The following is a 49,263-nucleotide window of genomic DNA, read 5'->3' as shown; positions in this document are numbered from 1 at the left end:
GTACCGCCGCAGGCAGCGGTGTAGTCAAAGCCCAGAACAGCACCGTAGATGTCGGCTTCATAGCCGGCACCGTTGCCGTAGAGGCGCTTGGCTTCATTGGTCGTGCCGAAGACGTCCACCCAGGGGGTGAAGCCTTCCACACGCTGCGCGGAGGTGCGGTGGCTGACGGCAGCAGTGACCTGATCATTGATGTCGAGCGCCGTCGTGAACGCGCCGCCCAAAGCAGCCATGTTCGTGGCAGCGTGTTCAGCGCTCACGAGCTGAGCATCAAAAGCATCCTGAGCGGCATTAATGAAGTCGCTGTAAGCATCCATTTTGCCGTCGGCAATGATGTCCGCCGGATCGGCGTATGCCAACTGAGCAAACTGAGCTTCAGTTGTGTCAGCCTTGATGACGCCGGCAACAAGTGCCTGCTTATAAATGGACTTCAAGTATGACTTTTCAAGATCATCAAGGCCGAAAATCAGCTTATCAGCGATGATGTTTTTGCCAAATTCAACGTTGTACAGAGACGATTCAAATGAACCGAAGCTGTTCAGCCCAAGATCAGCAACCTCTTCGACCTCGGTTTCATCAACCTGCAGATAAACTTTGCCGTTGGACTGCGCGATCGTCCCATCGGTGGTATAGAAGCGCGTGCCGAAGTCAACGCGGCCTTTATTAGCAAGTCCTACGCCGGTATTGACATAGTAAAGGTCGTTCACCTTGTCATAAACGAGTGAGGACTTATTCACCTGCGCGAGGTTGGCGAGGACGAGCTTCTGAGGAGCCGCAGAAGTGACGTTGTTGCCGAAAGTGATGACGGCTGCCGTTTCAGAGGCTTCGTAGCCGGACTGACCCAGCGCGGCGAGGTCGATTGCGACAGTATTTTCGCCTCCAGCCTGATCTCCGTTCCAGGTGCCGATGGCTTGACTGCCAAACGTTACTCCATCTTTGAAGTTAACAGCCTGCGAGACCCACAGCGTGTTATCAAGATGATGCGCGGACTGGTAGGCCTGTGCTGCGGCTTCATTGGCAGAACCGATAACGAGGAGGCCGCCCTTTTCTTCACCGGCAGAGACGTGAACCTTATCGATCACGACGTTGCCGGTCGTAACCTGCTGACCAACTTCCTTCTGCTGAGCATCGGGAGCCGTACCTTCAAGAACGAGGACGCCGCCTTGGATGTGAGCCTTCGCATTTGCATTATTCGCAACGATAATGTTCTTGCCCGACATGCGACCATAAATCGAGAGGTCATCCGTATCCGTTACTGTGCCGGCAAGCGTCAGATCCTCAGCAAATGTGAAGTCGCCGTTGACAGTCACCGCTTTATTGGCCGTAATCTTCCCGTCAACAACACCCGTGTCGTTCATCTCTTCTTCGCCGAACGTAGTGGCGACATTGAGCGTGACAGGCATGACGTCCGTAACGTCTTTGCCGTTGGCATCCTTCGTGGTAACAGCCGGAAGATAGAAGACCTTGCCGTCCGCATCGCCGCGGAGCGTGAGTGTACCCGGCGTGGTACCGTCGGCATCGATCGTTAAGCTAACGAACTTGGTATCAGGATTCGTATTTGTCTTGAGGGCGATTGAACCCGCTGTGAGATCACTGGTGCCAACGGAAGCAGTCGCGGCCGCCGTATCCGTATAGATTGCAACCGCAGACTTGCCGACATAACCAATCCCAACGGCATCAGCGAATTTCGCAACCGTGTCGTTGCCGCTCGAATCTTTAGCACCCACGAGGAGGCCATTGACGAATTCGAAATGGCTTGACGAGTGGCTTGCAGCAAGTTTGTCGTACTGAACCTTCGTGTAGTTGAAGGCGGCGTCATTGAGACGGTACGTCTGGCTCGACTGAGCGGCTGTAGTGAGATTGTCCTTGAGCGCACCGATCGCTTCAATACCGGTCTTATTCTCAACCGCTTTGAAGAGCTGATCAGACGTGGTCACGTAATACCCGTTACCGAGTTCGACCTTGCCGGCATCATTGGCCGTTGAAGCAGTCTTTCCGGCAATTGTCAGGGTTGAAAATTCAACCTCGCCAGCCAGATTGAGCGTACCGTTGTTAGCTACAGCGATCGAGTCGGCACCCAGATAGCTATCAGAAACAGTACCCGTAACTGTCATCGTGCCGGCAACATTAACCGTGCCAACGTCAGAGTCGGAATTGGTTAGCGTCAGCGTACCTTGCTTGCCGACAGTGATGGCATCAGCCGTGATGTTCGTGCTGGTGAAGGTGGCTGCAGCCGGCGTATTGGCCGCGGCAGCACCCGTGACGTCAAGCGTCGTAGCCGCGAACTGAGACTGGTTAACAGTCAACGTACCAAAAGCGCCGACAGCAACTGTTCCAGCCGAGGTCTTCCCGCCAGTAAGTGTTAAAGTGCTGCCCGTATTGGCGGCGTTGCCCTTCACTGTGATGGCATCCGTGACCTTCAGCGTGGCGTCAGAGGCTGTGAACGACGTAGCTGCAGCTGCCACGCCCGTAGCCAGACTGGAATTGTCGATCACGAGATTCGTGAGTGTGGCTTTACCGGTCAGGTCATTAGCGCTCTGAGCCGTAGTTTTGCCGTTTAGGACATTCAGGGTCGTGGCTTCAGTAGTGCCGCCGAGAGCAACGGTGCTGCCGCTCTCGAGATTGATCGTAGTGGCCTTCACCAAACCTGTTCCGCTCGACGTGAGCGATCCGCTACCCTTGACGTCGAGGGTTTCGGCAGAAAGAACGCCCTTATTGTCAACAGTCACAGACCCAATGAACTTCGTGTCCTGCTTATAGTCAGTGTTATCGGCATTAGAGACGAGAACATTCTTGCCGGCGACTTCTGCGTTGCTGATAGTGGTAGCACCTTCGTAGATCGTCGTGCCTTCCTGAGCAGCAATATCGCTGTTGATTTGAATCGTTTGGGCCTTGAATGTCAGCTGACCAGCATTGTTGAGCGCAATGTTGTCAAGCTTAAGGGTGGTGTTCGCCAAATTTGCTGTGCTGTCAAAACCAATTTCAGCTTTGACATCTTTGGCCACATTCAAAGCTACGGCGTGGGCTGGTTCCGTGATGATGTCGCCGGTCTTTTTTTCAACAGCACCAAACGTAAAGGTTGCCTGACGCCCCAGCAGCTGAACAGTCTTCTCAGAATCAGTTTCGGCCTTGAAGTTCACGACGAGATCGCCATCGGCACCCAGCTTGTATTCATCAGTGACCTTGGCGTTGCCGAGTTTCAGGACCCCATCCTTTGTCTTCGTTGCGGCCAGACTGATGGTGCCCGTATCCTTGACATTAACAGCGCCCTCAATCGATTTAGAATGGCCTTCTACAACTAACTCGCCTTGGTTAAGGGTGAGCATGCCCGTCCAACCGAAGATATCGGTGCCGTTCTTCCAAGTCGTGCGATCGGTCGTTCCTTCAGTGACCTTAGGGTCAATGATTGTTTTGGCCTCGTCAGCAACTTTCATGTCGGCAGCATCGCCGCCGGTAATGGTCAGCGTTGTGCCGTTGAGGGTGAGATTCGTGACTGTATTTTCAACAGCCATCGCTGTGCCGGCGACGAGAGACGCTACAGCAGCTACGATAACCGTCTTCACGGCCTTGCCCTGATAGGAGGAGGCCTTTTCGCTTGTGACTACGACGCCGCGTGTGAGCGACTTAGCCACCTTAAATGTACGATTCATTATTTAATTACTCCAAGAGTGTTCTTACATCTCGATTACCCGCCGTTTGCGGGCAGCGAGGCAGTGCAAACAGCACTTAGAGCAGTCTATGAAGCGTCATGAAAACGTATGGGGGGGGGTAACCCTATGTTTTGCAGTCATTTACATGGATAATTTCCGATGTAACTAACGGATAAACATTCGTGGTAGAAACCCTTATTTTCCCCTTTGTTGTAAATTAACGACGCAGATAAACGCCGCCCGAAAACACACCCAAGGCATGCATGTCCGATTCTCGTCAATGCCCCAACGTTTCGAGCAAGACGAAAACACAAGGACGGTTTCGTTCCTCCGTTCCCTATGCGCCGCGCTGATCAGCTTCAGGGTTTACTCGTCGAGTTACTGCGCAGCACAATGTCGCATCACCCGCGGCGCAAAATTGAAATTCTCGGTGAGGTGATGCATGCTGGGGGTCAGTCAGATTAGGCTGTGTATTCGTCAGGATCTGCCTGAGCTGCAGCCGCGGCTTCAGCGACCGGCGAGACGTTGTAGTTCATGCATTTTTGTCGGATCTTTGCCTTCCTGCACGGCGAACCGCCATGTTTTGCGGATACGGTGCAGCTATGCAGCTGCGGTAAAGTCGCTCAGCCAGATACGCACGTCCATCCCGGTGAGTCTGCCAATCTGCACCAGAGAATACACATCCATCATGGCTTCAGCTTCGCCGTCGGCCAATCGGCAAAGTGATGATTCGAACGGCAAATGGAATCGGAGGCTGTTGATGATTCCCAGATTTGTTTAAAGTGCCGGTCCAGTTTCGAATGCGCTTGGGGCTAACCAGAGCCGTTTCGCCGCATGAAGCTGGCAATAACTTCCGCTTTGCTTGATCGGAGGATGGGCCTGCTCGAAGATACGTTCGTAAAACGCGGGAACGCTCAGACCGGAATGGTCCCGCCCGCAGACCTCATAGGCCCAGTTGAACGGGCGTGACAGTGTGTTCGTTTCAGCGACTCCTTGGGCGGTGAGCGTCTCCGCAGTCTCCTTACTGCGGCCGCGTTCGTCCTTGACGCATTGGGACGTTTGCTTCAGAACCACTGCTTACCATCTTTTCAACGCGCCTCTCCTTTAATCCTTCCGTGATTTGTTTTCCTGAAAGGAACCACATCCCTAAAAAAGGAACCCCCGCAGCCTCTTTGAGGAGGTGCGGGGATCGTCATCGGGCGCTCGAAGCCTAAATACGCTTCATAAACGCCTCGATGCTGCAGCTAGAGCGAACTTCGAGAGATCAGAACGTATAGTTGAGACCAACTCTGGCACCTACTGCGGTAGTGCCGTACGATCCGGCACCCGCCTGAATGTCGGCGGAGAGCTGCAGATTATCTCTCACTGCACGCAGGCCAAAGTCGCCCTGAACCGGGTTCGTATCAATCACGTCGGTTTCATGCGAATAAATCGAGATGGATTTGTCGCCGAAGGTTGGTACATAAGCCACTCTGGCGCGGGGCGCAATCGTCCAGCCGCCAATCGTCCCTTCGAATCCCGAGAAGGTGACCGAAAGCGGAATCTGCGTGAAGGTTTGATCTTGGTCGGAGACACGAACTTCACCGATTGACATTGAATCGGTTTCCAGCCGCGAGACACGCACGCCAATGCTCGGAATAACCTCAAGTGCGCCTAAAGCGAAGGTGTGCTGAGCGCGCAGACCGACCGAATAAATCTTCGCATCCACTTTCTGATTCAGTGCAGTCTGCGAAGCCGTGATGTCATTTTCCGAAGCCGTATAAGCCAGTTCACCAACAAGTTTGCAGGCGCCGCCATTAAAGGATTTCGTTCCGTAAAGTGCTACGCCCCAGGTGTCAATCTCATTGTGGATCCCTGCAACCGGACTCCTGAGTGTGCCCGTGCCGTACTGCACAGCAACGCCTGCGCTCCAGGTGTCGGCAACAGCAAAATCAGCACCGAACACAGCATAGCCCATGTCAGCCTTAAATTCGCCGCCGCTCTTTAGATCATCAGACTTGTACTGCTCACCCGAAACATCAACCCAGAGGTTAAGCGGATTCGTCAGCACAGTATCCATTGCAGTATGGTTCGCGACAGCCTCGGCGATCTTAAAGTCTGCACGCCGCGTCATTGCCTGAATACCCAGTGACGAAACCGCCTCGAGGCCGGAAGAAGCATCAAGCGTATTGACGAGCTGTCTGCCGCTCTCATCCACATGAGCGGTGATGAAGGGATTGTCCGTGAGAACTTGACCCTTAAAGTCGACTGTCCCGTTTTCGTTCGTAAGCTGCACGGTCCCTTCGGCAGCATTGGCAACACCGAGGAAGGCTTTTTCAGCAACAACGAGATTGCCCTCGACTACCGAAGAATCGGCAAACTTCTGCTGATCGATAATCAGCATGCCTTGCGCAGCGACTGTCACCTGATTTGCGACCCTGACAGGTGCATCCGCCTTATTGGTAAGGTTGCCGTCGATCAGGATGGAACCGCTGTTGAGCCGGATCGTTTCTGCGGCATAAAGAGCGGCCGTTACGTCGTCCTTCCAAGCAATGTTCTGAGCAACAGCAATTCGGTTGAACGCGGCATCAGCGTCGCCTGCATTCGCGCCAATGACCGTCATCGAATTACGGGCAGAAACCTCGTATCCGGCAAATCCTGCATTAGGGATCGACATGACCACATGAGAAGCTGCGCTCACGGGATTCACGCCATCCTTCCACTCAGGGTCGACAAAAATCATGCCGGTGAAACCTGAAAGATCCTTCAGTACCACCGTCCCGGCGAGTGCGTCAGAGCCTACCGCAATTGTGCCCGCGCCCTGCGCCTTTTCCACGGTAAATACCTTGGAGCCGTGAACGAGAAGCGTACCCGACTCGTTCACATCTACTGTTCCCGAGAGAATACCGCCCTGAGATACTGCACCGCCCAACTCAACCGTCGAATTTGCCTTCACCACGACCTGCAGTGGTTCATCGCCGGAGTGCTTAACTACTGGTGCATCCGCAGAGCTGCCGGTTAGGTTGAGGGTTTTTCCGCCGTCTACAGTCACAGTATTGCCAGTCCCAAGATCGACCGCGGCGACCGAGAGACTTTCTGCGCGATAAGCAACTCCGGTTGGTTCCTCGCCGCCGATCTGCAAATTCTTGTTTTGCGACTGAACAGTAACCGAATTAAGTGTGACGTTCGGGCCGACGTTCGTGAGGTCGTCAAGCGTAACAGTGTCTTTCGACTCTATCCCCTCCTGATCTTTGGCGATCAGCGAGCCAAGCATGACCACATGCCCATTCGTAATGAGCTTCGATGCACTTTCGGCATAGGCAAGGTTGTATAGATCGTCGGTGAGCGCGAGTGCACCGTTCTTTTCGAATGTGACGCCCTGCAGCTTCAGAGTACCCGCATCCGTGGCTGTCGCTTCAGTATCGAGCGCTTTGGTAAATACTTGATCTGTAGAAGTTTCAAGCGTGCCGCCTGCTTTGACAAGAATTGAGCCGCCAATTTTGTTGCCGCTAACGTCCTGATTACCGCTTTTTTCAGCCGAATCGATCGTAAAACTCTTCAGTGCAAGCGTAGCGCCGTTCTCAACATTGACGGCATTTTTCAGTGCCCACGCCGAATTGACGGTCATCTTGCCGTTCTGAACTTCGACCGTACCGTAATATTTATTGAAAGAGCTGTTGACAACCAGTTCGCCTTCGCCCGTCTTCGCAACCTTAGCGTGCTTGCCGCTGTTGGTGCTTGTCTTTGTGTTAGGAATGGATGACGCGATGCTGTCGGTATCGTCTGTCGTTACCTGACTGCCGATCGTGAGGGTTGCGCCGGCATCCACCTTAAATGTAGCTTCGGAACCGCGGTCGAGAAAAAGGAACCCGCCCGCCTGCACAGAAGGCACATGGTAGCCCCATGTATCAATTTGAGTGCCGCTGCTGTCCGAAGATACCGTATTGCCGGAATACGTCATGTCCTTCGTGATGTGAAATTCCACATCGGACGCCTGAGCCACTCCCGTTGCATTGCCGGTCGAATAGTCAACGAGCAAAGCGCCGCCGTACGCTACGCCGCCGGTACTCGTATCTGTCTTGCGCGCAACTGCCGTGTTGTCCTTGAATACGACGTCTTCAAATACCGTACCGGGATTGCCTTTCAGCATGATGGCACCACCGATGGCACCACCTCGAATTGGATCATCCCCTGTTGGCTGATATCCGGTTGATACAGCGGTATTAGAGGAATATTCGCCCCCTACTTGCTTGAAAGGCGTTCCGTAGTTATAAACAGCGCCGCCCGCAACATCGTCTCCTTCGACCTTGTTGCCGCTGAAAGTGCTGTTCACAAACGATAGTTCACCCGTCGCATCGCCCATAATCACTGCACCGCCGATGGTACCGGTTTGATTGCTGATGTTGACGTAGCCTTTAATGACTGTCCCGGAAAGTTTGCCCTTGTTCTTATCCGCATCACTTACATTCTGAACAATAATACGACCGTCAATGACGGCACCTTCTGCAACGTCAATGGTGGTATTAGTAGCCGCCTGCACCAGAATCATGCCCGTGGTCGCTGACTTTTCTCCGAGCAGGATCTGATTTTGATCGGGGGTTTGGGATACAGATCCGTTCACAACGATAGCGGTGCCGCCTTTTGCATTAATCACGCCGTTGTTCTGAACGGTGCCGTTGCTGTAAGGGAGGCCTATGCCGTATCCATTTTCTACGGTAATGGTTCCATTGTTGATAAGCGTATTCCGCCCATCTTGAGGGACAGTTTCGCCTGTCTGCATGCCATAGCTGCTGCTGTCAGTAACAACGATCGATTCCGTGTTGGTCGCTGTTTGGCCGTTGTTCGCTGTCAAACCTTGAGCCGAAGCAGTTCCGGCCACCATACACAAAAGAGCTGATGCAACGGCTGTTGTTATTTTGGATTGAGAATACATGAGAGATACTCCTGTTGTTACTTCATGTTTTCTCAGAGATTACACATACCTTTCTTTGTATACTTATAAATCTGTGCCCCCCCCCCCCCGATCAACCATAAACGCCTCTCGCACAGAGGTATACATATTGGAAGTGGAATCCCTTACTCTATTGCAAAGAAGCAACACATCATTGATGGTCGTATCGCTTCATTAAGCCGCGAACCAGACTGCACAAACAAACATCAGCCAGTCATGCTGCCGAACGCGGACAGCAAGGGGACAGTTATTCAAATGAAAGAAATGGCCCCCGCAATCAGCTTGAGCCGCAATACTTTAGCTTCGCACGGTCTGAGTTTCCGGCACGCCCTTGGCATCCACCTGCGCGGTCATTTGAGTGCGCAGGGAGAGTTTCCACTCTGCAACTTTCCAGCCGTTTTTGCGGGCTGCGGATTCGAGCACTGCGTCCGGATTGACACAAACGGTATAGCCCGCGCGTTCAGCGAGCGGCAGGTCATTTCTGCTGTCGGTAAAGAAAAGTACATCTTCAAAACCGATGCCGGCTTCGGCGAGCCGTTCAGAAAGTCTCTCAACCTTCCCTTCCTGAAAAGTCGGAATGCCGACAATTTCGCCGGTACAGAATCCGTCTTTAAACGCCAGCTCAATCCCCATCGCATCGGTAAGTCCAAAGAGCTTGGCAATCGGCTTCACAATGAAGGCTGCCGAGGCCGAGAGCACACAGGCTGGAATATTGGCCTGCAGTGCGTTCTTCGCCCATTTTTTGCCGTCAGGGAAAATCAGCGGCGCAATTTTCTTTTTGGCAAACTCCTGAGCCAATGCATGGAGTTTTTCCTCCGGAATGCTGCGGAACGCTCCGGCATGTTTTCTGCAGAAATCGCGGATGTCCAGTACGCCTTTGGCGTAGCTTTTCACCATATCGCGGTCGTACTGACGCCAGATGGGATCAGTGACGATCTTTTTTTCATAAAGAAATTCCGTCCATAGGATCGTTGCGTCGCACGCGATCAGCGTGTGGTCGAGATCAAAGACCACGAGCTTCGGGGGCCGGGACGTACCCGGAAGCATCAGCGGAAAAGCGGCCATGGCAGTTAATTCAGTTTAAAAAGACTTCTAAAGCGGACGGATGAGGCATGGATAGTGAGAGTCATTGTGCAGAATTCATGCCCAATCAGCAAAGCTCATTTTGCCAATCGATCCGAGGGAAGTTGATGCAGGTCTATCTGACGGCAGAATTCATCCTTTTGAAACACGCTTCATGGCTCGGGATGGGCAATGAAAACGGGACGCAGCAGCCGGAAAGCTATTGCGTCCCATTTTTTCTGAAGTCGGCTGACGGTTCTAATCATCAAGTCGATTCAATTCAATTGAGCGAAGTGCGGTCAGCCGCAATGCCGGAAATTACTGATCACCCCAGACTTCGTCGGCAATTTCACGCACCAGGCGAACCTTCGCCCACTGCTCATCTTCGGTCATGATATTGCCTTCTTCCGTGGAGGAGAAGCCGCACTGGGGCGAGAGGCAAAGCTGATTGAGCGGCACATATTTCGTCGCTTCTTCAATGCGGGCTTTGACGGCGTCCTTGTCTTCAAGTTCAGGGAACTTGCTGGTGATGAGACCAAGCACGACGGTCTGGTTCTTGATGAAGCGCAGCGGCTCGAACGAACCCGAACGGTCGCTGTCGTACTCAAGGAAGAACCCGTCCACATTGCAGTGCGAGAAGAGAATGTCGGCCACGGGTTCGTAGCCGCCCGACGAGAACCAGGTCGAGCGGAAGTTGCCGCGGCAGATATGCATCGTGACGGTGAGATCTGCGGGCTTATTGGCCAGGATCTTGTTGATCACTTCAACGTAGCGCTTGGCCACCCAATCGACGTCAATCCCGCGTGCGGCGTAGGCTCCGCGCTTTTCGACCGAGCAGAATTCACCCCAGCTCGTGTCGTCAAACTGCAGATAGCGGCAGCCGCGTTCATAAAGCGCGAGCATGGCGTCCGTCCACGTCTGTGCAAGATCGTCAAAAAGCGCATCGGGATGCTCAGCATAAAACGGGATGGGCTTATAGGTCTCACAGCGCACCGCACAGATGAGGTGCAGCATCGAGGGCGACGGGATCGTGTACTTGATGGGTGTGTCGCCGGCAATCGCCTTCAGACGGTCATAGGCTTCCAAGAACGGATGATCCTTGGGGAAACGGATGCGGTCTTCGATCACCACCGTTTCGGCCTTGGGCTGGAAGCCTTCAAAATGCACCGACCAGTGATCGGCCTTCACATGATGCAGACCGGAAAGACCGGCGAGAAAGTCCAGATGCCAGAAGGAGCGGCGGAATTCGCCGTCGGTCACGGCCTTGAGGCCGTTCTTCACTTCCTTTTCAACGAGATCCTTGATGAGACGGTCTTCGAGCGCGGTGAGAGAAGCACGATCGAGCTTCCCGGCCTGAAAAGCGTGACGCGCGTCGAGCAGTTCCTTGGGGCGCAGAAAGCTGCCGACGACATCAGCACGATACGGGGGATTGACTTGGGACATTTTTCTTCTCCGGCATTGGGACGGATCCGCACTCAGCAAAGCACCCTGCTTCGCGGCATGGGGCGGACATCCTGTAGTAATTTGGTGAATGAATTATGACCTGCCTGTATTCGATTTGGTCACCCTAAACGCGTCTCTCGGACGTAATACCGCAAGCTTCGGCGCAATTGCTGCGGCACGAATTCACCGAGGGAGGCGATGCCACCGCGCAGCCATATGCCTCATGGCCAAGCCAAAGAGCACTGGGATCACCCAAAAGCACCACTCGGAAACGACCGTCGGAAGCAGTGCTGCGACAGAGCTCACGATGAAGAGTCCGCCCGGCACAAACCCAAGACCCGCAAAGAGACTCGGCCGCCCGCCCGTCATGCGGTGGTGCGCAATTCTGCGCTCGAGCATGCCGTCGGCAAATAGCGCAATAAGAAAGACCCCCGAAAGGAGGAAGTAGACCGCCATTCTGGCCGTCCGCCGGATGGCGAGCAGCCCCATGAGCCGAAGATTTTCGATATAGGGCGACGCTGCCGCTCTCGATAAGCTCGTCCGAATCGGATCTGCCGCTCGTCTCGAATCGTTGCCTGACCACCCTGGGAGCCGCGTATGAGCTCCCTTGCCGAGCGTCGTCGGAAATAAGCCCTGGGTTCCGGATGCCCATACGGCGCGCAGCGCATCCTCTGTCCATTGAGCCGCGAGAGATGCCCTCCCGTCCAAAACCTGCGCGGCGCCATAAGCATCAGCATAAATCACCCGAATGAGCCGCTCGGGCGAAGTCCCGGCGGCGCCAAACCCGGCGGTGAGGAGCATAGCGGCTGTCCATAATCCTAAAAAGGCTCTCATTTCAGGCTCTCTCCTTTTTCACCATTGAAGTGACGTCCGAGTGCCGCCGACCGCTCTTCAGGCACTTCACGCGAGCCTCAAGGAACGCTCGCAAACGCCCGATGGGCGCAGGGACTTTCGGCACCGGCGCATACAGATGGAGGCCTTCGAGCGCGGGATCGAGAATCGGCATGCGCCCTTTCCAAAGCCGGCCGCCCGAGAGCGACGCAAAAAATTCGAGGTTAGGCAATTGGCCTAGGGCTTCGAGCGGCACGACGGAATCGCGTCGGCCGCTGAGACTCGATGATGCGGCCGCACGGAAAGCGGGGAGCGCACTCGCGCCGGCCGTTGTCGTCACCGAGGCCGCTGTCTCCCAAATCGTCGTCCGGCCGAAAACTTCGGCAATAAACTTTTGCGTCGCTTCATCCTTCGTGCGAAGCGCAATGAGATTATTTAAATTGCCAAGCGCCATGCGTGCCTGCGCCGCAGAACCTAAGCGCGCTTCCAGATCGCTGATGGTCTGCATGGCGCAGACGCACTGAAAGCCCGCCTCCATGCCTTTATTGAGAATTTCAATCAGGGGCGGATTGATGACGTTGGCGGTTTCATCCACAAAAAGACTCGTCCGCACAGCCTCCTGACCGCTTGCTTCCGTGTTGTAGCGCCGCCCGGCTGCACCCGAAAGGTCTGAAAGCAAGAGCGCCCCTAGGGCCGAAGCCGTTTCGGCGTCGGGCAGCGCATCGAGCCCCAGATAGAGGACGCCCTGCATGCTGATCACGTCTTCGAGCGAAACGATGGGCCGCGAATCGTCGGTTTTGCCCGAGAGATCAAATTCCGGCGAGAGACTTTCGCCCAATGCTCCGGCTGTGAGCATGGAAAGTGCCGGGAGAAGCGACGCAGTGATCTTCACATAATGCTCCCTGCTGTGGCGATAAACGGAGAGAAGCCCTTCGACCGCCGCTTCGGGCGTCCCGGGGCAGTATTTCGTTCCTGGGGAACCTGCTGTGCGCTCCCAAAGCAAAGCCATGGCTGCGAGCTCCGTCCCGCCGCCCGCCCCCATCGGCACTCGGATCTCCCGCGACTGCTGCAGGATGAGTGCCTCGAGGCGCTCTTCCCAAAAGGGGACGTGCTTAGCCAAATCCTTGCGGAGCGCCGCCTCGAGGAGCTCCTCAATGCCGCGCTCAAGTGCCGCACGAAAGCGCCGCAAGGTCGGCGGCTGTCCCACAAAGAGCATGCCTTCGGTCATGACAAAGACCGCACGCCAGGCAAATGCGGTAAAAGCACCGTCCCCGCGAGGGAGCACTGCGCAAATGCGGCTCGCGATTTCAGTGCTGCGGGTGTAGCTCCCCAGAGGGTTGAGCCGCACGCCGCGCTTCGGGAATGCCGGACGAAATTCGAGCGGCTCGGGCCGACCGGCGGCACGGCAAGCCCCGATAACGGCGCTTCGGAGGCGTTTGCTCGATTTGGGATCAATGACAATGACCGCGTCGCCGCGCAGAATCGCTTGACTAACGAGGTTCGTGAGCACGACGCCTTTTCCCGTCTGCGTTGTGCCGACGAGAAGCGTTCCGCCTCCTAAGCTCGAGAGCGGCCGAATAATGCCGGGCTCTTCTTCAATTCGTCCGCGCTGCCAGGGCGGACAGACCGGCGACGGCCCGACACCGTGCAAAACGGGAATCCCGGGCGAAGCGTCAGATAGCCCGGGGTGCTGAGCAAACCAATGACGCCAGCGTTCCGGCAGAAGCATGCTTTTCCAGTCAATGCGCGTTAATTCATACAATCGCTGCGCTTCAACCGGTGTCCAGCGAAACCCGAGTCCAAACCAAACCGATTGAACAGGCGCTTCGGCCGGCGCATGAAAGAGCGTTCCCGGGTCTGCTCCTATCAGACGAATCGCTGCTGCCCTCGTCATGCCCGTCTGACGAATGGCCGACCGGGGTTCATCGGGCGAGAGCCTAGGCGTCTCGAAACTTCGCATCACGAGCGCCAGATCGGCAAAGCTCATGAAGGCCGGCGCATGCCCGGAGAGCCGCGAGCGTTCTTGCCAAATACGCTGCGCCTCCGTGATCCGCTTGAGCGCCAGTCCTGCCGGGATGCCGCCCAATACCAGTGCGGGCATGCCGGAAAGCACTCCGCAGCTCCAAAGTCCCAATGCAAAGGCCGAAGCGGTCATGTGCCACAGAACGGGGCCCACTTCCCAAGCGGGCCGCCAGAGCGCCAAACAGTCCGCAGAAGCTTCCGACGCCGGCCTGAAAGACTTGGCGAGCGGCCGTCTTCTTTTCAGTAAATCCATAACATTAGTCATCGCTCACATTCCAATCCATTGCGCCTCAGCGCCCTGCGCCGCAAGGCGCCGGCGTGATTCGCCCTCGATCCGCTGAGTGCCCCCGGCAGGATTGCGGCGAACGAGCGTGAGGGCGGCGGGGTTCAAAAGAAGGCCGGCCTCCACTAAGCCGTTCTTATCCGCGCGGTGCCAAATCCAAGGGGCAAGCCCCGTATTCGCACCGGTGCGGCGCAACAAAAGCGCTGAAGCCGAGAGGAACGCCCGCAGGCGTTCAAAGGAATCTTCAAAAGCGCTTTCCGGGAGAAACACGCCGGGGGGATTGAGCGTCGTGATTTCGGAAGTGAGTGCGCCCGAGTCTTTCAAGTGTTCCAACGCAGCCGAAACTGCATCGCCCGCCAAACCCGCCTCGGCGCCCAGCCCAAAGATCCACTCGCAGTCGTCGAGCTGCGGCATCGGCATCTGAGGCTCTTCCATCACCCGAAGCTTCGGCTGTGAGTGCTCTGAATCGAAGGCATCGTCATCTGCATCCGTTCCGTCGGCCTGCTCGAAGCAAAAGAGCGCGCAGCCTTCTTCGTGCTCGGTGTTTTTGGGTGGTTTAGCTGCCGATACTTCTGGGCGCGGTATGAAACCGGCTGGATTCACCGCCATATGCCGCCCTCGGGCGCCGTCCGGACCCAGTGCCCGGGCAATGGGCTGAGCCGCTTTGGCCAGCCGCATTAAACGAACGTCTAGAGCTGCCCAGAGTTCATTCGCGGTCCGCGCGCTGTCTGCGCCGCTCCCCGAAATCTCGGATTCAGGGGACTCTGAAAGTGCCTTCACCGCTCTCGCCCTATTCTGATGCTGCTCGGGACTTAAGCGAGACTGTGCAGCTGCTGTGAGAAAGGCGGCCTCGAGTTCACGCGAAGACCTTAAAGGAAGAGCCGCCGGTTTGTTCGGGAGCTTAAGTTTCTGCGGCTTTATCGGCAGAGATGCCGAAAGCCCAAGCACCTCTGCAGCCGCAAAGAGCGCTGCCGCCCGCAGAAACTGCTCTTCTCTTTCGTCCTGTTGGTGACCGTTAAGCAGTAAAAACGGTTCGGCAGCGGGATAAATGTCGACCGCGGTCTCCGCCAAGAGCCGTCCGCCCAGAGGCCATTCAAGCCACCAGCCGTCAGCCGCCCACCATAAACGCGGTTTTCGATGCGCTTCGGCTGAAGCGGATTCATCCGGTTTCTCCGCTGAATCGTCTGTCGACTCCTCTGGTGACGCCCGCCTCTGTCGAACGGCAAATCCTTTTGGGCTTCCCTCATCCGCCGCGGCATCGACGGGAAGCACCTCACCTTCGGCGACCCTTTGGGTGAAAGCTTTGGAGAAAAGCGTTCGGCCTTCGACGGACGATGCCATGCGAAAAATCTCGCTCGGGAGCTTCGGCGCACCGCCAACGAGTCTTCGGCGGCGAGCATCAATCAAAATGCGGGCGAGGAGCCGCCCTTCGTCACTGCACGCCGGCAATCCCAACAGTTCTTGGTCGAGCGCCGCTTCCCAGCGCCGGTCAAAATTCGTTTCGGTTACCGCATTCCATAGCGTCTCTGAGGCCCTTGACCTCGAACCCGCTCTCTGGACACGCGCAAGGATGCTCCACAACGCCCGCCTTTTCGTTTCGCTTTTGAGACGTGTGGTGCTGAGGTCAAAGGTCTGCGCAGAGAGCTCTTCGGCGCATCTCCCTCGTACGATTCGGCCGCTCCGCACGCTGCGGAGCACGAATTCAGCCAAAAACTCCGTTTCGGGGGCCCAGCACTCCAACGGTTCCCAGCGGTCTGCTCGTCCTTGGCCGGCTTCCACTGTGATCTCGGTTATCGGTTCCCAGGCAGCAGCCAGCGCGCCCAAAAAGACCGTCCGCCTGCGCGCCTGGCGCAGCACATCGATTTCGACGGGATTGAGTCCGGCCGGCTGCGGCAGAGCAGCTGCGGCAGCTGATGCGTCCCCCATCAATGCCAATCCGCAGGCAAGGAGGCTTTGGCCGAACGCTTCATTTGCCCAAACCGCACAGTCGGCCGCAAAGGCCGTGAGCACCGAAGCGCCCCAGGCATTGAAGTCCGCTCGGCCGAGCGATGCTTCAATGCGGGCCAAGGCTTCTGGATGACGGCGTAAAGCGGTGAGCGGATTGGCCGGACGGCATCGCAGCAGGATTTCGCCGAAAAGTCCGCCTGCACTCCGCCAATCCCTGGCTGACTCATAGGCCGCTGATGACTGCGGCATTAAGCCGGGCTTGAGGCGATTGTTTACCGTGCAGAAATGCGGAATATGAATGGACATCGTGACGGGAGTGATTTGGAGAAAAGAAATGGAGAAAAAGCCCGAAGCTTGGGGCTTACATAAAAAAAGCCCCGCCGAATGCCTCGTCATCGGGTCCAAAGGACCGAAAACGGGAGGCATCCGAACGGGGTGCGATGAAGCTAAATGTCAGAGAGGGTCGCCTGAAAGCGCTGTCAGTCCTCATCAAGGATGGCGGCGCCGCCAGTCGCGAAGCACATCTAAGAGCGCGAGCGGAATTTCCGCGGCGTTTCTCACTACACGTGTTTCCTTTTCGAAGAGCCGGCGGCCGGGTACGGTCTGATGCAGATTTAAGAGCACCGCCGCCGTTTCAATGCCGGCGAGCTTTAAAGCTGCTTCCTCCGCTCGGCAGTCGTCCGCGGCAAAAACCCCATCGGTAAAGAGGATGAGGAGTTTTGTCGGTTCAGGACGGTGCCCGAGCGAAAAGAGCGACCAGAGGAGCGTTTGAGTGATTGGCGTCGGTCCCCTGGAAGGAATCGAAGCGAGCACCCTGCGTGAGCCGCCCGGGGGCGTCTCCCACTCGGAAGCGAGCATCGGGCCTCGGCCGGCGGCGTCCGGAAAGACGGCCGTGCGGCAGTGAATGCCTGGTGTTCGCTTTAAAGCTTCTTCGAGCCGGACTGCCGCCGTCCGCACGATCGCGCCGCCCTCGACCCCCACTGATCCCGAAAGATCGATGAGGATTTGCATAGCGGCGTCGCAGGCAGGCGCCCGGCCTTCCCGCAGGAAGATTCGGTCGTCGCCGCAGACGGCGCGCTCCAAGAGATCATCGTCCGCGTCCCAGCCCGAAGCTGCGCCGCTCATTGGCACCGGCACGCGTCGGCGTAGCGCCTCGGCGTACTGCAATCCAAGATCTGACGTTTTGGGCCAAACATTGGCGAAAGCACGCCGAGCCGTCTCGATTTCTGCGAACAAATACCCTCGAAGGATGTGAGAAGACGAACTGACGCCGTCCATCGAACCGGCATTCGCTAATGAGGCCTGTTCGCAGTCTCGCGCGAAAGCTTCGGCATAGCGCTCCTCAGCCGCCGTCGGATCAAATTCCTCTTCGGACTTTGCCGTGATGGCCGAGAGGAGCTCTTCGAGCCCCGCTTCAGCATCGCAGGACGATGCCCTCGGGTTAAGCGATGCCTCCCCTTCGGGCGAACTGCCCGACGCTGGGACCCACCCCGTCGGATCCAATAAACGCCTGAGGACGGCGTATTCCGCCGCCGGCGCAAGATCCTCTGCCGGTGAATCGAACCCATTGTCCGCCGCCGCACTCGCAGTCTCACTGCCATTGTCAAAGAGTGAAAGCTGAAGCGACGCCGCTCCCATACGGGGAGAGGAGCGCGCTTCATCTTCCGCGCTTAACAAGGCCGACTCGACTTGGGCGGTTTTCTTGGCCATCCGCATGCGGTCGCTGAGGAGCTCCACCAGGTCCCGCGCCAAACTGAGGCTTTCGGCCGTATTGGCGAGCGGGAGTCTTCCCATCACGAAACGAAGCGCCTCATCGAGGAGACCCCCGCCGAGTTTTTCTCGGGCCAATTGATCGGCTCGGACGAGTATGCCCTCAGGGAGCTTGAGGTTCAAAACCTTAGCCTCGAGGACGCCCAGCATCCAGCCGAAAAAGAGCTCCGGAAGCTTGGTGGTTCCGTTGACGGCAAATGCCGCCTTCCCTGTCGTGCAGAGCACAGCAAAGAGTGCTTCACGCCAAAAGCGGTAGCCGCGGCACTCCGCCATGCCCAATGCGTCCACGCGGATATCTTCAAAGAGGTTGAAGAATGCACTCACTCTCGGGTCTGAGTGCGCCTCTGAACCTGCAGCATCGAAGTTCGTATGAACCACGTGACAGCGCTCATGAACGCCATGACCAAAGAGATAGATGGGCGCAGCCGGATGGCTGAAGTCAATGGGCCCGAGCCAAATCGTGCGGCCGTCCGTCTGCGGGCGCCCTTTGAACTTGACGGTAATGCCGTCTCGTCTGCAGAGCGCCGGCAGCGCGAGCATGGCCATGATTCTGGCCGTGTCGGCTGCGGCCGGACCGCCGGCGCCGAGTTCGGCGGCAGCATGTTCAAGAAGCGGTCTGGCCGCTCCCCAAAAACGCCGGCCCTTAAAAAGCTTTTCCGCTTTGGCGTTGACCTCGCGAAAGGTCTCCGCCAAACGGCGTTTTTCGGCGCCTTTGACTTTCGCGCGCAGTCCGTCCAAACGATTGAGCTCGGCATAAAGCTGAGCTTCTTCCGGCGTCGTCGGGTCACCGAAGCGAGCTTCGGTGTAGGCGGGCGGGAGGAACCTTCGCTTTTGAGCGGCTGGAGCGTTTGGCTGAGCCAAAGGCCCGCACCCTCTCGCGGCGATGTGATTGGAAGGACGGTCTTCGTCGAGCGGCAAAGCGAACTGAACGGTGTCCGTTGTCATCATGATGGTCTCCATTGAAGATGTGGTCTTCGCTTTCATTTGCCGGGCAACCGATATTGAAGCCCTTCACAAGCCAAGAAATGCCCCGAAACCAGCGGTCAGGGGCATTCGAAGGCTTTAAAAGGCCCAAATAGGGCGCCTTGGCATAGGGCTTCAAGAAAGTGCGGGAGTCTCAGTGCAAGCCTTCGGTCTCGAGGACCGAGGGTTTCGCCGCACGGGGGCCGAAGACTCCGCGCGCATCTGCCGCAGTTCCGTGATTCGCTCGCCGAAGATCGTTTTGAGATACGTGACGAGCGCATCGCGCACCGGGCGGTCGAGCGCGTTGCCGACAGCGGTGTCTGCGGCAGCAGCAATGGGATCGGCCGAGACCGGCAAATCCCCTGCCGCATACCGCAGCGTGAGTTCCGCGAATCGGCGGGCAGCACGAATAGAGAGCGCAAAGGAGCGGTTCTCAAACCCCAGAGGGGATTGAGCTGCCTTGCACCTTGAGCCCGCTGCCGCACGCGCCGCGAGCGCACAGATTTCTTCTGCTGCGGCCTCACCCGCACGCACGACGAGATCAGCCTCGAGTGACGCCAGAAGCACACGCGCTTCGTCGGCCTCATGGAGTCCTTCGCATCGCAGGTGCCACATACGGTCAATGACCGATCGGTCCTGAATCTGCCGGCCGAAATAGCCCGCTGCGAGTTCCGTCGAATGCCCGCGGGTATTGTCGGTAAAGACAATGCGCGCGAGCGGATGACGATCAATCACCTCGCCCGTCTGATCAATTTCGAGGGGAAGCCCTTCCAAAAGATCATTGGCGGAGACCCAGACTTCCGGCGGTGCCGCTGAGAACTCATTGATGAGGAGTACCCAGCCGTTGCGCCATGCGAGCGCTGCCGGGCCGTCGACCCAAGTCATGCCGCTGGGTCCGAGAACCCAGCGGCCGATGAGTTCTCGGCGGTCCATCCGCGGCCGGGCCGTAAAAACCACGGCCGGCATCTGCATCACTGCGCAAAATGCGAGCACCGAGGCAGTTTTGCCGGAACCGGCGGGTCCGGTGATGAGGAGCGGTTCTGCACCGCCCCAGTTCCACCAGCCGGCGATGCCGTCATACGCCTCGGGCGCAAAATGCCATCCGCGCGGGAGTTCCGGCACGCGCAGCGCACCTTCTCTCGTGAGATCGTCTCTGACATAACCCCTGGCAGCGGGATGCGCCTCATCGCTGAGGTGCAGCCCAAAACGGCTGGCCGGGACAGCTGCGATTTCCTGCTTCATTGATTTTCTCCAAAAAGAAAAACCCCAGAGCGCGTACGCGCCTGAGGCGAGCTTCGAAACCGAACCTGTCCTGCGAGGGCGAACGCCCTCAGGGGTTCAAGTTTTATTGATGTGCACGGATATTGACCGGAGTCTTGAAGGCCGTGCGTCCTTCAGCTGTAAGCGTTTTCAATATTGCAGGAGTTGCGCGGATTTTGCAAGTGCGCCAGCAGAGCCTCATCAATAGATGATGCCGGCAGGCTTTCAGACGGCCTGCCGGTCAGTGAAGACCCTCAGTCCGCTTTGGGGAGTTCGAGCTTCGCGCCGTCGCGCCAGATGCCCGTCACCCGAAGTTCGGCGAGTTTAGAGGGCGCCGTCATGAAGGGATTCCCTGAAAGCCGAATGAAGTTTGCCCGGGCTCCCGGTTCAATAACGCCGATTTGGCCGTTTTCGGGCATGACCAGTGCGGCGCGGCCGGTGTAAAGCGCCAGAGCCGTGCCTACAGACACTGCCTCATCAGGCCCAAAAACGCCGTCGTCGGCGTCGCGGCGCGTGACTGCGGCCGCGAGAGATACAAAGACGCTGTCCGGATCTGCCCAGGTCGTGCACGGCGCGTCGGACGACAAAGCAAAGGCATCCAATCTTTGGGCGATGCTCTTTACCGGATAAGCCGCGTTGAAGTCGGCGTCGGAAAGCGATGCACGGTAGCTGCGCCATTCGGCAAACGGAAAGATGATCTGCGTGGTGAATGCGGGCTTCAAGCGCATCTGATCAATGCGCTCGAGCTGATCAGGCCGCAAGAGACTCGCGTGCTCGAGGCGAACGCTCGGAACATCAGCGAGCCATGGATCGGCATCCGAAAGCCAGTCGAGCACGGCATCGATTGAACGGTCTCCCATGATGTGAATCGAGAGCTGCACGCCGTTTCGGCGCGCATAAGAGAGTGCGGCGAGGAATACGGGTTCTTCGAGCGTCATCATCCCGCAGGGATAGTCGAGCTTTTCGCCCTCAGCGGTTTTGTAGGGGTTCCGCACGGCCGCCGTTTTGCCCGAAATCGAGCCGTCGGCAAAGAGCTTGATGCCCGCATAGCGAACCGGGCCCCGCAGTTCATCGGCACGAAAGTCCGGCATGCCCGACGAGTCTTCGCCGCCCTGCCACACGGCATAGAGGTTGAAGTCCACCGGCAGACCGCGGCGGCAGGCTTCGCGGTAAAGCGTCAGGGGCTCCGGGTCACTCCCGCGCATGACCATCATGTTGGTCGTGGTGAGAATGCCGTGCGACAAGTAATGGTCTTTGAGCTTTAAGAGCGATTCAACGGCGCTTTCGAACGTTTTGGCCGGTTTGGCGTGTGCCTCAAGAAAGCGTACGGCACCGAGCTCAATCAATCGGCCGTCAGGCTCCCCGTTTGCATCGCGGCCGAACGCGCCGCCCTCCGGATCCGGCGTGTTTCGGTCAATGCCGGCCATCTCGAGGGCCTTGGAATTCACGACCGCTGAGTGATAGTCGGAGCGGCGGATGAAGACCGGCCGGTCAGCTGAAACCTGATCAAGGTCACCTTTGAGCGGTGTGCGGCCCTCAGCGAGAAGACTTTCGTCATATCCCCAGCCTTCAATCCAGCCCTCCGGATTCTTCGCAGCCATTTTGCGCAGAGCGCTCTGGAGTTCCGGTATCGAACGAACGGTCGGCGGCGTACAGGCGGCCGCCCCCATTGTCATGGCCAGGCCATCGGGATGCGCATGTGCATCAATGAAGGCCGGCATGACAAAAGCGCCGCGCATATCGATCGTGACGATTTCAGTGCCGTCCGGCGCCGGTGAGTCGTCGGCAATAAACATACCGTCTTCAACCGTGAATTCCGTGAGAAACGGTTCACCGGTACGACCCGGAAAGGCACAAAGGTTCTTATAGTGAATTCGCGACATGACTGATGGTCTGGGGAAAAGCTTCCCTGTCCGCTTTATGAATGTTGGCGGCGAACGCACAGAGGCGTCCGCTATGATGACGCAGATTCTACTCAGCCCAATCTTTCGTGCATCCGACTTCACCGTCAACGTGAAAAACTCTTTGCCGCGCTTCAACCTGCATCAGAAGATTTCTCTACTGTGGAAATGCGTAATTCGATCTGAAGAAATCGATTCGCATTGGAGAACCTTGTGAGTGCCCGCGATCCTGCTGCTGACCGGACTGCATGAATTAAAAGAAACACAGAACATACATTTCAGCGGCTGCCGGCAGTTTGAAGTCAAAAGCCCGCCGCTGCAGTCTGGAGAACCTCGATGAATCATCCTGCCATTGCACGCCGCAGTCTGCTCACGGCTGCCGGATGCGCATTGCTGCGGCCTGCAGCAGCCTCGTCGGGGCATGAACGGCTGCAGAACAAAACTTATGCGGCCGACATCATCGTCATCGGTTTTGGCGCAGCCGGCGCATCAGCTGCCATTGAGGCCGCACGAGCTGGATCGAGTGTTTTAATTCTCGAAAAATCACCCCAAAAGTCTCACTGTTCCTCTACCCGAATGTCCTCGGGCATTTACCTTTGTCCCGACCGAGGCATCAGCGAAGAAGTCCTTGCTCAATATATAGCGTCAACCTACCTGCCCGACGGAGGCGTTTCCTACCGGGAAGGAAAGATGGATCCGGATTTGACCGCGCTTGCTCGAATTTGGGCCAAGCTGGGGCCGCAAACTTATGAATGGCTCCACAGCTTGGATCCAGACTTTCGGCAGGCGACTTCGGCGCTTTTCACAACGCCGCGGTTTATGCGCCTTTGGGAGGGCTACCGCCCTCACCTTCAAGGGCTCATCGCGACTTACGGCAGATGGAAAGGTTTTCAGCACAGCACGTTCGGCTCCCCCAAATTGGAAACCAGCGGCGGGGAAGCGCTCTATGCCTGTTTGAATGAAGGCATCCGGTCCGCGTCAGGCATTTCAATTCGCTATGCCTTTCAGGCAACGGAGCTGATTGTCGACGGCGATGCCGTCATCGGCGTGCGTGCAGTTTCAGAGAACTCCGAACATCAGTTTCTGGCTCGGCAAGCCGTTATCCTCACGTGCGGCGGCTTTGCTTTTAACCGAACCATGCGCGCTTCGCTTCTCCCAGCAAGCGGAAATCAATTTTGGGCCGCTTCGAGCGCCCCGGAAAATACGGGCGACGGCATCAATATGGCGCTTCGCGCCGGAGCAGCACTCATTGCGTCCTGCAGTTACTTTGATCGTTTCTGTGCGCTCCTGCCTCAAAAGTACAACGGCATCCGTCTGGGCGTACCGCTCAGCTGTATCGGAAGCCCTCACTCCATCCTCGTCGACAATTTTGGAAGACGCTTCACCAGCGAATCGGAGCTTCGCGATCAGGAGCAGCACTACGGGTTCTATCAGGAACTGCTTCAATTCGATCCTGCAACGCTCTCATTCCCGCGCGCTCCGGTCTGGCTGATTTTTGATCACGCTCTGATGCTGAACGGCCCGCTCGCCACGCTCGGCGAAGGTTCGACCGTCAGCGGCCTGACGACCTGGTCAGAAGATAATCTGGAGGCCGTGCGCAAGGGATGGATTTTGACGGGCGAAACCATAACGGAACTGGCCCAAAGAATTGCCCGGCATCCCGACAATGCATCCAGGCTTTCCGCTGAGCTGCTCCAAAAAAGCATCACTCACTTCAACCGCGCCGCCCAATCGGGATTTGATGAACAGTTTGACCGTGATCCCAGTACTTTGGAACCCATTGCTCAGGCTCCGTTTTATGCGATGCCTGTATCCATTGATGTGCCTCATATGGGGGCCGGCCTAAAAACCGACCGCAACAAACAGGTTCTGCGCTGGAACAATACACCGATCGAGGGACTCTACGCCGCGGGAGAAACTGCGCCGGTCAGTCAATTCGTTCATGACCGCGGCGGACATCTTTCTGAATGTCTGGTATTTGGGCGTCACGTCGGCCGCATTGCCGCTGCGATGCCAAAGCGAGGCCGGCAATGAGAATCCGCAGCCTGAAGCACAAGCAGCTGATCGCTTTGCTGCTTATCGCCCTGACGCCGCTCTTCGCACTCACTGCCTCGATGTGGATGCAAGCCCAAAACAGCAAGGAACAAGCCGTTCAGACTTATCAAGGATATGCCGATACCATTGCCATCGCTCTTGAGAAGGAATTGGATCGTCAGAAAGAACGGCTTGAAGAAGCTGCCGTAGCTGCAGGCCTGCTCTTTAGCTCCCCTGATAACGCTGACATCAGGGCTTTTGAGCAAATTCTTTATATTACGTCTGGCCGATACAGCTCCAGCATCGCAGTGAACGTCAGCGGCCAATTGCTCGCCTATTCTTCTGCGCTTACGACGGATCAGGCCGAAAGCATCATCACGAATCCTTCCGAACATTGGTTTTTCCGGCAAACGATCCGGAGCGGCCGGACAACTTTAGGGGAAGCGAAGGATTCGAATTCAGGTGCTCATGTCTTCATTGGAACGCCCGTTTTCAGCCGCAGCATTTATCCGCGAATTGATACGGTTTTGATTGCTAAAGTCGACTTGCAGAAACTGCTGGAGACTGCAGCCGATGCTTATTTGCCGGCGAATGCTTCCATTACGCTCGAAAGCAGCCGCAGCGAGCTCGCTTCGCTGGGCCGCAAGCCTCACGCGAATGCCATTGCACTTTCTGCAGCAATGACAAATTTCCCATGGAAAATTGAAATAACGGCTGAACAAGCCGATATTTTGACTCGCCCGAATTTAATCTCACTCTTGGGCACGCTCGTTGTCATTTTCGTCTCAGCGATATCCTTTCTTTTCGGCCGTGCCTACATCAAGACGCTGAAGACTTTTTTTGACGAACTCTCTGCATCCATCAGCATATTAAGTCAAGGGAAGCCGCTCCCTGCAGCTGTCGGCAATCTCGAACGCGTGTCCGAAGCGAAAGGCCTGCTCACACAGTTCCGAGAAATGGCAGACCATGTCGTTAAAAGTGATCTTGCCCTGCGTGAAGCCAATGCGAACTTAGAGCGTCGGGTTAAACAGCGCACAGCAGATTTAGAGCGGCGCAATCGGGAACTCTCTGCCATCAATCTTCTGCTTTCCCCTATAGCGCAAAGCCCAAAAGACAATGACGCCCCTGTATTTTCTATGGCTTTAGAACGATTTGGGCAGGCCTGGGATTTAGATCAAATTGTTATTGCAGATGGTGAGCATCATTGTTCGAGCCGTGAAGTGAGACAACACTATCAAACGGTTACTCCGCTTAAAGACGAAAAAGTGCTTGCGGTCCGCTCCTCATATCCAATGAACCCTGAGCTGCAAGAAGCCCTTGAGCGGTTTGCTCGATTTATTGACATTGTGCTCGACAATAAGCGCCTCTATATCGACATCAGTAAGCAGCACGCTGCATTGACCGCAGCGCTGGGGGGCATGGCGGAGGGATTCGTTCTATTCGATAAAGACGCCAAGGTCATTTTTTCCAATGAGAAATTCCGCAGATTTACTTCTGATTCACTGCAGCTCAATCTTGACAAGTCATCGCGCGAAATCTTTGATTTCCTGAATCATTTAAGTCCGTCGTCAGCAGCGCATGAAAGCCCCTCTTCAGCTCAGAATGACGTCTTGGAGCTGATAGACAAAGATGCTAAACGCAGACATTTCCATCTCTCACGATTGACAGTTCATCTTTGCGGCTATGACCATCATGTGTTCGACGGACTGGCGGTCCTTGTCCGCGATATCACCAATGAATATGAGGTCAGCCGACTCAAGGATGATGTCATCGGACTTGTTGCGCATGAGCTGAACAATCCCGTAGCCACTATCCGCATCGGTTTGGAAACACTCATTAAACGCAATAGTCATTTGAGTCCAGCGCTTCGTCTCCAGATCACAGAAAATATGGCCAGTGATGCCCTTCGGCTGCAAAATTTAATCACGGAATGGCTAAATATTTCTAGATTAAACAGCGGCGTTTTGTCCTGCAAAATGGAAAGATTGGATGTTGTTGGATTAATTTCGCAGCAAATTGATGAATGGGAAAAACAAACTGAAATGACCGTTCAGCGGCTTTATAAGTTCTCTCCGCTTTATACGATGGGCGATGCTGCCCGTCTTCGTCAGGTGTTAAGAAACCTATTGGATAACGCATTGAAGTATAACAATAAAACACGTCCCAAAATTTCAGTATCTGTCAAAACGATGAATGCAGATATTATTGTGGACGTTCAAGACAACGGCATGGGTATCGCTGCGGAAGATCTGGAGAAAATATTTGAACGATTTTATCGAAGTGAACGAGCTCGGCAGCAAACTCAGCAAGGATCCGGGCTCGGTTTAGCCATCTGTCGTGCGATCGTTGAAAGATTTGGCGGAACGCTAACGATAAAAGATACAGCTCTCGATATTGGATCCACCTTCAGAGTGACTCTGCCGATTCTTTCAGAAAATTAATAAATTGACGAATGATACAGTCATGAATAAGCGCATACTTTTGGTCGATGATGAACGAAACCTCAATCAATTGATTGCAACCAATCTCAAATTTGAGGGTTATGAGACTGAATCGGCATATTCGGGCATTGAGGCTATCGATAAATTAGGCCGGTTTTCGCCCGACTTGGTGGTATTGGACGTGATGATGCCTGGCATGGACGGGTTCGAGGTGCTCGAACATCTGCGGCATGCCTCTTCGATACCCGTCATTCTGCTGACGGCCAAAAATCGTGTGGATGACCGCATCCGCGGCTTGACGCTTGGTGCCGACGATTATTTGGGCAAACCCTTTGCGATTGATGAACTGACCGCACGCATCGAAGCTGTCCTGCGCCGCAGCAGGCCCAATCAGCCCGCACCCAAAGAACCGGAAGAAACAATTGCCTTCGCTTCGCTGAAATGCAACTTGGCTCAGCATTCGGCAAGTGCCAACGGTATTGAGCTGCCGCTGCAAAATCTGGAGTACCAACTGCTCATTTGCCTCGTGAAAGCGGGAGAACGGGTGCTTTCCTACAATTACCTTCTTTCGTCGCTGTGGGAGGATGACCGAGGCGATATCGCTACGCTTCGGGTAACAGTTGGCAAACTCCGCGGAAAAATGAAGCAGGCTTTAGGATACGATCCCATCCTTACCGTTCACGGTATTGGATATCGGCTGCATACTCCAGCCAACAACCATCCAGACTTTAAAAATAAAAGTCTCTAGAATTTCTGCTTTTTAAGTTTAATAAATTCAATCTTGCAAAGTATGTATTTTATATATACTAATTCAAGCATAATTTTGTTCATTCCTCCTCCAGCTGAATCAAAGAGTGACCCTCACCTTCACTGATTAATATCAAAAATTATTATTTCAGTTTATATTCTGTTTATCATTAAATTAACATAATTTAGAATCAATTTATTTCCTGCTTCTATAGTTTTAAAAGAGCAAAACTTACCACGTTGCTCATTTTCCCTGACCCAACCTATTAGAGAAAGCAGGAGACTATCTTGAAGCAGATATTCGCAGCTTGTGCTGCCGTCGTATTGGTCATGGGCGTCACCGCTCCGATCCATGCCGGCACACCGTTTTCACTCAAACACAAGGGGGTTGACTGCGCGGCCTGCCACAAAACGCAGAGCCCCGCACAGCCGGCCGCTCAGGACGCCTGCATCGGCTGTCACGGTCAATACAAAGGCAAGCCAGTACCCAATGCCGACTACAACCCGGACCGCAACCCCCGGCGTCCGGTCGTTGAGGTCAATCCGCATGACTCTCACCTGGGCAATGTCCGCTGCACGCTCTGCCACAAAGAACATCAAGCCAGTCCTAAAACGGCGTGCTATGAATGCCACCAAAACTTCATTTTGAATGCGAAATAACGAGGAATACGAGAATGAAGACTTTTAAAATTGCGGCTCTCTGCCTTTCGATGGCCGCGGCAGCATTCACCGTACAGGCCAAAGAAGTCAAATACGAAGCTGACGTTGCAATCGTCGGCGGCGGCCCTGCCGGTATGGTAGCGGCGGCCTATGCAGCCGAAAACGGTCTAAAGCCGATACTCGTTGAAAAGCTTCCCGGTGTCGGCGGCAACCTCATGATGCTTGAAATTACCTTTGGCCAGAGGACAAAATTCACGGATCAGGATCAGGTTTATTACCCGTCCGATGAACTGATTGCAGATTTCTTGGCATACAGCCATTACATGGTGAACCCCATTATGGTCCGGCGTTTTATTGAACGTTCCGGCGAAAATATCAAATGGCTCACCAACCGCGGCGTAGAGATTGTTGGCAACACGGCCACGGAACTGAACGGCCGGCGCGTCGGACATATCTATAAAAACGTTTTCCCGCACCGCAATTTCATCGAAGCCATGCGGAAAATTATCTTGGACAATGGCGGACAAATCATTGTTGAAACCCGGGCCGACAAGCTCATCCAAAATGCCGACGGCCGAGTCGTCGGCCTCCATGCCAAGAACTATTTGAATGATGATGTGATCGTTCATGCCAAGGGCGGCGTCATTCTCGCCGCTGGCGGATACGGGGCAAATCCTAAACTTTTGAAACTTCTCAACCCTGACATGCCGGCAGACACGCCTATTACCGGCCGCAAGAACAGCACGGGCGACGGGATTCAAATGGGCATCGACATCGGTGCTAAGACTGCCGGCGGCGAGGCCTTTATCTCCGAAGGCGCTCTGCCTTATAAGGTTGACTATCGTGAGGTTATCAACCAAAAGACCTGGATCGCAGCTAATGTTTTGAACAAAGGTCCAAGTCTGCAGCTTAATAAGAACGGCCGGCGCTTCTTCAATGAAGGCCTTAGCGGCGACTTCTCAGTGAGCGGCAATGCTTTGCGCATCAACGGAAATTATCTTTACACGCTCATCGATGATGACGAAAAGCGCGATTTGGAGACCGGTTCCGGCGCAGTGTTCGGCTACTTTGGTCATGCCCTTCCCGGCGATAAGATGACGGGCCTCAGCAATCTTTTTTCCGGCAAGGGACGAATGGCTGAAGTTGCCTTTGTCGGCAGCACCATTGAAGAAGTTGCCAAGAAAGCCGGTCTGGATCCCAAGGCCGTCCGTGCTACGGTCGATCGCTACAACAAATTATGCGATGAAGGTGTCGACTCCGATTTCAACAAAGATCGACGTTATCTTCGACCTGTTCGCAAAGGTCCTTTCTACATCGTCAAGGGACAGCACACGATTTGTGATACCGCCGGCGGCCTGCTGGTCACCGAAGATGCTCAGGTTATCGGCAAAAACGGAGATCCGATTCCTGGTCTTTATGCTTCCGGTGCGATGGCAGGCGGCAAATACGGACCGTCGTATGTGTACAACGTCGCAACCGGTTATGCCTCAGCCAGCGCAATGATGGGCGGAACGTTTGCCGTTCAAGACATCGCTAAAAAATCTTTCAAGCGAAAAATTGTATATACCGCCGATCTGCCGAACAAAAAATAAAGAACACCCTCGATAAACTGTAATGATGAAAGCTCTTGAACGCCTCCCGCTTTAGAGCGCGGCTTGACCGTCTCAGGAGCTTTCCCGTCGGAGACTAACCGTGCAGACTATTTTTGTCTTCAGCAGCTAAAGTGTTCGACATAACACTTGAATGTCGAAGACAGACGCAATTGTTTAGACGGAATTCGTCGCAATATCGGCTTGTATCAAATATGATACAAACACTGAGATATCAGTAATGGCCTCTTCTTGCCTGCGGCGCTAACAGTTTACATTTACACTCAAAATTCTTTGGAATGATAGTGCAAAGAAATGTATGACAGATCTTGTATACGCAGAAAGAACAGGACATAATTACGGCCTGATCCGGGCGGTGGGTTAACCGCAAGGTGACCCAATCGGGGCTGCCCGGGTCAGACCGCCCCCCATTTGTTTGTCCGACGTCAATTCCCCGATAGTCCGCCAGCATGCGTCTGTGCCGGACTTTTTTTGTTTTGCACAGTACCTCGCTCAATGCCTGTGAACATGCGCCGGAATGATGTTGATGCTCCCGTGCCGAATACCAGGTTCGGCAATCAGTTTGTCTGCAAAAGCCCGAACTTCTGCCACGGTGCCCTTAAGAAAAACCGCTTCCATGCAGTCCTCATGTCCGATGTGTGCATGCATCTGGCTGATGACTAGATCGCCGTGTTCATGCTGCTCTTGAGTCAGGCGCATGGAGAGCTGTCTTTCGTGATGGTTGTAGACGTAACTCACTACGGCCACGCAGGTCGCGCCCGAGGGCGGATCGGACAAGGTTTGAGAGGCTTCCGCAGCGCGAATTAAATCGCGAAAAGCTTCCGAACGATTTTCATAACCGCGTTCAGCGATCAGCTGATCAAATTTTGCCGCCTGATCTTCGTCAAGCGAAATGGTGATGCGCTGCTTCATCGTTTGCCAAGCTCCTTTCAATACCGTGTCTGTCCTGTCATGGCCTGCCTTTCGGGCGATTTCAGTCTACACATTTTATCCGCAGCGGATATGGTCGACAAATTACTGCATTTTCACCATCAAAAACGGTCATTTCACTGCATTACTTCATCAACTAGTCCCCTCCGCTTAGTCCTCTGCGGCAACGGACAAATTCTCCTCAGTTTATGAGTATTTAAATCATCCGATTCACGCACGAGGGTCGGCCTCAACCCTATATTTCCCTCATCCCGCAGCGTTTTCTGCCTGCCAGGTCTGCGGTTCGGTTTCATAACTTCATCGCTATATTCCTCTAGGAGCATCTTGAAATGACCAAGAACTTCTTTGTGCGCACGGCTGCTGCCGGCATTGCCGCACTTGTTCTCTGCGGATCCGCCGTCGCCGACACCTGGCGCGTCGCAACGGAAGGCACCTTCCCGCCGTTTGAGTTCTACAACTCCACCACTGGTGAGATTCAGGGTTTCGAGGCCGATCTTGTCCGTGAAATGGCTAAGGTCATGAAAAAAGATCTGAAGCTCGAAACGATGGGGTTCGATGCCATCATTCCGGCTATTCTCTCGGGAACGATCGACACCGGCGCTGCCGGCTTCTCCATCACGCCGGAACGTGCCAAGCGTGTTCTCTTCACCATTCCGTTTTATAAATCCGGACTGACGATTGTCGTGCCTAAAGGCAACCCCAAGAATATTCAGTCCTTTGACGACCTCAAGGGGAAGAAGATCTCCGTTCAGCTCGGCACGACTTCAATGTCCTTCGCTAAGAAAATTCAGGACGCTCAAGTCACGACTTTCAACGGTGCTGGGGATGCCCTTCTCAACATGATCGCCGGCAACGCCGACGCGGTGATTAACGATAAACCCGTCACCGACTACATCATGACGCAGAATAAGCAGATCGCTGAAAGCTGCCTGCACTTGAAGCCTATTGCGACCGCTGACCTTTTCGCCATGGTCACCTCCAAGCAGAACACCAAGCTCAAGGCCGAGATGGATAAGGCTTTGAAGCAGCTTAAGGCTGACGGCACCTTCAATAAGCTCCATGAAAAGTGGTTCGGCGTCCCGGCCGATCCGGAACTGCCTTAATTTAACATCCAAACTTCTGAATCTCTTCAGAAGCGGATTAAAAACGGACAGCCTCCTTAAGCTCTCCGTTTTTTTTGTCTTAATACTTTCCGCCTGCCGCAGGAAAAAATATTAAAGCTCAACAGTCTTCAATCGTCGACCAATACCTTCTGCCAGTCGACATAAACTCGTCATATTTTCCTGAAAATCAATATATAAGGCATATCGCCCAGGTTTTCTTAGAGTACCTCAAAACTTTGTGCAATTGATCCCATTCATCTGTTTAAAGATCGCTATAGTCAAATCACGGATGAAGAAAGCGCCGCTTTAATGCCGCTTCCCTGAAGGGCTTAAAACAGATCTTTCATCCAATGCAACTCAAACAAAAGGAACCCAAAATGAATTTCAAATCCTTGTCGCTTCTTGCCGCCGCCGGCCTCTGCACTCTCTCACTGTGCGGTTCCGTCTCCGCTGCGGAGCTGCGAGTTGCGACCAATCCAACCTTCCCCCCGTTTGAGTTCCAGGATTCCAACACCGGCACCATTCAAGGCTTCGAAATGGATCTTGTCGCTGAAATTGCCAAGAAACTCGGCGATACGGTGAAAATTGACAAGATCACCTTTGACGGCATCATTCCGGCCATTCTCTCGGGTTCGGTTGATCTCGGCGCATCGGGCTTTTCCGTGACGCCTGAGCGCGGCAAGAAAGTGCTCTTCTCGCTCCCCTTCTATAAATCCGGTCTCACCATTCTGGTGCCGAAAGCCAATAAAGCCGGCATTACGGACTTCGAAAGCCTCAAGGGCAAGCGCATTTCTGTTCAGCTCGGCACAACTTCAATGCAGTTTGCAAAGAAGATTCCTGACGCTGAAATCACGACCTTCGATCATGTGGGTGACGCCGTGCTCAACATGATGGCGGGGAACGCCGATGCGGTGATCAATGACAAGCCTGTCACCGACTACATGCTCCACACCAATAAGTCCATCGCTGCGGGCACGACGCATCTCGCGCCAATCGCTACCGCCGACTACTTCGCCATGGTCGTTGCAAAGAACAACACCAAGCTGCAGCAGGATATCAATGCTGCGCTGAAGCAGCTCAAGGCCGAAGGGACCTTCGACAAGCTCCATGAAAAGTGGTTCGGCATCCCGGCTGACCCGGAACTTCTCAAGTAAACCGTTCTTTTGAAACATCAAAACAGAGGCTGCATTCGTTCGTCAGGCGAATGCAGCCTCTGTTATTTTGAGCCTGAAGACCATTTCCCGTAGCAGGCTGATTCCATTGTGCCGCCGGACAGTCACCGACATTATCACCAAGTCCAGTGAAGCTCAGCTGAGGCGGCACCAGCCGAATGCGCGCTCCCCATCGTTTCGCCGTCGAGCCGCAGTGCTGCAGAAAAACCGCTCTTTCGGAGGAGTTCAAGCGAAACACTGCCGGCCAGACGATTGCGTTCCGGCCAATCCATGGATCGAGCGGTTTCACCCGCTGCCCCGGCTAAGCCAAAGGAAACATTGCCGGCGCGCTCAGTAAGCTCCCGCGTCCATTCGATGCTGAAGCTCCAATTCCAGGCATAGTCCGAAAACTGCGAGGGAGCCGGCACATTCACGGTCAGCCCCGCGCCGGCAGCTGCCGAATGCAGGAAGGAGCGGCGAATAGAGAGTGCTCCCGTTCCGGATTCCGTCAGTGTCGGCGTGCGAAGCACCGTACCGGTCATAAGAACGTGCGGGAAAAACTCGACCTCCGATTCGCCAAGAGTGCCTATCCACCCCGTGCGCAGGGCCCCGGAGAGCAGATATACCGTTTCATCGGATTCAATCCTGCTGATGCTTTGCGCTAATTCGACCGTGCGGCTGCGCTCGGCCGAATAGACGCCGCCGCGAAGCTGACCTTCAAACCGCAGCCCAGATGCTAAAGTGCGTCCGAGCTTCCCGCCCAGCCAAATACCCTCCCCGCGGCTCGTGCTGTGCTCGGGGCCGGCAGACGTCTCCAGGTGTCCCATTGCAGCATAGACTGCAGACTGCGTCTCGCCCCATAGAAAATCGACGCCTAAGACCGCTCCGGTCACATTTGTTCCCGCTCCACCGTCCGAAAAATGCGCTGCGAGCGGCACCGCCCACACCTGACGCTCTCCTTCCTGCGTGGTTTCGTGATGAGCAAAGAGCTGACGATTTAATAGGCGCTCCCAGGAAAAAAGCGCCCGCAGCGAATCATCGCGGGAAAAATTGCCGAGATTGCCCAGGGCCCGCACGATGTCAGAGCCGTCGGACGCCGAAAAATCGAGGTCGCCATAGAGTTCGTGAAGCACTTCCGGGCCTGCGAAGCCGCCTGATCGAGCTGTTTGGCTAAGCCCCATTGCCAGGAAGGCGCCGATGAAGTCAAAAATTTTGAATATGCGTTCTTTTGATGCGCAGCTTTAAGCACCCCCTCCGAACAGGTGAAATCAACTGCAGGCGAAAAGTCCTTTGCTGTCATGAGATCCAGATCCCACGCAGCCTTTTCAAGGAGCGATGCCGATGCATCAGTATTTGCTCCGGAGGTGCTCACTGCGCCGTAAGGATGGGGATCTTTTGCGAGTTCGCCCTCAAACCAGCCGCCGCCCGGAACCACTGCCAGGGACGCACCGTCTTTCACCTCTGTCGCACCCGACACTGAGAGCGGCATCAGTTCGCCCGACGGCCGCATCCCCAATACGAGCTTTCCGGACTGAACGTAATCCCCCAAAATCACGATAGAACCGGAGGAAGGCGTTGAGACCAAGGTTCCGGCATTCACGAGGGCCCCGGCCTGGAAGTTTGGGATTTCTTCACTGCCCGTGATGAGTGTTCCGCCCACTTCGGCCATTCGAGCGTTCAGGCCGGTGAAATCAAAAACGGCTGAGCCGGAAAGCCTGGCCCCTCTGTTCACCGTCATGCCAACCACTTGATTAATGGTGTTTTCTAGACGAAGATCCGTTCCATCGGCAGCCTGCATGCGGATCGACCAGGGGCCAATGACATTGCCGGCATAAACAAAAGGCTTCAAGTCAGATGCCTGTGCCGCAGCGCCGTCTTCGGTCCCGCCGAAGATGAGATTGGTCGTGACATCCGTTCCCAATGGGACGAAAGCTGCGGCACGGTTAACCAAGTCAGCAAGAATAACGCTGCAGTAGCCATCAAAAAAATCTTCAGCCGTTCCCACTGCGGACCACGAAGAGACAATATCGCCTTCAATATGGGCTCCGTCGGCAAGGCGAATCTGCGCCACATGAGCCGTCGGTCCAATACGAATAGCGGCATCAGAACCCTGCAACGTTCCGGCAATAACGGCAGACTTAATCAAAGAGCCTTGCAGGACCTGCGGGAAATTCAATTCCTCCGGATGGAAGGTCAACCACCCGTACTCCGTCGCCGCACCGGCTGTCCAGGACCCTCGAACCTGATTCTCATCACCGAGAATGCTGCCGCCAAAATCAAACACCAGGGCAGACCCGCCGCTGCCGAGTGCCTGGACCTTTCCCTCTAATAAAAGCGTATGGCTGCGGCCATAAGTAAAGGCCATGCCGATGCCGCCCGTGCCGTTGGCTGAAATAAGAGCATTCTCATTCACAGAGAGCTGATTAGCCGATCCGTCCACGCGTACGCCGATGGAGCCTGCCCCATCAGCAAGCTGGTCAGCTGCCACCGTTACCTTGCTGCGGCTGCCGTAGACATGCACGCCGACTGCATTCGTCTGCTGCGAGGGCTGATCTTTAATCCACTCTTCTCTGTCGTTGCGAGCCCAAAAGGCCTGTCCGACCGTATATTCGATGCCCGAGGCATAGATGGAGGTGCCGAAAAAGCGCTTGCGGTCCAATTGGTAGCCAAGATCCTGCAGCATGGCGAGCTCGGCTTCCATGAACGTTCCCCAATTGCGCCATGACTGATGTGAGAGCAAACCGTTTTGAAGTTCTAAGTGGCTGAAGTCGAGGTTGCCCATCTCAGCGCCTAAGACGGGAATTGCACCAGTCACAGATATGGCCTTTTGAACGGCATCTTCGCTGTCTGTGACCTCGTCGGGAAAATACATTACGGTTTCCTCACCAATGACTTCCCTGGCATTTTTTCCCTGAAAACCGATCCCGGAATATCCTAAATACCAGCGCACTTTGTTTAATTCGGTCTGAAGGTTCGCCGGCATGCTGTCAAAGGAAACCAGCCCGCTCAAAGAGGATCCCGCTTTAATCGGATTTCCATTGAAGGTGAGTTTCTCTGTGAACGCGGTATGACACCAGCCGTTCGGACATTCGAATCCCAGATAGTCACCCGTCTCTATAATCGCCATGCCCGCGCTGTGCGCGAGCTCATGAAGAATAGTGCTGATTCGCGAAGAACCTAAAGCATGCGCGGGCAAGACTGCAAGAGGGCTGTAATCGTATGACGCCCCGGGTGCCGGACCCAGATAGACGCTTCCCGAAGGCTGAGAACTCGACAGTCCCTCAGTCCAAGACAAAGCCATGGCCGGCCTTCCATTGTCGTCAAACCAGGCACCGCCGGAGGCGTACGTAGCGAAAGGATTTGCTGCAGCAATGACCGTCGGAGCGGTTGCCGGCGTTCCAAAAAGTTCGCCGAGCCACGCCCCGGCTTCGAGCAAAGCGCCTTGATCGGCAGCAGACACATCTTCTCCGGTCCCTGACTCCGCGCCCGAAAGCAGCTTAAAAAGCATGACGTCATTGCCTTGAGCGTTCTTCACCGCAGCAATAACGGAAGCATTGGCGACGGGGGCCGTGAGGAGCGTGAGCACCGCCGCTGCAATAGAAGTGAGCCGCGGAAAGGGAGCTAGCCAGGCGGATTGAAAAATCGAGGCATTTGGGGCTGAGCTCATGGCGGCTTCTTCCTTCACGTGCGAGCTGCATTTCAGCAAGAGAGAACGAACGGGGCTATTCCCATTGTAGCGGGATTACGTTATTTCACAGTTTTCGCCACAAAACGCAGCTTTCTCACTGCGGCTCCCGGGCATTGGCATAACGGAGCGAATTGGCCTCTCGAGCTCTTCCGCACTGCAGCGCTGGCCGTTCGTCATCGGGAGGTTTCGGGAGTGAAGGATCTTCGCGTTCGTTCCTTTAAGCCCCGACCTCTGCCGACTCGCTCTGTCTCTTTTAAGTTCGGTCGGCTCAGCGCACACCCCCTCGTGCGCACTCCGGCACACACAGAATAAAGCAGCGCGATATTCTCGCGCTGCTTGAATTGAAACTGCTGCCCTAAAGGCCACGCTGATTTAAAAGATCAGCTAACCGGGAAACCCGGAAGAAGTCTCGGACTTCTTCATTGTGCAGCTGCACAGTTAATGAAGTTTTCCGTTGAACGCCTTGACAACATCGAAGGCGAACGCCTGATAGCCCGTAGTGTTCTTGAATTGAATTTCAACAGCGGGTTCTTTCGCCCCCCATTCAAATTCGTCAAGATAAGGATTCGGCGCGGACGTGAGGCCGCCGGTCTTAAGGTCATAGTTTGCCCCGGCTGTGGCTGCATAAACCACCACGGAGTCCTTGTCCGGCATGTATTCGACAAGGCTGGTCACTGGGCTGAACCAATCGTGGCCGCGTTCCTTGCCGTATTCCCAAACCTGTTCAACAGTGCGCTTCTTTTGATCAATCTTGTAGATCACCGCGCGCGAATACTTCATATCCGGAAGGGGCGGCTGATCAAATGCACGTCCGTCGCCGTTATCGAAGACGGAAACGTAGATCTCGTCCTTCGTCGACTTCGAATCAATACGCCAAGCGGTGTGCTGTGTCCACGTCCAATCGAAATCCGTCTTTTCACAGGATGCATCGCCGCACTGCAGTTTATTGCCATGTGCATCTACCGGCGTAAGAAGTGCGTCGCTCCAAGGCTTCTTCCAGCCGCGTGAACCGCCCAAAATCCACTTCACCTTCTTGTCGCGGCCGATTTTGATGACAGCGCACTGATGGCGGGAGGAAATGATGATGGAGTCATCAGTCGGGTCATAGTCCACAGAGTTGACGTGGGCCCAATTGCGTCCAGGACCGGTGCCGACAATGTCGCCGAAGTGCCCTTCCTTATCAAGCTTTTGCAGATCGCTCGCAGAAAGTGTCTGGCCGGCAAGCTTAGGATCAATGTTGAGGCAGACCGCACCTTGATCCAGCGCCTTGATGGCGGTATCGCGATACGGATCCAGAATATCCCACAAGCGCCATTCGTCAATAACATTGCCGTCGCAGTCAACTTCAATGATCATGTCGCGCACTGTACGAACGTGACGTCCGTCAGAACGCTTGAGGTTTGAAGAGGCTACGCGCAGGAAATAGTGACCGTTTTGAGCGGCATCCATCGTGTGGCTGAAATCGTTGTAGCCGTATGGGAGCGGACGATTCCAAATGCGGCGGCCCATGATGTCGTACTTCACATAGTGCTGACCGTAGCCCCAGGTAATCGCGCCGTCGTCGTTCTGCCGCAGGCCCATCATGATGCCGCCGTCATAAATCGAATCGACGTTGAAGATCGTTGAGCTGTCCATAAACCATCGAATTTCACCTTTGGTGTCAACGATCCAGTTGAGCGGATCAGAGGACCACTGCAGCGCACCGCCTTCCGGATTGTTCCAGACGGCATTACGGGTGTTGTTGTTCCCGCCGATGTTGTTGATGTAGTAGAGACGATCGGCGAACTTTCCTTGCGCAGGTTTTCTGACAACGGCCTGCGGGAAATTCGGCGTTCCGATGGGGCCGTAGACAGGCGGCGTCGGGATCGTATATGTTTCCTTGAAATGCTTCGACTCTCCGTGATCCAGACGGTCGTATTCGACTTCAACTTTATTTTTATACGCAGGATAGAGCCCGAATACCGGAATACCGCCGTGTGTCAGCAATTGACTGTTCGAGACCTTATACGCGATTTCCTGACCGCCTTCTTTGGGAATAATGCGAACCGATGCATTCTGAATCACGTAGCCGCCGTTTCGAATGATTGCGGTAAGCGGCGCAATTTTGTAGGGATTCATTTTGAGTTCGCCAATTGCGCCTTGTTTTTTGTAGATCGTTGCGGGACCGGACGGGCCGCCGAACGCAAAGGCACTCATCGGCACAGCGGCACCGGCCGCTGCCAGCAACGTAAAGCGCGAAAAATCACGGCGTGACAATTTGATCATTTTGTTTCTCCTTTAGAAGCTGGTCTGAGCGGCCAGATTCCTAAAACCTGCAGCAGTCTTATGGCTGTACTGCCGGAACAGAAAAAGTTTAGGAGCACCGATTAAGAGTCCCTGCGAGAACATTCGAGCGTAAAGTGTGAAAAATGCCAAATCGCCTCTTTCACGAATGCCGAAAAGATACGGGTTTGCTCGCGTGTGATGATGAAAATCTTTGTTATGAGAGCCCGTCTCCTGCAGTCATTGGGGAGTACTGCTGTAGCCGCCGACTTTCTGCTTGGTTGCCACATTGTCAGGAGCTCAAGGATTTGTGCGTTTTTGTTGTCAGAAAATCTAATAAATTACTTGCTCAAATACCCGTCGAGTATTCATGAAATTATCTCGTTCAAAATTCTTTGATGAAGTATTTCACTGAACGAAATTATTATCTTCAATTTAGCGCGATCGGATACTTTATCGAAATGCCGCACCCTTCAATTAAGAGCAAAATGAATATCTGACAACTAAATATCCACTTATATATTTTGAACAATTTATATTTTATTTAGCAAAATCGCCTAGATAAAATCTGATTCGAATGCTCGCATTATTCCAAATGCGCTGAATAATGCCCTAGCGGCCTTCCTCGGGGTGAACAACATGTCCGCCGCGCAGCGTTTCTTTAACAGCATAAGAGATCATGCCGCGCATCCACTGCATAGCCGGATCCAGGTGACTTCTTTCATGCCAAATGAGCTTAGTGACGAACCCCTTGCTCTGGACATGCTCAAGCTCTTCGGAAACGACCGGAATGCGTCGCAGCGCTCCCAAACTGATGAACCAGTCCGCCATGATGTCCGAGAGCAGCATCACAAGATTGCTTTCGGAAATAATCTTCGCCGCCCCCATAAAGTAAGGCGTTTTAATAACGATGTTTCTCTCGCTCAAGAGCGGTGAAAGCCGGCTTTGAGTCAGCCGGTAGTACGTTGTAGGCCGCCAAGTGACCTCCACAAAACCGTACCGGATCACGTCGCTTTCCGTCACCCGTCCCGTCTTTTCGTAAAGCGCTTCAAGCGGGTGCCCCGGACGCACGACAATGCCGGTCGTTCGGCCTTCCCAGAGCGGCAGCCACGGGAACCCCTCGGGAACGGTTTCCATCGGACTGATCAGCAGATCAAGCTCGCCGGTGCGAAGCTGCACGGGCCAGTCGTTCGTGAGCTCGGTCATGTCGACCGACACGCCGGGCGCAAGTTCTGAGATTTTGGCAATCGCCGGAGCGAGAAAAATAACGCCGTGATCAACGCCGGCAATCTTGAATTCACGTTTGAGCGTCTTCGGATCGAAAAGCTTCGGTTCGAGCAGATGATCGTAATCCGCCAGGAGCCGAATGACGTCAGGCATAGCCTGAGTTGTTCGCCATGTAGCAGCGAGCCCGCCCGAGCAGCGCGTGAAGAGTTCGTCATTGAAAACCTCACGAAGCTTGCCGAGCATGCGCGAAGCTGTGGCCGGCGGGATGCCCAGCTGATTGGCAGCATTGACGAGATTTTTGGTCTCGTAAAGCGTCTTTAAAAACAGCAATGCAGATCTATCAAGGGTGGTTTTCATTTTTTCGGAATTCTGTGTTTCCACTCAGCCCAACTTGCCGGCGGGAACCTCAGAATAGCATGTCTACTCCTTAAGACCTACTCTTTCGGGGTCGGCAGGATATGTGCCAAAAGGTACAGCCAGCTGAACCATGACACTTCAAAGGAGTTGTTTCACTATGAATATTAAAGCAAAGATTACCCCGGTCGCCCTCGCCATTGCGCTGGCCGCAGGTTTTGGTCTCCCGGCCGCCGTACAGGCATCCGGCGGCGGATCCGGCCCGGCCGTGACCTATGTTGCCCCGGGTCAGATCGGTGAAATCGTCGTCAACCCCTATAAGATCGCTCCGCTCACCGCGGTCATTAAGAACGGCGGCTATCAGCTTAAAGACGCTACGGTCCGCGTGGTTCCGAAGCAGGGCGGACAGGAAATCAGCTACAAGGTCACGGACACGCTTTTGCGCACCCACGCCGGCATTCCGGTGTTCGGTCTTTACCCTGACTACAACAACACGGTCGAAGTGAGCTATACGATCGTCGACCAAGGTCAGGAACGCCGCGTTGAGAAAGAGCAGTACCGCATCTACGCGCCGGCTGTTTATACGCCGGTCAACGGTTCGATGGCTCAGCACCACAACATGTTTGAAACGGAAGTGGTCAAGGTTGATCCGGAATTCAAAGACCGCCTCTATCTGATCAACAACTTCCTTTCGACGGCTCCGAAGCAGGCCCGCGTGGTGTGGAACAACCCCACCGGCGGCGCACTTGAATGGAACTACTATCCGCAGAACGCCATCATTGATACGACGGGCGAAGTCCGTTGGTACATGTTCGTCGATCCTATCTATGATCCGGAAACGATTTATCACTCCGGCATCATGATGGGCTTCCACATGAATCAGGACGGCTTCCTCACGTTCGGCTACGGCCAGCGCTATGCCAAGTACGACCTGATGGGCCGCGAAGTCTTTAACCGCCGTCTGCCGACGGGTTATGCCGACTTCTCGCACGCACTTGATCCGGCTCAGAACGGCCACCTTTTCCTGCGCGTCTCCTCTTCCGACTACCGTCGTCCCGACGGCAAGCGTGTCCACACGGTCCGCGACGTGATCGCTGAAGTCGATCAGAACGGCAACGTGGTTGATGATTTCCGCCTCTTCGAAATTCTCGATCCGTATCGCGACGTTGTCATTAAGACGCTTGACCAGGGTGCGGTGTGCCTCAATATCGACGCTTCTCAGGCCGGCAAGACGCTTTCGGCTGAAGAACTCGCCGCCATGGACAAGAATGATACGTTCGGCGACATCCCCGGCGTTGGTCCTGGCCGCAACTGGGCACACGTCAACTCCGTCGACTATGACCCGACCGATGATTCCATCATCATCTCGTCGCGCCATCAGTCCGCCGTCGTCAAGATCGGCCGCGACAAGAAAGTCAAGTGGATTCTCGCCACCCCGACGGGCTGGAAGGAAGATCTCGCCAAGAAGGTGCTCACGCCTGTTGATAAGGACGGCAAGCCTCTGAAGTGCGAAAACAACCGCTGCGAAGGCGGCTTCGACTGGACCTGGACGCAGCATACCGGCTGGCGTATTGACTCCAAGTCTGATGAACACGTCATCTACTTGTCAGTCTTCGACAACGGTGACGGCCGTGCGCTCGAACAGCCCCCGCTGCCCGACATGAAGTACAGCCGCGGCGTGATCTATAAGATCGACCAGGACAAGATGACTGTTCAGCAGATCTGGGAATACGGCAAGGAACGCGGCCACGACTGGTACAGCCCGGTGACCTCGCTGGTTGAGTACGAAAACGATAAGGATTCCGTGTTCGTCTATTCCGCCACCGCCAGCCTTGATCTGAGCAAGTTCAATACGGAAGCTCCGAATCCGTGCATCAACGAATTCCACTGGGGTTCGGTTGAGCCGAGCGTTGAAATCCGCATTAAGAGCTCGCTTGGCTATCAGGCCATGCCGATCAGCGTTGAACGCGCCTTCTCGGGCAAGTAATCCGCTTAACCAGCAGCCGCTTCACGCCGGTTCTTCCCCCGTCTGTCCGTTCTCTGAGCGGCCGGCGATAAGATCCTCGTGAAGCATCTCTAAAAGCGCAGCGCGGCTTAGCCGCCCTGCGCTTTTTGCTGTACATCAGCAATGAGCGACAAGCACTCCATTGCCGAGCCCGTCATTCCATGAATGAACAAGCCCCTGCTGCAGAAGGCAGTTTCGCCAAACAATGGATTGGAAATGATTTGGATGATCTTGCCGGCCGTCATCCCCAGCGCGGTATTGTGAATGCCCGCACAGTTAAGCGTCCTTCTTCTGATTAGGCTGCGGATCATCGAATTCAATCTCTTCTCCGCGCCGATAAGCAGAACTGACGTCGCGGGGATCAATTTCAATCTGATTGAGCCGCACTGAACGTACTTTTCTCATCACCAATGTCGAGAAGATGCCTGTACGTCCGATCACTGCCCAGTAAATTAGGATACCGACAGCCGCAACTGATGCCGCAGCAAAATAAACAGCCGAAAAACCGAAATACGGAACAAGAAGTCCGAGCGTATAAGGCCCAATGCCGACGCCGACATCAAGCAGTACAAAGTACGTTGCCGTTGCGCGGCCGACATATTGTTGCGGGCTGACAAACACTGCGAGGGCATGGCACGCTGACGTAATCGTAGCGAACCCCAATCCGAGTACAAGTGCTCCAGAGAGCAGCATGCCGTTAGAACGAGCCGCACCGATCAGCACCATAGCCGCAGCGAGAAAGATCAGCGCCGGATATACCACAACGCTGCCGCCGAATTCATCAAGCAAACGCCCTGTCACCGGACGGCTGATGATCGAAGTGAAGGCAAAGCCCAAGAAAAACACCGAACCGGCCCAGAAGAGCGACAGCGATTGTGAATAGGCGCCGATATATGCAAGAACAGTTGAATAACACACGCCGCCCAGCATTGCGATGAAGGATATCGGCAGTGCCTCGAGCTGAAAGAATGTCGAGAACTTTAACGTACGCATTTCTTTCTTCTCGGCCTCTGTCATGCGGTGCGCCGGTGTACGAATGAGCAGAGACAGCACAAAGGCAAGCACGCCTACCGCCGAACAGATCCAGACGGACGCTTCATACATGCCATGCTGTGTGAACCATATGCCGAGAAAGGGGCCAATGGCCGACGCAATCGTAACGCCAAGCGTGAAATATCCAATTCCCTCACCCTGGCGTTTGAGCGGAATAATCGTCGCGACGATCGTGGAAGCCGCCGTAGAGGCAAGCCCGTAGGCAAACCCGTGAACCACACGAATTGCCTCAAACTCGAGCATTGACGTAATGAAGAAATAAAGCAGCATGGAAGCGGCATAAAGCGCTGTGCCGCAGCGCAGAACGAATCCGCGCCCCAAACCGTCGATAAAGTGACCAGCCAGAAGGCGGGCAACCAAAGCGGAAATGATGAAAAGACCCGCTGCCAAACCTGCTTCACTCACGTCCGCTTTCCAAATGTGCATGGCATAACTCGTGGTCCAAAGCATCAGCTGGTAATAAACCACGTAGAGCAGAAAGTTGGTGACGATGACAAGCAGGTATTGCTTCGTCCACAAACGATCTTTCATTCTGAACGATCCTCCTGAAAATGTATTTCTGAGGACCGTCATTCTTGTCCAACTCTAAGAGGCTGCAATGTAAAAGCAGCCGTACCCCGCAGTCCTAAGATTGATCTGAAGCCTGCCCCTTACATTCCTGTACTTCTTATGAGATACGCCTTTAGTATTGAATACGCAATATTCACGTATACAAAGGCAAGAGAGATCTTTTAATCAGCCATATCGAAATCGTAAGCACTGCTCAATTCTGGTTTTCGAGTTCGAACAAGGCACGGCAAGTCCAACCGGCTGGTTTAGGCTTCACCTTCATCCTTATTTTCAACAACGCCGTCGCCTCTGGGACGAAGACCGTCCAAATCGACGATGAGCACGTCTTGGTCTTCATCAATAGCGCTGCTCTTCCCCAGAGAAAGCGGCACTTCCCCGTCCTTCCATTCCAATGCTTCACCGGGCTGCATCTGAGCATCATGGTCGAGCACGTAGCACGCGGCGCTGTTGAGCAGAATGAAGGCATCGTGAATATCGGCCGCAGTGGATGGGATTTCCATTTCGAGCTTGTCGAACCTTGCGAGACCATTAGTCCAGGCTTTGAGGCGCGGCAGACCGTCAGCGCCTTCGGGCAGGCGTGAAAGACCGATCCAAAACAGGATGGGCGTAGCGAGCGCCTGCTCGCGCAGCGCCAAAGCCGTTTTGCGGAAATGAACCGGTTCACGCAGCACGTCGCAGTCTAGGAATCCAATAGCCGATTCATTGTCCAGAATCGTAGCGGCTGCGCGGATGAAGAGCGCTGCCTGCGTACTGCGGTGAGTGCCGCCGCCCACGGCAATCATCAGTTCGGACTGCATGCCGCGGATCAATGAACGCCCTTCCGGCCAGAGATAATTTTCTGCCGCACCGTCAATGAAGCGTTCAATACCCATACGTCCCGGCCGTTCGATCACATTGATGACCACTCCGGTGCCCGGCAGCGCCGCAGCAAAAGGCTGCCCCGGACCGCGCTCGTTGGGCAGCACCTCGAGTTCAATGCCCCAGTCTTTGGCAAAAGATTCAATGAAGTCCTCCGCATCCCAGCCGGGACGGCTGAGCGCAGCCGCACCGATAAAGGGCAGCTGCGACTTGAGCATGGCATTGATTTGACGGATTTCTTCTTGAGAATGCATGGATTCGTCGGGAGCGGTCACAGCGGAAACCTCGAACTGATAAAAAAGGAACTGCAGTAAAAATCGAACCTGCGATTTTAGTCAAACCGCAATAATGCCTTAGTCGGAGCGGCTTCGGGTGCTTCACTGCAAACATCCGCTGCTGATCGCCTTCAGAAACAGGCTGCCGCTTTCAATGGCTCTGGATGATGCTAGTCTTTCGATCATTCAATTACTCTTGCGAGATTTCGCTGCTATGACCCATTCCGCGCCTAATGTTCTCGAACGCTTCCTCCGTTATGTCCAGTTCGATACCCAGTCCGATGAGACGAGTGCGGCAGCTCCGTCAACCGCAAAGCAGCTCAAACTCGCTGAAGCCCTCACGGATGAACTTCATCAGCTTGGCATCGGCAATGCAGTGATTGGCCAGGGCGGCATCGTTTATGCCCACATTCCGGCTTCCCCAGGATGCGAGCACTTGCCCGCTGTCGGCTTTATCGCCCATATGGACACGTCGCCCGATGCGTCCGGATGCCAAGTCAAACCGCAGATCATCCGTTTTGACGGCACTGATGTGCTGCTCAATCAAACGGAAGGCATCTGCTTTCCTGTTGAGCGCTTTCCTGAAATCAAAAAGTACATCGGTGAGGACGTCATCTTTACCGACGGCACGACGCTCCTTGGCGCTGACGATAAGTCCGGCATTGCCGCCATTATGGATATGGCCGCCAAAATCACTGCTGATCCGACGATTGCTCACGCCAAACTCTGCATAGCATTCACGCCGGACGAGGAAATCGGACGAGGCACCGACAATTTTGACCTGGAGCGCTTCGGCGCAGACTGGGCTGTCACGATTGACGGCGGCGAGGTCGGAACCTTGGAGAGCGAAAACTTCAATGCCGGCTCTGCCGTCGTCGACTTTCAGGGGGTCGGCGTTCACCCGGGGAGCTCCAAAGGAAAGATGGTGAATGCGCTCCGCATGGCCGCAGCCTTTATTGACGCCCTGCCTGCGGATATGGCGCCCGAAACCACCGAAGGCCGCGAGGGCTTTCTTCACCCCAATCAGCTCGAAGGCACCGTCACGCATGCCAAACTGCACCTTCTGATTCGCGACCACGATCGAGCGCTTTATGAGGAGAAGAAAGTGCTCCTCGAGCGCATTGCCGAGGACATCCAGTCGCGCTTCCCCAACGGCACAGTGACGCTTTCCGTGAAAGACAGCTACGAAAACATGAAGCCCTATATCGACCGCGTGCCGGCCGTCATGGAACATGTTCGGGCAGCGTACCGAGCCGCCGGACTCGAACCCATTGAGGAGCCGATTCGCGGCGGAACAGACGGTGCGCGGCTCTCCGTCATGGGGCTCCCTTGCCCCAATGTCTTCACGGGGGGCCTCAACTATCACGGCATCTATGAATGCCTGCCCGTGAAGTCACTCGAGCTGGCTGCCAATGTGGCCTTTGAGCTCGCGGTACAGTCGGGTAAAAAATAAATGCACCGCTGAGGATTTCGTTCTCGGGCGTCAGATCTCTGATCCTGCAGGCGCGATATCAGTCCTATCCGAAGCAGGCCGCTGAGTTTTCTCAGCGGCCTTTTTCTGTTTTTAGTTCGCCGCAGCGCTCAGTACTGCACCTCCCCCTACGATGGGGCATCGATGTGCCAGCGGTCCGTATGTGATGCATAATTGTGCATCTATACAATAAGCGGACCTAACGCTCGATTTGAGTCGTGGTCGTTCGCGGCTTTCTATCCAGCATTACCCAAACCCGAGGTTCAGTACATGCAGCGCCAATGGACTCCTATTAAAGAATACTCAGACATTCTCTTTGAATACTTCGAAGGAATCGCCAAGATCACCATCAACCGCCCGCAGGTGCGCAACGCTTTTACGCCGACCACTGTTGCGCAGATGTCGGAAGCACTGGTCATCTGCCGCCAGCGAAACGATATCCGCGTAGTGGTTCTCACCGGAGCCGGCGACAAGGCCTTCTGCTCCGGGGGTGACATGCATGTCAAAGGGATCGGAGGCTACATTGATCCCACGGGTGTGCCGCGGCTTAATGTGCTCGACGTGCAAAAACAAATCCGTTCGCTCCCCAAACCCGTCATCGCCATGGTGAACGGCTTTGCGATCGGCGGCGGCCATGTGCTTCAAGTCGTCTGCGACCTGTCTGTTGCGAGCGAGAATGCCGTGTTCGGACAGACCGGACCCCGCGTCGGTTCCTTCGATGCAGGGTTCGGGGCGAGCTATCTCGCCCGCTGCGTCGGACAGAAGAAAGCGCGTGAAATCTGGTTCATGTGCCGCAAGTATTCGGCCCAGGAAGCGCTCGAGATGGGATTGATCAACAAAGTCGTGCCTTTTGATCAGCTTGAAGATGAAGTGGTCGACTGGGCCAAGACCATCATGAACCACTCGGCTTTGGCCATCCGCATGATCAAAGCCGGTCTCAATGCTGAGCTCGACGGTCAGGCCGGCATTCAGGAGCTCGCCGGGGACGCCACGATGCTCTATTACATGACTGAAGAAGCACAGGAAGGGGGACGCGCATTCCTCGAAAAGCGCGTGCCGCACTTTAAATACAACACGGATCCTTCGAATCCGTAAGTGCGCTCAATCTGTATTTGAGGATGATTTCATGAAAACCGATGAAGCAGGCATTGTGATCAGCGGCCGCAGCTGGTCTGCCTCCGATTTTGTGCGTGCAGACGGCACGCCGGGTCCGTGGACGTCTAAGGCGCTTGAGGCGGATCCCCTGAGCTTTGAGGCCGAACTCGGCCGATTCCTCACGGAATTCTTTTCGCCCGGCGCAGCCGTAACGGTGCACACCAGCGGATCGACCGGCGCTCCCAAGGCTTTCGCTGCAGAAAAAAGCCGCATGCGGGCGAGCGCTCGTGCCACCATCGCGTTTTTGGGGCTCAAACCCGGCTGCACCAACCTGCTGGCTATGCCGCTTCGCTTCATTGCCGGAAAAATGGTGGTCGTACGCTCTGTTGAATGCGGTCTTAACCTTATTCCCGTCGAGCCTTGCGCCAATCCGTTCCTCGAGCATCGTGAGGCCGTTGACCTGTGCGCACTCACGCCGATGCAGGCCGCCACGGTGCTTGCCAATCCCGCTACGAGCCGCTTTCTGCTTGAATCGCGCGCGGTTATATTGGGCGGCGGCCCCGTAGATGAGGAGTTGACGGCAAAACTTCAGTCTGCTCAGGGTGCGGTCTATGCCTCTTACGGCATGACAGAGACACTCTCGCACGTCGCCCTGCGCAGACTGAACGGCCCGACGGCAGACGCGGGTTTCCGCGCGCTCCCGGGCGTAACGATTTCGCTTTCGGCGCTTAACACCCTTCAGATTGAAGCGCCCGCCGTAGCGGCCCAGACGCTCATCACGCACGACCGCGCGCGGTTTAATCCCGACGGAACATTCAGCCTCATCGGACGTTTGGATAATGTCATTAACACGGGGGCAGTGAAGATCCAGATTGAAGAAGTCGAAGCTAAGCTCAAACCCTTCATTTCAGGCAGATTTGCCGTCAGCGCCAGAAAAAGCCGACTCTTCGGCGAAGAAGTCGTGCTCGTTCTGGAGGGGGCACCGGCGCTCCTCAGCGCTTTGGACTTCTCTCGTATGCGGCAGGCCTTAGGTCGGTTTGAGCGGCCGCATTGGGTGGTTTGCATATCAGAACTCCCGCTCACCGGATCCGGCAAACCGGATCGTCCGGCCATCCGCAAGGCCGCTGAAACGCTCTTTGCTGAGCCTTGGACCGCCCTAGAAGCCGGTGCGGCTTCCAATATCATCGGAAGCCGCTGGGATTCATTTTCAACCGGCCAATCACTGGCTAAGCCGGCTGAGCGGCAAGCCGCCTCTTAATATAAAAGGAGCGGTCAGAATCCCACTTGGTGCGAATTGCCGTTATTCAAATGATTCGTATCGATCTCAACGAGTTCTATTCGTTTTTGAGCCTCACCTTCCCACCAAGTGGTTGAATCGCGTTTGACACATTCTTCAATAAAGTTCTTCACTAATTCGGAAGTCGTGAGGTTGTTGCGCCGGCAGAGCGCATCTACCTCAGCTTTAAGCGCATCGCTTGTGCGGCAGCAAACAACTGTTGTCTTCGGAGCCTTACGACCCTTTTTGATCGTAGACCTTGGATTTCGTTCAAAGAGGAACATCGGGAGAGCCTCAGGACCCAAACTCCCGGAGTACTAGATCTTTAAGGGGTTGAGGCTCATCAAATCAGCCTTGAATGTTATTTAGCTCATTCTGAAATTCCTGCAATTTT

General features: G+C 55.0%; 30 protein-coding genes. 12 read left to right on the top strand and 18 right to left on the bottom strand.

Annotation, left to right across the window (positions count from 1 at the left end; all coding sequences use genetic code 11):
* From DES29_RS09440 to DES29_RS09390, 10 genes are all read right to left on the bottom strand, one after another.
* A partial coding sequence (locus DES29_RS09440) for a beta strand repeat-containing protein (RefSeq protein WP_147145899.1) occupies nucleotides 1-3,647 on the bottom strand: 3,647 nt, incomplete at its 3' end.
* A gap of 1,264 nt (nucleotides 3,648-4,911) precedes the next feature.
* Nucleotides 4,912-8,559, bottom strand: coding sequence for an autotransporter domain-containing protein (locus DES29_RS09430; protein ID WP_021995168.1), 3,648 nt, complete (start codon nucleotides 8,557-8,559; stop codon nucleotides 4,912-4,914).
* 315 nt (nucleotides 8,560-8,874) lie between these two features.
* Nucleotides 8,875-9,642: an HAD family hydrolase gene (locus tag DES29_RS09425; RefSeq protein WP_021995167.1), complete on the bottom strand. Its 768-nt coding sequence runs from the start codon at nucleotides 9,640-9,642 to the stop codon at nucleotides 8,875-8,877.
* Nucleotides 9,643-9,957: 315 nt separating this feature from the next.
* On the bottom strand, nucleotides 9,958-11,082 hold the full coding sequence (locus DES29_RS09420) for a 5-methyltetrahydropteroyltriglutamate--homocysteine S-methyltransferase (protein ID WP_021995165.1): 1,125 nt from the start codon (nucleotides 11,080-11,082) through the stop codon (nucleotides 9,958-9,960).
* 183 nt (nucleotides 11,083-11,265) lie between these two features.
* Entirely contained in the window at nucleotides 11,266-11,883 is a 618-nt protein-coding gene (locus DES29_RS09415) for an IncC plasmid conjugative DNA transfer DtrJ family protein (protein ID WP_231293651.1), read from the bottom strand.
* A 34-nt stretch (nucleotides 11,884-11,917) separates the two neighbouring features.
* Nucleotides 11,918-14,188, bottom strand: a complete 2,271-nt coding sequence (gene traD, locus DES29_RS09410) for a conjugative transfer system coupling protein TraD (RefSeq protein WP_236578943.1) — start codon at nucleotides 14,186-14,188, stop codon at nucleotides 11,918-11,920.
* Between the two features lie 15 nt (nucleotides 14,189-14,203).
* Entirely contained in the window at nucleotides 14,204-16,471 is a 2,268-nt protein-coding gene (locus tag DES29_RS09405; protein ID WP_113854798.1) for a hypothetical protein, read from the bottom strand.
* 183 nt (nucleotides 16,472-16,654) lie between these two features.
* Complete coding sequence (locus DES29_RS09400) at nucleotides 16,655-18,883, bottom strand: vWA domain-containing protein (RefSeq protein ID WP_113854800.1); 2,229 nt, start codon at nucleotides 18,881-18,883, stop codon at nucleotides 16,655-16,657.
* Nucleotides 18,884-19,033: 150 nt separating this feature from the next.
* A complete protein-coding gene (locus DES29_RS09395; RefSeq protein ID WP_016474412.1) occupies nucleotides 19,034-20,140 on the bottom strand; it encodes an AAA family ATPase in 1,107 nt (368 codons plus the stop codon).
* Between the two features lie 272 nt (nucleotides 20,141-20,412).
* Complete coding sequence (locus tag DES29_RS09390; RefSeq protein WP_113854797.1) at nucleotides 20,413-22,041, bottom strand: amidohydrolase; 1,629 nt, start codon at nucleotides 22,039-22,041, stop codon at nucleotides 20,413-20,415.
* A 354-nt stretch (nucleotides 22,042-22,395) separates the two neighbouring features.
* Between DES29_RS09390 and DES29_RS09380 the strand changes: the two genes are divergently transcribed.
* From DES29_RS09380 to DES29_RS09360, 5 genes are all read left to right on the top strand, one after another.
* Complete coding sequence (locus DES29_RS09380; protein WP_113854796.1) at nucleotides 22,396-24,093, top strand: FAD-dependent oxidoreductase; 1,698 nt, start codon at nucleotides 22,396-22,398, stop codon at nucleotides 24,091-24,093.
* Nucleotides 24,027-26,534, top strand: a complete 2,508-nt coding sequence (locus DES29_RS09375) for a sensor histidine kinase (RefSeq protein ID WP_236578942.1) — start codon at nucleotides 24,027-24,029, stop codon at nucleotides 26,532-26,534. Before DES29_RS09380 ends, DES29_RS09375 begins: the two co-directional genes overlap by 67 nt.
* A gap of 22 nt (nucleotides 26,535-26,556) precedes the next feature.
* The gene (locus DES29_RS09370; RefSeq protein WP_021995528.1) at nucleotides 26,557-27,282 is read left to right on the top strand and encodes a response regulator transcription factor; all 726 of its coding nucleotides are present in this window, start codon (nucleotides 26,557-26,559) and stop codon (nucleotides 27,280-27,282) included.
* Nucleotides 27,283-27,569: 287 nt separating this feature from the next.
* Entirely contained in the window at nucleotides 27,570-27,941 is a 372-nt protein-coding gene (locus tag DES29_RS09365) for a cytochrome c3 family protein (protein ID WP_046446737.1), read from the top strand.
* Nucleotides 27,942-27,955: 14 nt separating this feature from the next.
* Nucleotides 27,956-29,533, top strand: a complete 1,578-nt coding sequence (locus DES29_RS09360) for an FAD-dependent oxidoreductase (RefSeq protein WP_113854795.1) — start codon at nucleotides 27,956-27,958, stop codon at nucleotides 29,531-29,533.
* A 510-nt stretch (nucleotides 29,534-30,043) separates the two neighbouring features.
* On the opposite strand, the gene nikR is transcribed toward DES29_RS09360, so the two are convergent.
* Nucleotides 30,044-30,463: a nickel-responsive transcriptional regulator NikR gene (gene nikR / locus DES29_RS09355; RefSeq protein WP_005429067.1), complete on the bottom strand. Its 420-nt coding sequence runs from the start codon at nucleotides 30,461-30,463 to the stop codon at nucleotides 30,044-30,046.
* Nucleotides 30,464-30,810: 347 nt separating this feature from the next.
* Here nikR and DES29_RS09345 point away from each other — a divergent pair, with 347 nt between their 5' ends.
* Nucleotides 30,811-31,584: a basic amino acid ABC transporter substrate-binding protein gene (locus tag DES29_RS09345; RefSeq protein WP_113854794.1), complete on the top strand. Its 774-nt coding sequence runs from the start codon at nucleotides 30,811-30,813 to the stop codon at nucleotides 31,582-31,584.
* Between the two features lie 377 nt (nucleotides 31,585-31,961).
* On the top strand, nucleotides 31,962-32,738 hold the full coding sequence (locus DES29_RS09340; protein ID WP_016474419.1) for a basic amino acid ABC transporter substrate-binding protein: 777 nt from the start codon (nucleotides 31,962-31,964) through the stop codon (nucleotides 32,736-32,738).
* A gap of 134 nt (nucleotides 32,739-32,872) precedes the next feature.
* Here the strand turns inward: DES29_RS09340 and DES29_RS12635 are convergent, their stop codons facing one another.
* The 4 genes from DES29_RS12635 to DES29_RS09325 all read right to left on the bottom strand — a co-directional run bounded on the left by DES29_RS12635 (nucleotide 32,873) and on the right by DES29_RS09325 (nucleotide 40,269).
* A complete protein-coding gene (locus DES29_RS12635; RefSeq protein WP_236578968.1) occupies nucleotides 32,873-33,628 on the bottom strand; it encodes an autotransporter domain-containing protein in 756 nt (251 codons plus the stop codon).
* Between the two features lie 104 nt (nucleotides 33,629-33,732).
* A complete protein-coding gene (locus DES29_RS09335; RefSeq protein ID WP_236578941.1) occupies nucleotides 33,733-36,402 on the bottom strand; it encodes an autotransporter outer membrane beta-barrel domain-containing protein in 2,670 nt (889 codons plus the stop codon).
* A 459-nt stretch (nucleotides 36,403-36,861) separates the two neighbouring features.
* A complete protein-coding gene (locus DES29_RS09330; RefSeq protein ID WP_021995721.1) occupies nucleotides 36,862-38,688 on the bottom strand; it encodes an aryl-sulfate sulfotransferase in 1,827 nt (608 codons plus the stop codon).
* A 609-nt stretch (nucleotides 38,689-39,297) separates the two neighbouring features.
* Nucleotides 39,298-40,269 carry a LysR family transcriptional regulator gene (locus DES29_RS09325; RefSeq protein WP_021995722.1) on the bottom strand — a complete coding sequence of 324 codons (972 nt, stop codon included), beginning with the start codon at nucleotides 40,267-40,269 and terminating at the stop codon, nucleotides 39,298-39,300.
* A 157-nt stretch (nucleotides 40,270-40,426) separates the two neighbouring features.
* On the opposite strand from DES29_RS09325, the gene DES29_RS09320 reads away from it, so the two are divergent.
* The gene (locus DES29_RS09320) at nucleotides 40,427-42,253 is read left to right on the top strand and encodes an aryl-sulfate sulfotransferase (RefSeq protein WP_005429057.1); all 1,827 of its coding nucleotides are present in this window, start codon (nucleotides 40,427-40,429) and stop codon (nucleotides 42,251-42,253) included.
* 179 nt (nucleotides 42,254-42,432) lie between these two features.
* Nucleotides 42,433-42,570 carry a hypothetical protein gene (locus DES29_RS12505; RefSeq protein WP_155815180.1) on the top strand — a complete coding sequence of 46 codons (138 nt, stop codon included), beginning with the start codon at nucleotides 42,433-42,435 and terminating at the stop codon, nucleotides 42,568-42,570.
* Here the strand turns inward: DES29_RS12505 and DES29_RS09315 are convergent.
* Nucleotides 42,548-43,855, bottom strand: a complete 1,308-nt coding sequence (locus DES29_RS09315) for an MFS transporter (protein ID WP_005429048.1) — start codon at nucleotides 43,853-43,855, stop codon at nucleotides 42,548-42,550. The genes DES29_RS12505 and DES29_RS09315 overlap by 23 nt on opposite strands.
* 284 nt (nucleotides 43,856-44,139) lie before the next feature.
* Nucleotides 44,140-45,006 carry a DUF4261 domain-containing protein gene (locus DES29_RS09310; protein WP_113854792.1) on the bottom strand — a complete coding sequence of 289 codons (867 nt, stop codon included), beginning with the start codon at nucleotides 45,004-45,006 and terminating at the stop codon, nucleotides 44,140-44,142.
* 235 nt (nucleotides 45,007-45,241) lie between these two features.
* Between DES29_RS09310 and pepT the strand changes: the two genes are divergently transcribed.
* From pepT to DES29_RS09295, 3 genes are all read left to right on the top strand, one after another.
* The gene (pepT, locus tag DES29_RS09305) at nucleotides 45,242-46,480 is read left to right on the top strand and encodes a peptidase T (RefSeq protein WP_236578940.1); all 1,239 of its coding nucleotides are present in this window, start codon (nucleotides 45,242-45,244) and stop codon (nucleotides 46,478-46,480) included.
* 288 nt (nucleotides 46,481-46,768) lie between these two features.
* On the top strand, nucleotides 46,769-47,593 hold the full coding sequence (gene menB, locus DES29_RS09300; RefSeq protein WP_005429042.1) for a 1,4-dihydroxy-2-naphthoyl-CoA synthase: 825 nt from the start codon (nucleotides 46,769-46,771) through the stop codon (nucleotides 47,591-47,593).
* Between the two features lie 31 nt (nucleotides 47,594-47,624).
* Complete coding sequence (locus DES29_RS09295; protein ID WP_113854791.1) at nucleotides 47,625-48,851, top strand: AMP-binding protein; 1,227 nt, start codon at nucleotides 47,625-47,627, stop codon at nucleotides 48,849-48,851.
* 14 nt (nucleotides 48,852-48,865) lie between these two features.
* Here DES29_RS09295 and DES29_RS09290 read toward each other — a convergent pair whose 3' ends face one another.
* Nucleotides 48,866-49,153 carry a hypothetical protein gene (locus tag DES29_RS09290; RefSeq protein ID WP_016474425.1) on the bottom strand — a complete coding sequence of 96 codons (288 nt, stop codon included), beginning with the start codon at nucleotides 49,151-49,153 and terminating at the stop codon, nucleotides 48,866-48,868.
* Between the last annotated feature and the right edge of the window lie 110 nt (nucleotides 49,154-49,263).

The sequence above is a fragment of the Sutterella wadsworthensis genome (assembly GCF_003315195.1).
In the GTDB taxonomy this organism is placed as follows: Bacteria; Pseudomonadota; Gammaproteobacteria; order Burkholderiales; family Burkholderiaceae_F; genus Sutterella; species Sutterella wadsworthensis.
The sequence above is the reverse complement of the archived record's forward strand: the minus strand, read 5'-3'. Positions and strand labels throughout refer to the sequence as shown.

Excerpts from the sequence above, each read along its gene's own strand:
- DES29_RS09370 (WP_021995528.1), top strand. The coding sequence starts at position 26,557 with ATGAATAAGCGCATACTTTTGGTCGATGATGAACGAAACCTCAATCAA.
- DES29_RS09295 (WP_113854791.1), top strand. The coding sequence starts at position 47,625 with ATGAAAACCGATGAAGCAGGCATTGTGATCAGCGGCCGCAGCTGGTCT.
- DES29_RS09340 (WP_016474419.1), top strand. The coding sequence starts at position 31,962 with ATGAATTTCAAATCCTTGTCGCTTCTTGCCGCCGCCGGCCTCTGCACT.
- DES29_RS09335 (WP_236578941.1), bottom strand. The coding sequence starts at position 36,402 with ATGAGCTCAGCCCCAAATGCCTCGATTTTTCAATCCGCCTGGCTAGCT.
- DES29_RS09310 (WP_113854792.1), bottom strand. The coding sequence starts at position 45,006 with ATGCATTCTCAAGAAGAAATCCGTCAAATCAATGCCATGCTCAAGTCG.
- pepT (WP_236578940.1), top strand. The coding sequence starts at position 45,242 with ATGACCCATTCCGCGCCTAATGTTCTCGAACGCTTCCTCCGTTATGTC.
- DES29_RS09380 (WP_113854796.1), top strand. The coding sequence starts at position 22,396 with ATGAATCATCCTGCCATTGCACGCCGCAGTCTGCTCACGGCTGCCGGA.
- DES29_RS09425 (WP_021995167.1), bottom strand. The coding sequence starts at position 9,642 with ATGGCCGCTTTTCCGCTGATGCTTCCGGGTACGTCCCGGCCCCCGAAG.
- DES29_RS09395 (WP_016474412.1), bottom strand. The coding sequence starts at position 20,140 with ATGAAGCAGGAAATCGCAGCTGTCCCGGCCAGCCGTTTTGGGCTGCAC.
- DES29_RS09320 (WP_005429057.1), top strand. The coding sequence starts at position 40,427 with ATGAATATTAAAGCAAAGATTACCCCGGTCGCCCTCGCCATTGCGCTG.
- menB (WP_005429042.1), top strand. The coding sequence starts at position 46,769 with ATGCAGCGCCAATGGACTCCTATTAAAGAATACTCAGACATTCTCTTT.
- DES29_RS12505 (WP_155815180.1), top strand. The coding sequence starts at position 42,433 with ATGAATGAACAAGCCCCTGCTGCAGAAGGCAGTTTCGCCAAACAATGG.
- DES29_RS09400 (WP_113854800.1), bottom strand. The coding sequence starts at position 18,883 with ATGATGACAACGGACACCGTTCAGTTCGCTTTGCCGCTCGACGAAGAC.
- DES29_RS09390 (WP_113854797.1), bottom strand. The coding sequence starts at position 22,041 with ATGTCGCGAATTCACTATAAGAACCTTTGTGCCTTTCCGGGTCGTACC.
- DES29_RS09405 (WP_113854798.1), bottom strand. The coding sequence starts at position 16,471 with ATGTCCATTCATATTCCGCATTTCTGCACGGTAAACAATCGCCTCAAG.
- DES29_RS09290 (WP_016474425.1), bottom strand. The coding sequence starts at position 49,153 with ATGTTCCTCTTTGAACGAAATCCAAGGTCTACGATCAAAAAGGGTCGT.
- DES29_RS09420 (WP_021995165.1), bottom strand. The coding sequence starts at position 11,082 with ATGTCCCAAGTCAATCCCCCGTATCGTGCTGATGTCGTCGGCAGCTTT.
- nikR (WP_005429067.1), bottom strand. The coding sequence starts at position 30,463 with ATGAAGCAGCGCATCACCATTTCGCTTGACGAAGATCAGGCGGCAAAA.
- DES29_RS09415 (WP_231293651.1), bottom strand. The coding sequence starts at position 11,883 with ATGCTCCTCACCGCCGGGTTTGGCGCCGCCGGGACTTCGCCCGAGCGG.
- DES29_RS09315 (WP_005429048.1), bottom strand. The coding sequence starts at position 43,855 with ATGAAAGATCGTTTGTGGACGAAGCAATACCTGCTTGTCATCGTCACC.
- DES29_RS09325 (WP_021995722.1), bottom strand. The coding sequence starts at position 40,269 with ATGAAAACCACCCTTGATAGATCTGCATTGCTGTTTTTAAAGACGCTT.
- DES29_RS09360 (WP_113854795.1), top strand. The coding sequence starts at position 27,956 with ATGAAGACTTTTAAAATTGCGGCTCTCTGCCTTTCGATGGCCGCGGCA.
- DES29_RS09375 (WP_236578942.1), top strand. The coding sequence starts at position 24,027 with ATGTCTGGTATTTGGGCGTCACGTCGGCCGCATTGCCGCTGCGATGCC.
- DES29_RS09430 (WP_021995168.1), bottom strand. The coding sequence starts at position 8,559 with ATGTATTCTCAATCCAAAATAACAACAGCCGTTGCATCAGCTCTTTTG.
- traD (WP_236578943.1), bottom strand. The coding sequence starts at position 14,188 with ATGGATTTACTGAAAAGAAGACGGCCGCTCGCCAAGTCTTTCAGGCCG.
- DES29_RS09330 (WP_021995721.1), bottom strand. The coding sequence starts at position 38,688 with ATGATCAAATTGTCACGCCGTGATTTTTCGCGCTTTACGTTGCTGGCA.
- DES29_RS09345 (WP_113854794.1), top strand. The coding sequence starts at position 30,811 with ATGACCAAGAACTTCTTTGTGCGCACGGCTGCTGCCGGCATTGCCGCA.